The sequence below is a fragment of the Paenibacillus tengchongensis genome (assembly GCF_008973665.1).
GTDB lineage: Bacteria > Bacillota > Bacilli > Paenibacillales > Paenibacillaceae > Paenibacillus_AQ > Paenibacillus_AQ tengchongensis.
On the sequence record NZ_WACP01000001.1, the window covers coordinates 633,333 to 691,003 of the forward strand.

Consider the following 57,671-nt stretch of genomic DNA (forward strand, 5'->3'; position numbering starts at 1 on the left):
ACCATAGAGGGAAAGAAGCGTGATGCTCATGGGCTTTGAGCTTGTGGAAGCTACCATTCCGCAGATCCAGGCAGCGATGGAATCCGGGGAATTAACCGCGAAGCAGTTACTCCTTATGTATTATGAACGCATTGCCGAGCATGACCGGAACGGCCTGACCATCAACTCGGTGCTGGAGCTTAACCCCGATGCGCTGTTCATCGCGGAAGCGCTGGATATGGAGCGTGCCCGGCATGGCGCCCGCGGCCCCCTGCACGGCATTCCCGTGCTGCTCAAGGACAATATCAACACCGGCGACAAAATGCATACCAGCGCAGGCTCGCTCGCGCTGGCCGATTCTTACGCGGCGGAGGACGCTTTTCTGGTTACCGGACTGCGTAAGGCCGGAGCCGTCATCATGGGCAAAGCCAACATGACGGAATTCGCCAACTTCATGACCACCGGCATGCCTTCCGGTTACAGCTCGCGCGGCGGCCAGGTGCTCAATCCCTATAATATCTCTACCCCGACGGGCGGCTCCAGTGCCGGCTCGGCGGTAGCGGTGGCCTGCAATTTCTGCACCGTGTCCGTAGGCACGGAGACCTCCGGGTCCATTCTTAACCCCGGCAACCTCGGAGGCATCGTCGGGTTTAAGCCGACGGTGGGTCTCATCAGCCGCTCCGGTATTCTGCCGCTGTCGAACACCCAGGACACCGCCGGCCCGATGGCCCGGACCGTGAGGGACGCCGTGCTGCTGCTGAACGCCATGGCGGGCGAAGACGGCGAAGATGCCGCCACCGGCACAGGCTCCGGGAAGCGGCATCCGGACTACACTGTATTCCTTGATCCTGAAGGACTGCGGGGAGCCCGCATCGGCATTCCGCGCGATTATTATTTCGAGGAGCTGACAGATGAGCAGCTGGCCATCTTCAACAGCACGCTGGACATCATGCGCAGCCTGGGGGCCACCATCATCGACCCTGCCGACATCAGGACGGCGCGCGATATCAAATACTCGTCCGTCGTGCTCAATGAATTCAAGACCTCGCTCGGCGCCTATTTGGCTAAGCTCGGTCCCGGCGCGAAAATGCGAACCCTGAAGGATATCATCGACTTTAACCATGCCCATCCTACGGAGACGCTCCGCTACGGGCAGAAGACGCTGATCGACGCCGAATATACAACCTCCGGAACGCTCACGGAGCCGCAATATTTGCTTGACCGGCTGACCGACCTGCGGCTCTGCAAGGAGGAGGGCATTGACGCTACGATGCAGGAGCATGGCCTGGATGCGCTGCTGTTCCCGGCCGATTTCGGCGCCCGGATCACTTCGCGGGCCGGTTATCCGTCGATTGTCGTCCCGGCCGGCTACACCTCGGCCGGCGTGCCCTTCGGCGTCGCTTTCGCCGCCAGGGCGTATGAAGAGCCGGCGCTGATCCGGCTTGCTTACGCCTTCGAGCAGCAGCACCAGGTCCGCCGCCCGCCTTCGCTGCGCAGCTTCATCTGAGGCTCCGGCGTCTTCCGTTATTCTGCAGCCATCCCCATATGCCGGTTGCCTGCATGCGACAGGCCCCAGGTGCGCAGCTCATAGCTGCGGATGCCCGTGACGACGTAAGGATCGCGCCGGGCGATCTCCTCCGCTGCCGCCCGGGACTCCGCCCGGACAATGACCATCCCGCCGGGAGCATCGGCGAACGGCCCGCACAGCACCAGCTGTCCGCCGCGCTCCAGCTCCTGCAGATGGGCGACATGCGCCCGGATGATCTCCATATCCCTGCGGTCCTGCTCCGTGGGGCTCAGCAGAATGACATAACAAATATCCTCTTCGAATTCAGTGCTCACTTGACCGGCCTCCTCAAGGTTTAGTCATAACGGTTCTCTTCATCGGCGATGCTCTGAATCTCTTCCGCCAGCAGCACATACAGCCCGTAGCCGCTCTCCGCATGCAGCTTCAGCGCCCGCTCCTTGAAATACTTCGGGCTGCCCTCGGCGGCTTCCTCGTCGTAGAACAGCAGGATGCCGTCGCTCTTGCGGAAGAGCAGCTCGTCCCGTGCCCGGAACTGCCAGGGCCCGTCATACGGCATATTGCTGACGGCCCCGAAGTAGTCCGCACCGGCGATAATCCGCCGGTATTCGTTCTGCTTCTCTTCCTTCCACTTCTCCTCTTGCCCGGTATGGGCGGTAATGATGCCCAGCTTAAGGTCCGAATACTGCTGCTTCAGCTCCAGCACCACCTCGCATGCCCATAAATCCACGCCGTATTGCCCGGGTGTAATCACCCATTCCAGCCCGTCTTCCACCAGCGGGATCAGCCTGGCGGCCAATGCTTTCCGGATATAGGGAATGGCCTGGTGCTTGCCGTCGAAGATGCCGAGCTCATGGGCGCGGTAGCCTGTGACCAGTAAGGTTTTCATGCGCTGCCTCTTTTCTGTTCGTTGACTTCTGTCTTCTTCCACTCTACCAAGCATTATATAACATCCCCGGCTCCAATTCTCACTCCGCACACCGGTTTTCTTTCAGCTGGCTTTCAGGAGCGCTTGCTATATTTCCTGTATCTGGCTATTTAAAGCTACTGAAGGAGGATTTCACCAATGAAAAAATACATACCTGCCCTGATGGTGGGCAGCCTGATCGCGGCAATCATGCTGGCGGGCTGCAGCTCGGGCAGCGATACAGCTGCCCCGCAGGGAACCAATCAAACCGCAGGGTCGGACAACGCAGCAGCCCGGCAAGGCGGTCCCGGAGAGCAAGGGCAGAACGGTATGAACCGGCAAGCGATGAATTTCGGCAAAATCAAAAGCGTAAGCGGCTCCACCATCACGGTGTATACCGCCGAGATGCCGCAGCGGCCGCAGAACGGCGCCGGGGGCCAAGCGCCGGAGGGAGGGCAGCCGGCCGAGGGGCAGGGCACGCCGCCGGAGGGCGGACAGCCGGCGGATGGGCAGGGCACGCCGCCGGAGGGCGGACAACCGGCGGATGGTCAGGCTGCAGGCGCCGAAGGCGGGCGCGGCCAAGGCGGCGGCATGCGCGGCGGGATGATGCAGAGCTTCTCGGAGGAGACCACCGACATTACCGTTCCCGACGGTACGAAGGTGCTGTCCGTCACCTTTGAGAACGGCGAGCGCAAGGAGACGGAGATCAGTCTGTCCGACCTCAAAGCGGACGACATTATCCAGTACACGCTGAAGGAAGGCACCGCCGAAGCGGAGAGCATTACGCTCAGCACCGGCGGCTTCGGCGGCGGACAAGGCTTCGGCGGCGGTGCGCCGGGAGCCGGCCAGGATGGCGGCGGAGACGCGGCGGCCAGCAGCGGCAGCAACTAAACAACACGGCAGCCTGCACATCAGTTCAGGTTCAACATCAGCGCAAACCGGCCCTCTTGATTCCTGTCTCAACAATTGAGAATAAGAGAAGCACTAGCTCAGACACAACTAAATAGGCTTATACAGAAATAAAGGTATTTTCTACCTCTAATTTCAGCCCGTAGGCCACTTTCAGCAGATTAGTGATATAGATAATTTTTACCTTTATTTCTGCAAGCCAGGTCGACTATACGCATTAGAGGCAGGTTTTGCCCCTAATTTGCAAACCTATCCGCCCTTTCGCTTCCCGCAGGAAGCCGGAAGGGCCTTATTAGTGTTTCCGGACAGTAGTCCCGTTGCCCCGCCACAGTCCTAACCATACTCAAACAAGCCCACTCGGATAGCACTTGAATTCATCTCCATCTTTATCTCCATACCCAGCTCCTTCTCCATTTCATTCTCCTTCCCCTCTCCTGTACACACTCCACTTTGCGGGCTCCAGGTTGATAAATTTGTCATTTTCGGCAAAAGATAAGCAGACCGAGTAGTTTGTTATTGTGTCCCATTTGTTTGTCATTGTATCGCCGTAACTTTAGCCCGGGGGAGGTACTGTCCAGATGTTGTCATCCATTATTGCTCATATTCCGGACTGGCTCGTCTTCTTTCAGGCAGCCATTGCTTTCCTGCTTCCCGTCGGTGCTAACTATCTCTATAACATATTGAACGCCTGGGGCAATACCGGAAGGTTCACGGCAGCTGCTGCCGGCCGCAATGCAGCACATAAAGACAAAACGGCGCTTTCTGCATCCCAGCCATCCCCGTCCTCCGCTTCCGGCACCCCCTTCAGCGGCAATTATGCCGCCGATTTGCAAGCGATCCGCAGCGCCATCGGCAGCAACAGCGATCTTCATTTCAGAGAGTTCCCGCTGACGAAGCTGCACACGAAGGGAACGCTGATCTATGTAGACGGGATGCAGAACGACCGCCTGCTCAATTTGCGGATTATGGAGTATCTGATGTTTGAGGCCACTGCAGATACGCTGGCCTCCCCCTTAAATAGTGTGCCAGCGATGCCATTCAGCGATTTAACCGCGGCCGCCGATTTGACCGCTTTTAACAGATCGGTATTGTTCGGACACGCCGGCCTGCTGATCGACGGGATGCCGCATGGGCTGCTGATCGAACTTCCGGGCGGCGCCAACCGCAGCGTGACGGAACCTGTCTCCGAAGCGCTGCTGCGCGGCCCGCGCCTCGGCTTCTCCGAGGTGCTGAGCGAGAATACCTCCATGCTGCGCTGCCAGGGGTTCAGCGACGGGCTGGAGCTGAAGAGCTACCGGATCGGTAATCAGATGCAGAAGGATCTGGTTATCGCCTACATGAAGGATATCGTGAATCCCGAGCTTCTGCAGGAGGTGGAGACGCGAATCTCGACGATTGATTCCGATTTCCTGGCGGAATCGGGTTATGTCGAGCAGTTAATTGAAGATAACTGGCTTAGCCCATTTCAGCAGGTTCAGAATACGGAGCGGCCCGACCGGGTCATCAGCGCCCTCATGGAAGGACGGATTGCCATCCTGCTGAACGGAACGCCATTTGCCCTGATTGTTCCGGTTACGTTCAGCATGCTGCTGCAATCCCCGGAAGACTACTATGAACGCTGGCTGCCGGGGTCTCTGCTGCGGATGCTGCGCTTCGCCGCAGCTTTCCTGGCCCTGATGGCCCCGGCGCTGTATATCTCGTTCATCTCCTTTCATCCCGGACTGATACCAACCGAGCTGGCCATTTCGATCATCGAGGCAAGGCAAGGCGTTCCTTTTCCCTCCATCATTGAAGTATTGATCCTGGAGGTATCCATCGAGATTCTCCGCGAAGCCGGAATCCGGCTGCCCAAGCCCGTCGGACCGGCCATGGGCATCGTCGGCGGGCTGATTATCGGCGACGCCGCCGTTAACGCAGGCATCGTCAGCCCGTTTCTGGTTATCGTAGTCGCTGTTACGGCGATTTCCTCCTTCTCCATTCCGATGTACAGCGCCGGAATTACCCTCCGGCTCCTGCGTTTTGCCGGAATGCTGTTCGCCGCTTTTCTCGGGATGTTCGGGACGATTCTGTTCTTTCTGCTGCTGTGCAGCCATTTGACCAAGCTTAAGAGCTTCGGCGTGCCTTACCTGACGCCCGTTTCACCTTTTAGGCTCCGCGATTGGAAGGATCTCTTCTTCCGGGCGCCTCTCTCGCTGATGAAGCGGAGACCGGCCATGCTGAAGACGCAGAACGACCGGCGGAAGTCAAAAGTCTGATATTTTGCAGAAGGAGGCCAGAATTTGTTTACTAGAACCGACGATAAAATCACGGCGTCTCAGGCTGCCGTCTTCCTGAACAACAGCGTACTGGGTGCAGGTATATTGACGCTGCCTCGGGGGGTCAGCGAAGCGGTAAAAACTCCGGATTCCTGGATCTCTATCCTGCTAAGCGGGGTCATCGTGATGCTGGTCATTCTGCTGATGGTGAAGCTCAGCCAGCAGTTCCCCGGACAGACGGTCTTCCAGTACGCCGGACGAATCTCCGGCAAGTTCATCGGAGGCCTGCTCTGCCTGCTGCTCGCTATTTACTTCGTTGTCCTCGCTGGCTTTGAAATCCGCTCGTTAGCCGAGGTCACCTTGTTCTTCCTGCTGGAAGGCACGCCGATCTGGGCTGTCATTGTGCCGTTCATCTGGGCAGGCACTTATCTGGTCTGCGGCGGCATCAATTCGATCGCCCGCGTCTTCCAGATCATTCTTCCCATCAGCATTGTAGTATTGCTTATCTCCTATGGCGTCAGCCTGCGGCTGTTCAACCTTGATCATCTCCGGCCGGTGTTAAGCGACGGCATCGCTCCCGTATTAAGAGGGCTCAAGCCGACAGTACTCGTCTACACGGGCTGCGAAGTGACCATGACACTTGTCGCTTTCATGCAGCAGCCCCGCCAGGCTGTCAAAGCCATGCTGGCCGGTATCGGGTTACCGCTATGCCTCTACCTATTGACGGTTCTGGTGGTCATCGGGGGACTTTCCATCGACTCCGCCATTACCAGCACCTGGCCGACCATCGACCTGATCCGCAGCTTTGAGATTACAGGCTTTTTCGTTGAACGGCTGGAGTTCCCGCTGATGGTGATCTGGCTGATGCAGATGTTCTGCAATTTCTGCAGCTTCTTTTTTCAGGCTTCGCTCGGGTTCTCGCAAATCTTCCGGCTGAAGCTGAAACCGGTCATCTTTGTTATGGTGCCGCTGATTTTCCTTGCCTCCATGGTGCCAAAGAGCGTGGGGGATGTCTTCGCCCTGGGCGATGCGATCGGAAATATGGGGATCGCCCTGTTCATCCTGATTCCGCTGCTTCATTCCGGCATATGGCTGCTGCGCAAGAAAGGGGTGAAGCAGAATGGTTAGACGAACCGTCATAGTATCGCTGTGTCTGCTGTTCTCCGTCTTGACGTCCGGCTGCTGGAGCAGCAAGGAAATTGAGGATCTGGCGCTGTATACCGGCCTGGCACTGGATGTCGGTGAGCCGGCCCCGGTCGAGAAAGAATTCGAGGAGAAAGGAGGAACATATTCCAAGCAGAACAAGGTGGTGGCTACTGTCCAGGTCGTCCCCATCAAATCGGCCAGCGGCTCCATGGACAAAAAAGGGGGCGGGGGCGGCGGCCAACAGAAGCCTTACAGCAATGTATCAGGGGCCGGCGATTCCATTCTGGAAATCTTCCGGCAATTCTCCATCCGCCGGGATCGCCCGATCATCGGGCATCATCTCAAGGTGATCATTATTTCCGCCGAGCTGCTGAAGCGTCAGACCATCTCGCAGCTGATGGATTTTGTGATGCGTGACAACGATATCCGTCCAAGCACCATGGTGTATATCAGCCAAGGCACCGCCAGAGATACCCTGACCTCCGACCAGCCGAACGAGATCCCTTCTTTTCATATCATGGGGATGATCCGCAACCAGAGCAGGACGAGCAAGGTGCTGAGTCCGGTTACGCTGGCAAGGCTGGATGCGCTCACCTATTCCAAAAGAAGCTTTGTGCTGCAGAATCTCATTAAAGGAGACGGAGAAGTTGAATTTTCGGGGGCGGGTATCGTCAAGGGGGACACCGGGCACTGGATCGGGTTTCTCAATCAGGAAGATACGGAGTGCGTAGCCTGGCTGAACAATGAGGGCAAAGCCGGAGCGATCAAAGCGTATGACAGCAGCGGCGAACCGATGACCTATGAAATCAAGGCAATGGACAGTAAAATTACAGCCACGGCAGACGGCGGCTGCATTTCCTTCTCCGTTAAGCTCTCTTCTGAAGGCCGGTTTATTGAAACCTGGAACGATCAGGACACTTCTTCCTCGCAGGAGTTTGCGGACAATGCGGGCCGGATCTTTGAGGCCAAGCTGGCGAAGATGATGCAGGCCTTGCTCGGCAAGCTGCAGAACGAATATCAGTGCGATGCCGCCGGGTTCGGGGACAAACTGGCCATTCAGCAGCCCGCTGTCTGGAAGGAGGTAAAGGATCACTGGGATGAGGCCTTCAGTAAAGCAAAGATCGAGATTACCTATGATCTGAAAATAACCGACTTCGGTTCATTTACGGAATGAGCCCAGTTGTACAAAAAAAGACGGGCTTCGCAACATACGAATGCCCGCCGTCTTATTACTGATTGTCCGCTTAGCTCTGGCTGGACAGAATCATTACGCCGCGTCCCGGTACTGTAACAGAACCGCTGTGCGTCTCACCCATCAGCAGATCGGTACGTTCTGCCGGACCGATGTCGGCGGTAAGCTCGCCCTCATGGTGATTGAGCAGGAACAGGAAGGACACGCCGTCCTTCACGCGCTGTACGGATTCGATCCCTTGCGGTGCGCGCACCAGCGGCTTGATGCCGTTCTCTGCGCTCAGGTTGGCCAGGAAGCCCTGCAGGAAGGCCTGCTCCGGACTGCTGGCTACGTAGTACGCCTTGCCTTGGCCGAAGCTGTTCACCGTCAGCACGGGCATGCCTTTATAGAAATCCGAACCGTACTGTGCCAGCACTTCGGCACCTTCGGAATGAATCAGGTCGCAGAGCAGATTGCAGGTGTAGGCGCCGCCCAGCTCACCCCACTGCTTGTTCATGACGATCTGATTGCTCATCTCCGGCAGCAGCGCATCGATCTCCTCGGCCCAGATCCCCAGCACCTTGCGCAGCTCTCCCGGATAACCTCCGACAGTCACCAGATCGTTCTCATTGACGATGCCGCTGAAGAATGTCGTAACAAACGTACCTCCTGCCTGTACAAAAGCCTCCACCTTCTCGGCAAAGCCCGGCTTGATCATATACAGCACCGGTGCGATAACGATTTTGTATTTGGACAAGTCTTCTTCGATCCCGATGAGATCGGCTTCGATGTTCTGCTGGTACAGCGCATCGTAATACTTATGCACTTCCTTCATATAATCCAGCGCGACCGTCGGTCCGCTCGACAGCTCCAGCGCCCAGCGGTTATCCCAGTCGTAGAGAATGCCGATTTCGGCGGCGCTTCGCGCATCCAGCAGCGCGTCTCCAAGCTGCTCCAGCTCGCGGCCGAGCTCTGCGCATTCACGGAAGACGCGGGTGTGCTCATGCCCGACATGCTCGATCACCGCGCCGTGATACTTCTCGCAGGCTCCAATGGAGCGGCGCAGCTGGAAGAAGAGCACCGTGTCCGCGCCGCGGGCAACGGCCTGGTAGCTCCACAGCCGCATGACTCCTGGCCGCTTCACGGAGTTGTAAGGCATCCAGTTCTGCTGGCTCGGCGTCTGCTCCATCAGCATGAACGGCTGGCCGTTCTTCAGTCCGCGCATCAGGTCATGCGTCATTGCCGTAAAGCTGACCGGCGTATCGAGCGCAGGATAGTTGTCCCAGGAAATTACATCCATGTGCTTGGCCCATTTGAAATAATCCAGTCCCGGATAAAAGCCCATCAAGTTCGTCGTTATCGGTATGTTCGTGCTGTGCTCCTTAATCGCATCATACTCGATCTTGTAGCATTCCAGCAGGCTGTCGGACATGAAGCGGCGGTAATCGAGCGAGATGCCCTGGAAATTCGTGCGGTTGCCGTCCCACTCCTCGCTTAGCTCATTCGGCAGCACAATCTCTTCCCAGTCGTAGAAGGTATGGCTCCAGAACCGGGTGTTCCAGGCTTTGTTGAGCGCATCCAGCGAGCCGTAACGCTCCTTCAACCATACGCGGAACGCCGCAGCGGATTCTTCCGAATAGTCATGCCCGCCGTATTCATTGGAGATATGCCAGCAGAGCAGCGCCGGATGATCCTTGTAGCGCTCAGCCAACTTGCCCGCCAGCTTGGCGGCGAACTTGCGGTAGACCGGGCTGTTCGGGTTGGAGTTGTGGCGGCCGCCGAATTTGCGCTTGCGTCCCTTCTCATCCACGCGCGTTACTTCCGGATAGCGGCGGGCCATCCAGGCGGGATGAGCACCGGTGCTGGTCGCCAGAATAACGTAAGTCCGATTCTTATATAAACGGTCGATCAGCGCATCGAGATGGGAGAAGTCATAGACCTCTTCCGAAGGCTGGATCAGCGCCCAGTTGAATACATTAATGGTTGCGACATCGATGCCCGCCAGCTTGAACATCCGCTCGTCCTCAGCCCATACCGGGGCGTCCCACTGCTCGGGATTGTAATCTCCGCCGTACCAGATTTTCGGCAATTGTTCGTTGATCACCTGTTGCACATCCTTTATTGTTGTATAATTATATTCCTATTGTATACACAACCATTTTCCCTTTATATATAAAATAATGTCCATTATCATATAACAATATGGAACTACAGGAGGCACAAATATTATGCTCGCTCCGGATCACCGCCGCATTATTTTCGCCCGTGAGGGCGGTCAGCAGCTGCCCCTCACGCTGGAGAGTATGGGCTACAACCCCAACCAGGAAGCTGTATCGCGCCCGGATGGTTATCATATTTATCACTGGCTGCAGACGGCCGGAGGCGAAGGGCTGCTGAAGCTCGACAATGCCGTGCTGGCCCTTCCCGAAGGCTGCGGGGTGCTGCTGCTTCCGGGAACGCCGCATCGCTATAAAGCCGTCTCCGCGCGCAAATGGGGCACCTACTATCTTACCTTCGGCGGCGGCGCGGCGGAGAGCATTGTGGAGACGCTCGGCATGCAGCCGAACGGGCTGTACCGCTGGGAGCCGGAAGCTCCCCTATCGCAGATGATCCTGGACATGCTGGACAGCCATGACGCAGCCGGGGATATCTTCAGTCTCGCCGCCTCCGCAAGCGCCTACCGCTTCCTGCTGGCCTTGGGCACGTTCGGGCAATCCCGGAACAGCGCCAGCCTTTCCCGCAATGCCGACAAGCTGCAGCCGCTCTTAAAGTGGATGGACAGCCATTTCGCTGATCCCGACATCGGCCTGCATGATCTGTCGGCCCAGCTTGGCGTATCCGGCCGTTATCTCGGCAGCCTGTTCATGCAGACCTTCAGCCTGTCGCCTTACGCCTACCTCGTCCGCCTGCGCATCCGCAAGAGCAAGGAGCTCCTGATCAGCCGCCGCGACTTGACCGTCAAGGCCATCTCCGGGCAGGTCGGCTTCCGCGACGTCAGCCACTTCGTGGCCACCTTCCGCAAGCTGTCGAACATTACGCCGGAGCAGTTCCGGCGGCTGCACTAGACGCCTGTTCCTGCGGCGGATGCAGCCGCACCGTGTAGTTCCGGCGGCTGTACAGGCCGCCTGCGGGCGTGGCGGTTGCAGCTGCGCCTGCAGTTGCACCGGCTGCAATGGTGTATACAGCTCCACTTGCCCAGCTCAGTTAGCCCGCCGACCAAAACAGGCTGCTCCTTCATCAACTCAGGCAAGACTGATGGCCCGCCGGCCTACATTTAGTTGGAAAATCGCAACTTAATATTGCCAATCCGGGCTGCGCTAAACATCTAAGTGGAAAAGCGCCACTTAATTCCAGCAAAATCAGCTTTCGTGAAGCCGGTTGCCCAAATTAGTTGGCGCAAATCCCATTAGCTTGCAAGTTTTCACCATTTCCCTAAAATTAGTTGGCGATTATCCACTTAGTACCTCTCCTCCGCCGCCGGTACGCACGGGTTCTCCAGCGATTTTACTGCCGGGGTGTACGAGCCCATCAGCTTTATTGCCGCCGGAGCGCGTGAGCTCATCAGCTTTATTGCTGCCGGGCACATGATCTCTCCAGCCATTTTGCTGCCCGCCGGAACCGGCTCCCCGATCCTCCTTCTCCTACCCCTCCAGAATCTCCACGCCGTACGCTTCCAGTGCGACCTCCCCGGCGCGCAGCGCACCATCGTAAAGTGCGCTGCGGTAGCTGCCGGGCAGCACGACGGTCTGCGGCGTGCGGCTCAGGTTCAGCAGGAACAGGAAGCTGCCGGCTTCGCCGCTGCGCACCGTCGCCTGCACACCTTCCGGCAGGCCGGATATATGGGGCACGCCGTATTTGTCGGCGAGCCCGCCCAGCAGCTGCGCCCAGTAGCTCTCCTCGGCCTGGGTGCCGAGGTAATAGACCTCGCCGCGGCCGCAGCGGTTCACGGTCACCGCCGGTATTCCGGCGTAGAAATCGTCGCCGTACCAGGCCAGCGGCTCAGCCGTGACCGGTGTCAGCAGGTCGCACCACTGCGTGCAGGTGTAGCTTGTCCCCTGCGCATCGACAATGGTGTGCGCTTCGCCGCCGATCGGGTCGTATTCCTCCACCCGCACCCCGGCGCAGCCACTGAGCAGTCCCGGCAGCGGCTGCATGACGCAGACGTTGTTCAAGTCCTTCACACCGCTGCGCGGGGTCAATACCAGCGCGCCGCCCGCTTCCGCATAAGCTTCGAGCTGCGCTGCGGTAGCCTCGTCCAGCACATACAGGCTTGGCGCGATCACTATGCTGTAGCCATCCAGCGGTTCGCCCAGCCGAATGACGTCGCAGCCGATGCCCAGCTTCGTCAGCGCTCGGTGGATCAGCTTGATGTTCTCGTAGTAGTCGAACCCCTCCGACTGCTTCTGCAGATCCAGCGCCGCCTTCTGCTCGAAGGAATGCAGAAGAGCCACCTTATGGCGCAGCTTGGTTCCCGCAAGCTGCCCTCCCAGCGCGTTCACCTCGGCGCACAGCCGGCTGAACTCGGCAAACCGCCGGCCCGGCACATTGCTGTGATCGATCAGGCCGTGCCAGTACTGCTCCGCCCCGACCGCCGCGCTGCGCCAGCGGAAATGCACCACCGTATCCGCGCCGCGGGCAATCGCCTGCCAGGCATAGGCCCGCAGGAGCCCGGGATACGGTGTGCGCCACATCGGCATCCAGCAGCCCGGCGGCCCGCTCAGCTGTTCCATGATCCAGAACCCGCGGCGCTTGATGCCGCGCGTCAGGTCCAGCGACAGCGCCCCGCTGTAGGGCGTTGTCGCCTGCTTCGCCGGGGAGGTGTTCGGATAGTAGTCGAACGCCGCCACGTCCAGATCCGCCCCGGCCGCGTACAGGTCAAGCCGCTGCGGGTAGCTGTGAAAGTTATGCGTGATGAAGTGCTCCGGGCAGTGCTCCCGCAGGATCGCCACCTGCGTATGCTGGTAATCCGTCACGCTGTCCCACTGAAACCGCTGGACATCGAGCAGGAACGACGGATTCTGGAACGGCGAGCCGCCCAGCGGAAGCGTCAGCTCCTCCCAGGAGCTGTACTCTCCGCTCCAGACCACCGTGCCCCAGGCGCTGTTCACCGCTTCCAGCGAGCCATATTTTTCCTGCACCCAGCGGCGGAAAGCAGCGGTGCAGGAGTCGCAGCAGCAGTCAATGACGCTGAACTCATTGTCCGTCTGCCAGCCGATGACCGCAGGATGCCCGCTGTAGTGCCGGGCCAGCCGCTCAATGATGCGGCTGCCGTACTCCCGCAGGGACGCGCTGTTGTAACAGCGGTGCCCGCGTACGCCCGGATGGAAGGTCTGCCCGTCCGCGAAGACCGGCAGCACATCCGGGCAGGCCGTGGTCAGCCAGCGCGGCGGCGTAGCCGTCGGTGTCCCGATGACCACCTGGATGCCGTAGCGGTGGAACAAGTCCACCGCGCGGTCCAGCCAGGCGAAATCGAATTCCCCATCCCGCGGCTCCAGCCGGCTCCAGGCGAATTCGCCCACCCGCACAACCTTGACCCCGGTCTCCTGCATCAGCCGGACATCCGGCTCCCACATGGCTTCCTCCCAGTGCTCCGGATAGTAGTCCACGCCCATCTGCACCTTGTCATAACTCTTCATATTCATTATCACATTCCTTCCTCTCCCAAGCTCCTGTCCCATTTCCAACCTATTTACTCCCCGTTTGTCTTAGAAAATTCAGCACCGGGCTGCTAAACTACACACAATGCCCCTGTAGTCTCCCTGCCCACTGCTCTCTATTCACTACTGTCTATCCACTGCTCTCTATTCACTGCTCTCTATTCACTACTGTCTATCCACTACTCTCTATTCACTGCTCTCTATTCACTATTCCCTACCCTTACTCACACTCAGTCCCACGCCCAACTCCCTACTCCCTACTCCCAACTCTCTACTCTCTACTCTCTACTCTCTACTCTCTACGCCCAGTATACCGCAGGTCCCCTATCCGCCGATAACCAAAAGCGCCCCCCGGCTCAGCTCTAATCAAGAGATGAACCGGAAGGCGCTCCGCGAATCCACTTTTTCCAAACTACCTACTTATTATTGTCTCTATATATTGTCTCTATATGCCCGGTTGCTGCTTATTTCTTCAGCTTGTCCCAAGCGGCTTGCATGGCTGTTTCCCAGCCGGCTTCGTCCACTTTGTCCGCGATCAGCTGCTGGATCACGCTGGCGAACTCTTGAGTTACACCATCAGGGAATTTAGAGGACTGCAGTCCGTATACTTTGCCTTCCTGTACATAGTTCCATACGTCGGAACCCAGATCGCCAATGTCTTCAGGGTTGGCTTCGATGGTCGACAGAGCCGGGATGAACTTCCACTTCTTCGTGATGTATTCTTTACCCATGTCGGAAGTTACGAGCCAGTTCAGGAAGGTCTTAGCTTCTTCTTTAGAAGCGGAGTCCTTGTTGACTACCAGGTTAGCCGGGATACCAACGGTCATCTTGTCGTTCTTCTCGGCATCTTCATTGATCGGCATAGGGAACATACCGATGTTCATGTCCGGAGTGATGTTGTCGACCAGTGTCTGTGCCCAGTTGCCTTCCTGCATCATCGCTACTTCACCATTGGCAAACATAGCCAGGTGAGTATTGGCGTCAGTGGTCAGCGGGTTCTTTTGGCCATATTCTACAGTCAGCTTGAGCAGGTTGCTCCAGTCTTTAAATACCGGGTTGCCTACGATGGAGGCTGTTCCGCCGTTCAGTCCGGCGATGAATTCATCCACATTGTCCTGCTGTGCAAAAGCTACGCTGATGCCCTGGTTACCCAGCAGCCACCATTCCTGGTACGCGTTGCCGAAAGGAATAACGTCGATCGCCTGCAGCTTCTTCGCAGCTTCTTCCAGTTCAGACAAGGTCTTCGGAGTTTCAGTGATGCCTGCTTTTTCAAACAGGTCCTTGTTGTATACATAGCCGATACCTTCAAGGTTCATTGGCATACCGTAGGTTTTGCCGTCCTTGGTCATCGGTTCTGCAGCCAAAGGAATCAGATCCTTCACCCAAGGCTGGTCGGAGAGGTCTTCCAGCTTGTCGCCCCACAGATCCATTTCGGCATAACCACCGTTGGAGAAAATGTCAGGAGCGTCGCCGGAAGCGAATTTCGTCTTCAGGGCAGCCGCATAGTCGGCACCGCCGCCGACAGTCTGGATGTCGAGCTTGATGTTCGGATATTCTTTTTCGAATTCAACCTTCAGTTCATTGAGGCCTTCGACGATTTCCGTCTTAAACTGGAAAATCTTAACCGTTTTAGTTTCGCCGCCGGCATTGCCAGCGCTTCCATTTTGTGCGTTATTAGAAGCATTATTGGTATTGTTGCCGCCGCATGCCGCGAGGACAACCGACATCAGCATGACGCTGGACAGCATAACTGCAGAGCGTTTCTTCATCATTTGTGTTTCCCCCTTAATTGTGTTTGCTTGCCTTATAAAAAGATATAGAGCTTATATGGTGGAACGGGGGCCCGGTGTTAACCTTTCACCGAGCCGGCCGCAATACCCTCAACAATGTAACGTTGCATGAACAGATAGAAGACTACAATTGGAGCAACTCCGAGTGTCAGCGCCGGAAGCGCCATATCCCATTGCTTCGTGTATTGTCCGAAGAACGAGAAGGTTGCCAGCGGAATGGTCCGCAGCTCCGGTGCCTGCAGAATCAGGGACGGAAGTAGGTAGTCATTCCAGATGCCGAGCGCGTTCAGGACGATGATCGTCATGAGCATCGGCTTGAGCAGCGGAAGCACGATCCGGAAGAATACCGTCAGCGGATTACAGCCGTCAACGGTTGCCGCTTCTTCAATCTCCAGAGGTACAGATTTGATGAACCCGTGGAACAGGAAGATGGCCATCGGGATACTCAGACCCAGGTTGGTCATGAGAAGACCCGGAATGGAGTTGTTTACGCCCAGGACGTTAACGACCTGCAGAATCGGAATCATGATCGTCTGGAACGGAACCACCATCGCCGCCACGAACAGCAGCAGCAGGAAACGGTTGAACTTCGAGTCGGCCCGCACCATGCGGTACGCTGCCATAGCTGCGAACAGGGCAATCAGGATTACGCTGATAACAGTAATGATAATCGAGTTCCGGAACGCTTCCGAGAACCGGGCCAGCTTCCAGGCCTGCGAGTAGTTGGACCAGATGAATTCGGTCGGCCAGGCCGCCGCATTGCTGAGAATCTCACCAAACGATTTCACCGAGTTGGCGAGCAGGAAATAGAATGGCGACAGGAACAGCAGGGCAAGGAGAATCATAATGATTTCCAGGCCAAAGTTCCATCTTTTGCCTTCTTCCTTCATTACGCTTCAACCTCCTTGCTCTTGGTCACCCGGACCTGAATGACAGTGATGATGGCGACGATGACGAAGAACAGCAGCGCTTTCGCCGTACCCAGACCATATCGGTTATTCAGGAACGCTTCATTATAGATGTTCATCGCTACAGATTCGGTCGATTTAAACGGTCCGCCTTTCGTCAGGGAAAGGTTCAGGTCGAACATCTTGAAGGACCAGGAGATGGCGAGGAACAAGCCTACAGTAACAGCCGGCATAATGAGCGGAACGATAATGCTGCGGAGCACCTGCCCGCGGGAGGCACCGTCGATTTCCGCCGCTTCCAGCACTTCCTTGGAGACGTTGTTCAGCGAAGCGATGTAGATAACCATCAGGTAACCGGAAGACTGCCATACGAACACCATGACGATTGCCCAGAAGCCGGTAGTCGCATCGCCGAGCCACGGAAGATTAAAGAAGGACCAGCCCGTAAGATCGCCCATCGTGGCGAAACCTTTGATGAAGATGAACTGCCATATAAAACCAAGCAACAAGCCCCCGATTACGTTAGGCATAAAGAAGATGGTGCGGAGCATATTGCGTGTTTTTAATGCTTTGGTTAAAAAATAGGCCAGGAAAAAGCCTACTACGTTGGTCAGTACAACCCCGAGCACAGTGAACCGCACTGTAAACCAGAAGGATGACCAGAAATCCGGATCATTGGTGAAGATCATTTTAAAATTGTCAAAGCCTACCCAGGCTACGTTGCCGGATACGCCGTTCCAGTCGGTGAAGGAATAGTACATCCCCATCACAAACGGAATAATCATGACCACAGTGAAAAACAATACTGCCGGGCCAACGAAGAAAAGCTGCTGACCGAATTGAGACGACTTCGAGCCGCGCATTTTACCCGTCCCCCCCTTTCTTTTACTCACTTACTTGTTTATCATCTAAGGATATTATCACTTTTTTTGCAGACCGCTTACACCGACGCAAGTGATCGATAAGGTGTAAAATATTGATCGGATGTGACAAAATACGATGAAATGGAACAATATTCGCACCAAACTGATTGTTTTTTTACTCCTCCCGACACTGATTTGTATTATGGCTACGATGATAATCAACTATTCTTATACGACGGCCTCCCTGCGCACGAGGGCGGTCGACGAGAATAAGAATCTGCTGTTCCAGGGAGCCCAGAATATCGGCAGCCTGATCGAGGAAATCGACCGGCTCTCCCTGATCGTCTACTCTGATTCGGATCTGTACCGTCTGCTTGAAGTGGGGTCTGACGATTCCTCCGCCAATGCCCGCATTTATTCGTCGCTCAACTATATTTCCTCCTCGAATCCTGATATTTCCCGGGTGTATCTGTATGGCGTCAAAGACAGCAAAGCCACCCTGCTGGCCCGCGACTCCACGCCCAAGCGCTGGCAGGGCATTCCGGCCTACCCCGATTCCAAGGTGACGGCGGAGCATCCGGTGTCCATTCAGACCACCCATCTCAGCCACAGCTACGGGCTAAACTTTCTCATTCCGCAGCTCCCGGAGGAGCAGGTCTTCACCCTGCACCGCCGGATCGAGCAGGTTCCCTCTACGAATGAGCTCGGTTATTTGTCGATTGATGTCAAGCTAAAAGCGCTCACGGATATTATCGATCAAATGTATGAGCAGAATCAGGAGAATGTCTATCTGGTCGACGACAGCGGCGCGCTGGTCTACAGCCACCATGCGGACGAGCTCGGCCAGCCGCTGAATGCGGCCTGGTACGATAAGAGAATCAGCACAGCCGGTCCTCAGATGCAGGGCTATTTTGAAGAAAACAGCTCGGTGTTTATTTATCAGAAGCTTGAGGTGCCCGGCCAGAGCTGGACGCTGGTAAAGCAGATTCCCGGCTCCTACCTGTTCCGTGAAGCCAAAGAGGCGGCGACGATCAATATCCTGCTGCTGGCGCTGCTCATGGTGATGATTACTGCACTGACCGTCATTATTTCCTTCCGTTTCACCGCGCCGATCAAGCAGCTCACCCGATACATGAACCAGGTGCAGACCGGGAATCTGGAGGTGGAGATCCGTCCGGCGGGGAGTGACGAAATCGGTGTGCTGACCGAGCATTTCCGGCGCATGATGGACACGATTAATAACCTGATTTTGCGAGAATACCGGCTGGAGCTCTCGAACAAGACCAACGAGCTGCGGGCGCTGCAGGCCCAGATCAACCCGCATTTCCTGAACAATACGCTGCAGATTATCGGCACTCTGGCGCTCGAGCTGAAGGTTCCGCAAATCTATGCCCTGCTCTCGGCTCTGGCCAAAATGATGCGCTACAGCATGCACAACGATGAGAAGATCGTAACGATCCAGAATGAGCTGGATCATGTGAAGGCCTATATCGAGCTGCAGAAGGAACGTTTTGAAAATAAGTTCGCTTTCCGCTACGATATGGAAGAGCCGCTGCGGGCGGCGCTGATGCCGAAGATGATTCTGCAGCCGATCGTCGAAAATTATTTCAAGCACGGCTTTCATCTTTCCCGCAGCGACGGCTGGATCGAAATTACTGCCGCCAGGCTGGAGTCGGGCCGGATGGAGATTCTGATCCGCAACAACGGGCAGTCCATTCCCCCGGAGCGGCTGGAAGCACTGCGGCAGGAGCTGGAGCAGGCCGGTCCGCTGGATATTGACGCGCTGAAGGACCCGGTGCCTGCCCGTGAGGGCGAGATCAGACTCAGCGCTCCGGGGGCCGGCATCGGCTTGTCCAACGTGCTTGCGCGGCTGCGGCTGGTATGCGGGGACGATGCTCTGCTGCAGGTCGATAATATAGACACGGGCGGCGTTGCCGTCCGGCTGGAATTTGAAATCATGATGGAGAGTGAACGGATATGAAGGCGCTGATCGTGGATGATGAAGCGAGAGTAAGAAAGGCGGTGCGGCTGCTCGTCGATTGGGAGGCGCACCAGATTGGGGAGATTCTGGAGGCGGGCAGCGGCAACGAGGCGATTGAAATCATCCGCGAGGCCAAGCCGGCGCTGGTCATTATGGATATGATGATGGATTCCGGCAACGGCATTGAGCTGATGACCTGGGTCGATGAATTCGCCGGCAACACCAAATTCATTGTGGTCAGCGGCCATAATGATTTTGACTTTGTACGCCAGACGGTCCGCCATGGCGGCATTGATTATATCCTGAAGCCGATTGAGCATGAGGCGATCAACCTTGCCGTGTCCAAGGCAGTGGCCGCCTGGCGGACGGAAGAGGAAGAGCGCCGCCAGCACCAGAAGCAGAACATCCGGCTGAATGAGATCACGCCGATCTACGGCGAGAAGCTGCTCTCGGCCCTGATCCATGATCCCGTCGTGGCCGAGTCCTCGCTGCGCCGGCTTGTCGCCGAGGGCGTCATCCCGGCGCCCGCCCGGTCTTCACGGCTGATCCTGATTCAGACCGACAGCGGGAACAACCAGCTCCTGAAGCGGTTCGGCGGCGACAGCGAGCTGCTGTATTATGCCATTGTCAACATCTGTAACGAGTTTCTGCAGCCGCAGAACAAGGGCATTGCCTTCCGGTATTGGGGCGGCATCCCGGAGATCGCCATTCTGCTGTGGGAGGTGCAGGATTCCGTCAGCGAGCTTATTGCCCGGATTAACCAGGGCTTATACCAGACACTGCAGCTGCGTATGCATTTCGGAGTCAGTACGGTAGGCAATCTGCCCTCCGGACTGCACAGGCAGCGCCAGGAAGCCGCAGAAGCACTGCTGCGCCGCAACCTGCTGCAGCAGGAGGAATATTGCCACCTTCCCGCTGCGGCTGCCGAAGCTGCCGCACACGGGCAGGGCACTCCGGCGATCTTCGCCGATGTGCAGGAGGAATGGAAGGTCGCGGTCATCAGCGGCAGCCGGGAGGCCATTACCGCTGCCTCCGAGCGCTGGACCCATGAGCTGGAAAGCGGCGGGGTCATCACCCCCGAGATGCTCGGCAGCTGGAAGGCCGACATTCTGACCTTCCGCTCCCGGCTGGTACGGGAGATCCTCGGCGCCCAGGCGGACAGCGCGCTCTCCGAGCTGGAGCAGGGCGACCCGGAGCATCCCGCGCCTTATCCCGGCGGCTACTCCTTCTCCCAGTTCGCCTGGCGCGACTGGTCCCTGAGCCTGCTGCTGCGTCTCGCGCAGGTACTCGCCGAGCGCAGCGTCAAGGAACGCAATCCGATGACCGAGATCGTAAAATATATCGAGCAGAATTACCCGTCCGAGCTCTCCCTGCAGGAGGTCGCCGGCAAGTTCTTCGTCAGCCGCGAATACGTCTCGCGCAAATTCAAGCAGGAGTTCGGCATTAACTTCTCCGACTACATCGTCCAGGTGCGGATCGAGAAGGCCAAGCTGCTGCTGCAGAACCCCAACCTGAAGCTGGCCCAGATCGCTGAAATGGTTGGCGTCCATGACGTGAAGTATTTCAGCAAGGTGTTCAAGAAGCAGGCCGGGGTCACGCCGAAGGAGTACCGGGGGCGGGTAGGGCTTTAAGGCCCAGCCGCAGGGTCCGGACGGCGCGGCTGGCCGCAGGGACCGGGCGGCGCGGCTGGCCGCAGGGTCCGGGCGGCGCGGCTGGCCGCAGGGTCCGGGCGGCGTGAGCTGTAATCGCCGGGTTCGGGTTAGTTCAAGCCCGCCGTCTTACCATTCTGTCATTAGTGGCGGACCGAACCAGGGATGCCACCGCTGATAACCTGCATACGTCCCACGGCTCCTTACGGACCGTAAAGCCTTTATTTCGGGAAAATAGCCGGATTATCGGACCCGGATGACCTTATTCCTGCTAGCCAAAACAATAATTATCGTCATCTGAGTCCGTTACGGTAGAACGCCGCCGCCATTGATCTCACTAACACCATACTAGTACACTGACCAAATCAAATCTAAGGACGATATGTGCGGACATCTCCGGTCCTTATCTGCAAGTTTATGGGGTGTAGCTACAACTTGATGTGCTCAAGGTGCTAGTTCGATTTTCGTTACTTAAATTCTCATTATTTCTGGTTAGCTGCAGTCTAGTTCGATAATCGCCACTTAATATCGATGGAAGTGATGACGGGTGCGAATTTTGGTCAAATTAGATGACGAAAATCAAACTAGAGTTGAAAAATGGCACGGTATAGGCGAAATAAGTGGCGAAAATCAAATTAGTGCAATGACCAAGTCAAATCTAAGGACAGTATGTGCAGATATCTCCAGCTCATACCCGCAAGTTGGATGATGCATAGCTGCAATTTAATGCGGCCAAGCACTAGGACTTAATATACCAAAGAACGCCCGGTTGGAAATTAGCCGGGCGTTCTACAAGTAATCTATTATGCCTAAAATCAGCGCTGACATCCACTGCTCATTAAAGTTACTGCGCCTGAGCAGCTGCATAATTAAAACACTGCCAGCAGACTTCGTTTATTACGGTCTGCCGGTTACGATCAGTCGTTACGTTTGGCAGCATCATCAACAATCAGCCGCCTGATATCCGCCCTTTCTCTGCCTATTGCTACCAGCCATTGTCATGGCCTTAGGCTGCCCACCTTCATCCGGCACTGACCCTCTACTCTGCTCACCGTCTACTTTCCGCTTTCGTACCAGGTCAGGAATGCCTCCGCGACCGCCTTGCCGGCGTCACCGTTCGGGTGCGGGTCGTATTCGTCACTCATGAACGCGCGGCGGATGCGATGCTCCTGCGGGGCTGGCTCCGACAGGACGGCGGCGATGTCGAACACCCGGTCAACCCCGGCCGGCGGGCTCCCCAGAATCGTCCGGTTCACCGTGCGCCAGTACGCTTCGCGCTCCTCCACGAAGTTGAACGGCGGCACGGTGCTAAGGATGATCCGGACCGCCGGGTTTGCCGCTTTGATCTCCGCAATAATATGCGTCAGATCGGCGAGCAGCTCATCGGCCGTCCGTTTGCCGATGTCCAGATCATTGACGCCCAGCACGATTAACACCTCATCGCCCTGCTTCGCCTTCTCCAGCCACGGCCCGCCCTCGGCCACATCATAGGCCCGGCCCCACCCGGAGCCGAGATTCCACAGGCCGTAATCTGCGCCGAGCCCTTCGGCAATGCGCGCTGCCCAATACGTATATTGGTCTTTGGCCGTTCTGACGCCCTGCGTGATCGAGTCGCCCAGGAAGACCAGCTTCTTCTGCACTTGCTTCATGTATCCGATATAGCTCGGCGCCACCAGCAGCTTATCCGACAGTACGAAGCCTCCGCCGCTCTCACTGTCCGCCAGCTCCCCTGTAGCATCGTAGCCGCTGACCAGCATGCCTTCTACATTAAACGGCACGCTCGGTCCCGCAGCCGCAGTCCTGATCGTCCAGGTGAACGCCAGGTAATGTCCTTCCGGCAGTTCAAGCCGAGCCTCATCGCTCCAGAAAGTTTCACCCGGAGCCACCGTCTTCGCAGCAGCGCCGCCAAACGTAACCGGCACCTGCGACCCCGCCGCGACACTGCCATCCGGGTTCATCCCGCCATCGGCCACATACGCCGCTGCAATGCTCCATTCCCCTCCGGGCTGGCTTCCTCTCGCATCCTGACCCTGATCCCAGGTCGAGTCCACCGCATTACTGTGCCACAATTTCAGCGTCAGGCTGCCGCCTTCCCTCACCCGGAAGTAGGTCCGGTACGTATGGGTAAAAGGCTCCGGCGCATTCATAATGAAATTAGCTGCCGTCGAAACGACGGTAGCCGAAGAAAATTCGGTCTCTCCGTATACCCCGCCGCTGTTCATACTAGTGCTCACTGCAATCTCCCCCATCGCTCTTTCTATCCGTTGAATTAAAGCGCATGCATAGCTTCCTGCACCCTATCTTCGGATACGCTCTGAATTTTGACAAGCCCCTTGCAAATCAAGAATCCCGCACACTTCAAAAAGCTCCCCGATGGTCCGGAACGCCATGCGTCCCCTCCCATCAGGGAGCTTGTGTCAGTTCTGCACTATTTCAGTTCAATAGTGAAGGAGACGGATTTCGCTCCTGCAGCCACATTCACTGTTGTTGCGTCCGCTTGCTCTGCACCGTTCACGGAAGCAATCGCTCCGAGGTCGTTCAGGGCCAGGGAGAATGCTTTGCCGCTGCCTTCTGCAGTTACAGTCACGCTGCTGCCGCTGCGCACAGCCTTCACGTTCAGCTCAGGTACGCCGTTGATGTCGCGCACAGTCGCCGTTGCCGTCTTGCCGTCTTCCAGACTGTACAGACCGAATTTCACGCCGTCTGCAAAATCATAGTCCGGACGGTTATCCACGCTGCCTGTTGCCAGGAGCGAGTTCGGACGTACGAACAGCGGCAGGCTGAAGAAGTCATACGTTTCCTTGCGCCACGATCCGCCGACTACCGTCTCGCCTGTAAGCAGGTGTGTCCAGCGTCCGGCCGGCAGGTAGTATTTCACTTCGCCGTTCTCTTGCAGGATTGGTGCAACCAGCAGGGTGTCACCCAGCATGTATTGACGGTCCAGCAATTCGCAGGTAGGATCTTCCGGGAATTCCATCACCATGGCGCGCATCGAAGCCCAGCCGTGTTCATGCGCCTGTCCCGCTACATCGTAGAGGTAAGGCATCAGGCTGCATTTGAGCTTGGTGAAGAAGCGTGTAACGTCCACCGCTTCATCGTCGTAAGCCCAAGGCACACGGTACGAGGTGCTGCCGTGCAGACGGCTGTGGCTGGACAGCAGGCCGAAGGCCAGCCAGCGCTTGAACACATGCGCCGGAGCGGTGTTCTCGAAGCCGCCGATGTCATGGCTCCAGAAGCCGAAGCCGGAGAGGCCGAGGGACAGGCCGCCGCGCAGGCTTTCCGCCATCGACTCGTAGTCCGCGTAACAGTCGCCGCCCCAGTGAACCGGGAACTGCTGGCCGCCGGCGGTTGCCGAACGGGCGAATACGGCCGCTTCGTTCTTGCCGAGTTTTTCTTCGAGCACTTCAAATACCACTTTATTGTAAAGCTGAGTGTAGTAGTTGTGCATCTTCATCGGGTCAGAGCCGTCGAAGTAGACGACATCGGTCGGAATGCGCTCGCCGAAGTCGGTCTTGAAGCTGTCGACGCCCATGTCCACCAAGTCACGCAGGTAACCGGCATACCATTCGCATGCCGCAGGGTTGGTGAAGTCCACCAGGCCCATGCCCGCCTGCCACAGGTCGGTTTGGTATACGTCGCCATTGGCTTTTTTAATCAGATAGCCGTTCTTCTTGCCTTCTTCAAACAGACGCGAACGCTGTCCGATATAGGAGTTAATCCAGACGCAGATCTTCAGGCCTTTGTCCTTCAGGCGCTTCAGCATGCCCTTAGGATCCGGGAAGACGCGCTCATCCCACTGGAAGTCGGTCCATTGGTACTCGCGCATCCAGAAGCAGTCGAAATGGAATACATGCAGCGGCAGATCGCGCTCAGCCATGCCTTCCACGAAGGAGTTAACAGTAGCTTCATCGTAGTCGGTAGTGAACGAAGTGGTCAGCCACAGGCCGAAAGTCCAAGCCGGAGGAAGCGCCGGTTTGCCGGTCAGAGCCGTGTAGTTGCTCATAACATCCTTAACGGTAGGTCCGTCGATTACGTAGTATTCCAGGCGCTCGCCGGTTACGCTGAACTGCGCTTTTTTCACTTTTTCCGAAGCGATTTCGTACGATACCAGCTCCGGATGGTTAACAAACACGCCGTAGCCCTTGCTTGTTACATAGAAAGGAATGTTCTTATACGCCTGCTCGGAGCTGGTGCCGCCGTCCTTGTTCCAGATGTCGACAACCTGTCCGTTCTTGACAAAAGCGGTGAACCGTTCGCCCAGACCGTATACATATTCGCCAACGCCCAGGTCGAGCTCCTCGCGCATGTAGGTGTTGCCGTCCTGGTCGGTAATCCAGGCCATCGATTTGTAACCGCTGCCGGTAATGCGCTCTTCGCCGCGGTAGAAGTCTACGGACCAGTGGGTGCCTTTATTGATTACTACGCGCAGTCCGCCGGTGATCATAACGGTCTGGGCTTCGTTCCCTTCAATTTGTACGTGATCGCTGTTGCCCTTGGCCAGTTCAAACACTGGACCGCGTTCCTGAACGCCGTCGTGATGAACGATTTTGACGCCAACCACACCCGGAAGCGGGGAATGGAATTTAACGGTAAGGAGGGTTGAATTCAAGGTTGCTGCACGTCCCGTAATCGGGGTTGTTTGTGTAACCGCAGTCAATCCTTCGGAAGTTTTCTCTACCACATAGTTCTGCACAGCGCCGTTGATGTTGATTCCGTCGCGAACCAGCCAGAGGCCGTCTGTAAATTTCATGTGAATGCTTGCCACCCTTCAATTTGGTGTTTATAGTTGCATTATACCGTCAATAAAAGTACAAAACTAATATAATATAGCTCATTTATAACACTATTCTGATGTTTTTTGCTAAAAGGAGGCCTGTTATGGACCGCACGTCCCAACGGCTGCTTAAGGAAGACCGGGTCCACGGGGATGCCATGTTTCCGCTGGCCGCCTACTGGATCGAGCTTCCGGCCGGAACGCATATTCTGGACACGCACTGGCATGAGGAAGCGGAGTTCTTCCTGCTGCAGGAAGGCGAGATTACGTTTCAGGTGGACACCGATTATTTTCCGCTGAAGCCTGGTGAGGTTGTGTTCATCGAGTCCGGCGATATTCACGCCGCCCACGTGCTGAAGGATGGACCTTGCCGCTTCTGCGCACTGGTCTTCCATCAGGGGCTGCTGGCCAGCGCCCAATACGACGCCATCCAGCAGTCGGTCATTCTGCCGCTCCAGGAGAAGCGCCAAAGCTTTCCCCGCCATATGACGCCGGAGGTCCCGTGGCAGGCGGAGCTGATTGCCCAGCTTGAACGCATGATGGAGGCATACGCTATTAAAATGCCCGGATTCGAAGCCTTTATGAAAGGGACTTTGCTCATTATGCTGTCCCAGCTCGCCGCCCCCGGACGGGCAGCCAATTACAGTCAGGCCGGAAGCGCTGACACGACCAAGATCAACCGGCTCAAGAAGGTCATTCTCTATATCCAGGAGAACTACCGCGAGCCGATCCGCCTAAGCGACCTGTCGGAGCTGATTCCGATGAGCGAGGGGCAGTTCACCCGCTTTTTCAAGGCGATGACGCGCAAGACTCCAGTCGATTACATCAACTCCTACCGCATCCGGCAGGCGGCCGACCTGCTGCAGCAGACCGACCGCAAAATCTCCGACATCGCCCTCGAGGTCGGCTTCGACAATGTCAGCTATTTCATCAAGGTGTTCCGCAAGGGCATGAAATGCTCCCCGTCCGAATTCCGCAAAGGCGGGGTCCCCGGCGCCGGGCAGTCGCAGCTGTATCCTTGAGGGCTGGCCGTCCCTCATCTGCTTACCGATACCCGGATACGTTTAAGTTACCTGTAAGGACGGGTCCGCCCGTCCGGAAATTCCACTTACAGGAGGCAGATAGCCATGAATCAACATGTCACCATGCCGAGTGAAGTACAGGAATATTTCAATGCCATTAACCGGTATCAGCCCGAGGCTTTTACCCAATTGTTCGCATCCGGCGCCAGCGTTAAGGATAACGGCAAGGAAATCCAGGGCATCGAGGCGATACAGGCTTGGGGAGAGTCGGAGATTTTCTCAGCCAAGGTCCGTTATACAATCATGGAGATTGAAGAAGCCGGAGAGAGAATTGCAGTCACCGCAGAGATGGAGGGTGAATTCAACCGGAACCGGGTGCCTGCGCCGCAGCAGTTTCGACATGAATTTAAGGTGCGAGGCGGTAGAATCAGTTCACTTGTCATCACGCCCAAGCAGACAGACGCCACTGGTTTCGTTTAATTGCTAGGATTACACTGGAGGTCGGGTGGCTCTCCCTTACCCGCAATCTTATCTTGCAAGCCGCAATAAACCAAAAATGCCGGACAGCGATCCTCCAAGTAAAATGAGATTCGCTGCTCGGCTTATTTTTTCATGTGGTTTTATATGAGTTGATAGTTAGATAATCGCCACTTATTTTCACCTATATGGAGGTTGATCACAAGCCTAGTTGGATTTCCACCACTTAATATGGGTAAAAATAAATAAATGCATCAAGATCTCCCTAATTAAGTGGCGATAATCGAATTAGATTACTGAAATCCGTAAAAAAGGCGAAATTAGTGTGCTATATTCGAATTATTTGTTATGAACGAATTATTCCCCGAACGTAAAGACCAGCTGAAACTCCCCGTCAGCAAGCTGGGCACCAAGGCTGCCTCCCTGCTTCTCCACCAGCTGCTTCACAATAGCGAGCCCCAGCCCCAGCTGGCCGCTTGACCGCGAAGGATCGCCCGTATAGGTCCGCTCGAACAGCCTGGACACCTCCTGCCCGCGAAGCTGGTCCGTATCGTTTACAAATACGATTTTTACGCTGTCCGCTTCCGTAAACAAGGAAATGGCAAGCCGGCTTTTGCCGTAACGGAGCACGTTCTGCAGCACGTTGGAGAAGATACGGATCATCGCTTTTTCATCCAGCGGAACGACCTTCACGGTCTCATCCAGCTGGAGCCGGACTTCAATATTCTTCCGGTCCAGATCCGTATGGAAGGCGAGAATCACTTCGCTCAGCAGACTGTACAGATAGAGCGGCTGACTGCTTAGCGGGTAATCTCCGGAATCCATACTGGACAGTTCATAAAACGACTCCACAATATTGTTCATTACGGCCAGCTTGTGCAAAATAATGTCCAGATACTCTTCCCGCTCGGCTGCCGGAACCGCCGGATTCTGCAGCAGGCCGGCATACCCCTGCATCGAGGTGAGCGGAGTGCGCAGATCGTGTGAAAGGTTCGCGATCTCCGCCTTGACGGCAAGCTCTCTGGCCTCATGAAGCGCCTGCTCCTGTCTGCGCTGCTCAAGCTGCCCGTTAACGGCCACCACCAGCTGCTCCATTTCATGCCCCGGCAGGGGCAGCCTGATATGGCGATGCTGTACAGGAAGTGAGTCGGCATCCGCAAGCTGCTTTCTTACTTGAATGATGCTGTGCCGCTGCAGAGCATAGGCCATCAGCAGGAAGACGGCTGCCAGAGCAGCAATGATTGAAATAGCCGGATGCATTCTCTCCTCCTTCCTGAAGACCGTCTTTACAGCAGCAGCTGTAATCAGAATTCTTCTTTGCTGAACAGATAAAGTCCAAGCCCGCAAAAGACCAGCGTGTATACGGCTCCGGATGTCCAAGGCTCCCAGGCCGGATAGGCCGGACTGTTATACAAATTAAACAAATAATAGACGGGATTATGGCTGTAAAGCCACTCTGCCCAGGCAAATCTGCTTTGTAGAGCATTCAGAACATAATGGGGCAGGAAATAAATCAGCACATACGCTGTGATAATCTGCGTATTCTTCTTCATGACCGCCGCCAGACCATAATAGGTGGTAATGCCGGCAATCATGACGGGCAGCACGCTGACCAGGCTCCTGCTGTATTCCGCAAGCGCATGCTCATGACTGCGGACCAGCAGGCTTGCTCCAAGCAGCACCGACACCCCCGTCAAGGCAAGGGCAAATATCAGAAACCCGGCCAGGATCACCAGCAGCTTGGCTGTATAAATGCGCTGTCTGCTGAAGCCGTAGGCCGCTGTATTTTTAAGCATCTGCTTATGCTCGCCCATCAGAATCAACGGAAAGGTGAAGAGCAGGACAAATACGACCGGCATCATGGCCAGAACATTGCTATAGAAGAAACGCTCATTGCCGTAACGGAACCCGGGCTCCGACTGCTGGAAGACATACAGGATGACTGCCGCCCCGGCCATCAGCAGCGTGTAGAGCAGACCGGTGAAATAATAGTTCCGTGTCCGGACAAAACGGTACTGCTCACTCTTCATCAGGTTAAGCATGCCGCTCACCTCCCAGCAGGCCCAGATAGTACTCCTCCAGGTCCTCCCCCGTGACCGCAATGGAACGCACGCCAACCCCGCCGCTGTACAGCGCCCGGTTCAACTGCTCCGTCCGGTCCGTACCGCCGGACAGCCGGATACGGTTGCCCGGAAGAATCCGGAACGGGATATCCGGGAACTGCTGTTCCAGAACCGTCGCTGCTTTGCCGCTGTCATCCACAGTTAGCTCAACGGCTCGGCGGGTCTTGTCCAGCAGCTCCTCCGCCGTCAGCTGCTCCACAATCCGCCCCCGGTCCATAAAAATATACCGGGTAGCCACGCTCTGCAGCTCCGACAGCACATGGCTTGAAATCAGGATGGTTACCTTCTTCACCGCATTCAGGTTCTTCAGCAGCTCGCGGATCTCCGCTTTTCCCTCCGGGTCCAGCCCGTTGGTCGGCTCATCCAGAATCAGCAGGGCCGGATGTGACATCAGGGCCAGCGCCAGCCCCAGACGCTGCTTCATCCCGAGCGAGAAGTCTTTGAATTTCTTCCTTCCGGTATCCAGCAGCTTGACATCCCTGAGGGCCTGGTCTACCGCTTCTTTACCGGCAATTCCCCGCTGCTGGCGGAAATATTCCAGGTTCTGCCGGGCCGTAAAATCCGGAAAAAAAGCAGGCTCTTCAATCATGGCTCCGATGGTGCGGCGCTGCTGTCTTATTCCGGCGGCATCCTTTTTTCCATAAAGCGTAAGGGTACCTGAAGTCGGAAAGACCTGCTCGGTTATACATTTGAACAGGGTGGTTTTACCTGCGCCATTCTTGCCGATGACCGCAGCAATATCGCCCGCCGCAATACTCAGCTGAATATCCTGAAGGGCATGGACATCCTTGTAGGTTTTGCCAAGTGCCTCAATCTCCAGTATACAATGCATCATCGTTAAGACTCCCTTACCGTTTGATAATTTCATTGTATAAAGTCCGCTTTTAATAAGCTTTAAGCGAAATCTTAAGAAAGGATAAAGAAGCCTAAGCGGCTACACAAGCTTGAACCCGATTCCCCAGACGGTACGGATATACTCCTCTTCCGTGACCGCCGCAAATTTGGCCCGCAGATTGCTGATATGTACATTAATGGTGTTGTCGTCCCCGAGGTAGGTGCCTTGCCAAATGTTCCGGTACAGCTCGCTTTTGGAAAAGATATGGTCAGGCTTCGACAGGAGCAGCGCCAGAATCTCAAATTCATATTTCGTCAAAGCCAGCTGCTCCTGATTGAGCGTAACTTCCCGCCGGTTCTTGTCCATCACCAGATTACGCAGCCTTACTGTCCCCTCATCCTGATCCGGCACAGGCGCATACTGCAAGCGGCGGAGCTGTGCCTGCACTCGGGCGATAACCTCTTCCTGGTCAAACGGCTTCGTAATATAGTCATCTGCCCCCAGACGCAGCAGGCTTACCTTATCCTGGAGCGTGCTTTTCGCAGAGATCACAATGATGGGAACGGTGGACTGCTCCCGAATCCGTGCAATCAGCGTCTCTCCGGCGATGCCCGGCAGCATCAGATCCAGCAGCACCAGCTGATAGGCTTCAAGCGACAGCCTGAGCTCAGCCTCACTGCCCGAAAAGGCCGGAACCGCAGTTAACCCTTCGGCCGTAAGCATACGGCACAGCAGCCGGTTAATATCGGCATCATCTTCTACGACGAGTATTTTGTAATGGGTCTCCTTCACTTCAGTTGCCTCCAGCTCCCATAATCGCCAATGTGCCCTGTCCGCCGGAGCGGCCTTGGCATTGGCTCTACTGCTCTATTCATCTTAACGTATTATCCATGGATCCGGTAGACCGGTCCGATATAGCTGCAACGTAATACCACTGATACAAAAAAACCTGAAGCCGTCCCGGCCGCAATGGCGGGAAGCTTCAGGCCGACAATTGATCCTTCGGGAATTAGCCGCTTTGATCCCGAGAACAGGCTAGTTCAAGATGCTAGTTGGATTTTCGCCACTTAGTTTTCGCGTACAGGGCCCTTTTCCAACTCTAGTTGGTTTTCCGCCAACTATTTTAACGAAAACTCGCCCCCGTGATCACTTTCACTAAGATTAAGTGGCGATTATCGAACTAGAGTACAGTTAACCAGACCAAATGAGCTATTTAAGTAGTTAATATCAAACTATTTATTTGTGCTGTGCCAAACCAATCTGTGGCTCCATGTGTAAACCGTCCGAGTCTTTCCACGCTAGTTAGGCGGGTGATACTGCAATTTATGCGGCCCGGGTACTAGCCTTTGCGGATCACAATAAAGCAGGTGCTGTCCGGCAAAGGCACCTCAGTACCATGCTCATCCATAATTACAATCCGGTCCTTAAGCGCCTCGGTATAGCCATCCTGCAGGTAATGCCGGAACACCTCGATTCGTGCTGTTTCACCGAGCGTGCTTTGGATGAACTCCTTATACCGGTCCGGTGTGAAGTAGCCGAACTGCTCCTGAACTTCGTGCACGTACGCTTCTTCTCCCCATGTGTAAGTGTAGAGGAACTCCATGGCGTCGTTGACAGGCATCAGCACCTCTTGCTCACCGGTCACTTCATACTGTATCCGGCGCCCGGCAAAATCCTCCGCGTAACGCACAAGCCAGGCGAGCCCGTCTCCTTCAAGCAGCCGTACACGCCGCCGGTCACTCTCCGGCTCGGTCATAATGCCGTCGCGGATGATGATTACGCCGCCTTCCGCCAGCACCTCATAGGCGCTCACCAACGCCGCCGCCACGGTCTCGTGATTAAATTTCTTGCCGTTAAACGGCACATAGGAGTACAGCTCATGCAGAATGGAGGAGAACACGACCGTATTCACCGAACCCGGGGATACCAGCTCCTTCAGATTCAACGCATCGCCCTGCAGCACCTCCCAGCCCCGGTTCTCCCGGGCCTTCCGCTGCTGCAGCGCTTCAATGACATTGCTGGAGATGTCGATACCCACTGCCTGAACGCCCGGCAGACGATCTTCGATCAGATCGAGCAGCACTCCGCCGCCCGGGCCGATGTCCAGCACCTTCGTTCCGTTGATATGCTCTAGAATAACCGCTTTGTAATCGGCGGTCCCATTCATCTGGTTCAAGTACGTCTCTTCGTTATGGAAGCGGTCGAACGCATCGCGCCGCAGGCCGAACAGGTCGAACAGCATCAGCACCGCCCGTTCGTACAGCGGGGATTTCTCCGCTTCGATGCAGAATTCAATCAGCTTCTCGGCTGCCGGCGAGAACACGAAATCGAAGAACAGCGTATCCGGCAGCTCCTCCTGCCGCTGCAGCCGGTGCGTCAGATGCGGGTTCTGCGCTGCCCGCATATTTGTTTGCCTGTGCTGCACACCCGGCGGTTCCTGCGCATCATGCACGCCTTTCCCATGCTGTACAGCCTGCACTCCTTGCGCTCCTTGCACACCCGGCGGTTCCTGCGCCGCCGGCGATCCTTGCGCGCTCTGCACACCCGGCGGTTCCTGCGCTGCCGGCGATCCTTGCGCGCCCCGTCCGCCCTGGCCCAGCTCCTCCCAGCCCAGCTCCGACAAGTACTTCTCGATGATCCGCTTCTTATAGACATTGATCTTCTTGACGCCCCGGTAGTCGTAATAAATGGAATTCATTACTTCCGCGAAGCTGATATGCTTAGGCTCTTCGCCGGAGGCGAGCTCCGCGCCCCCGGCGGCTAGCAGCATCACCTTCAGGAACTGCTCCAGCGAAAAGGTCTGCAGCGCCGACTCCGCGTACCAGAAGGTAGCGGAGGACAGCGGCGCAAGCTGCGCCGGATCGAAGCCCTCCGCCGCCAGCTGCACCCACGCGGCGGCGAAGTCCTCGCCCCGCGCCGCCGGGCCGGTGCGCATCCGGCGCAGCCGCTCCTGCAGCGGCACCGACTGGATGCCGCCGCCCGCTGCCGCCGCGATCAGCCGCTGCGCTTCCGGCTGCACCTGCCGCCACAGCTCGGGCGTGACGGCGGCAATAATGCACTGATTGAGCGCCAGGAGCAGGCGCTCCAGCTCCTCCGGCGTGAGCAGCCCCTCCGCCGCCAGTGCCGTCAGCGGGCGGTTGACCTCGGGCGGCACCTCCCCGCGGATCTGCTGGCCGATCAGGCCGTGCGTCGCGATCAGCCGGTGGATAATCCGCTCCCGCCCGGCCAGTTCGGCGGCCGGGTCCCGCTCCTCCGGCCCCTGCCGGACGGAACGGTCTCCATAGGGCAAGCCTTCGCCGCCAGCAGCCCTGTGCGCCGGTCCCCTTGTCACATGCCGCCGGTACAGCTCCGCCGAGCCGATATTGTGCGCGAAGGTATTAACCCCCTCTTGCTGCCAGCTCCGGCGCTGCTGTGTACTGCCGCCTTTGGCCGTCTCCGACCAGACGAGCGTCTCCTCAGCCAGCTCCTTAATCCAGTAGGACAGCGGCAGACCATCCAGCAGCCGCAGGCTCCGTTCCACATAATCGAGCACCGGGTTGTGCGACGCAAGCTCCCGCAGCGACTCCACCCGCTCCAGATTCACCACCGGCTGCTCGGCTGAAATGATGTACACCAGCCAGGGCGTTGCCTCCCCCGGCGCATCTCCCCGCCGGTACGCTTCTATAGCCTGCAACGATTTCAGCATACACTCGCCTCCCGATATCAATCCTGCTGCAATATCTCTGCTGCGGCACCAGTTAGCCGGTACCATTTGCGTTCATCCCATTCTTTTCCCCGGAACCTTATCAATTCTTCTACAGATGAAACAAAAAGCAAGCTCCCAAGGATGCTTGCTCTCTCTACATTTTCGGTGAATAACGGCGCTATTCAAGCAGTGACCCGGTGATGGTCAAACGGCCGTCCACTGACCACACTCCGCCCTGCCCAACCGGGCTCCACGCTTCATGTGCCGAACCGCTGGCGGTACCCGCATTTGCGGCACAGCTCTTCTACGGCTTCCCGGCGGGAGAAGCCGTAGACCATAGCGTTGGCCCGCTCGCCCTCCACGATCTGCGAGAACGGCGTCTCGTGCAGATTGCCGAGGCGGATGACCCCCTCGCCGTCCAGGCAGCACGGCACGACCGTGCCGTCCACCAGCACTGCCGCCTGGCTGCGCAGCGCGTGGCAAAAGCCCTTGCCGTCATCCTCCGGCTCGCTCAGCGCAGGCCATTTGAATTCATGGTCCTGGTTAAGGTATATCTTGGGGGCGATGCGCACCCCGCTGCCGGGCACGACCTTCTCCTCGATCCGGTAGTCCAGCCCGAAGGCCTCCTCCAGCACCGCCAGCGTCTCCCGGTTGCGCTGCCGCTCCAGGTTGGTCATGTTGTCCTGCGTCAGATTCCACAGCCGGAAGGAGATCAGCACGCCCTGCGCAGCAGCCTCCTTGGCAAAAGCGATAATCTCCCGCAGGTATCCCTCCCGGTTCTCCGAGCCCTCATGCCCGTCGAAGCTGTGCAGCGAGAAATTCATCTGCCGCAGTGCGGGCTTGCCGAGAATCTTCGGCCCGGCCTTATGAATCAGCGTTCCGTTCGTCGTAATGTTCACCTTAAGACCCTTGGCGTGGGCGATATCCAGCAGCTCCGCGACCCGCGGATGCAGCAGGGGCTCACCCTTCACATGCAGATAGATATGATCGGTATGCGGCTTGACCTGATCCATAATACCGCTGAACGTCTCCGGCTTCATGAAATTCTTGGTGCGCTCCGTCGGCGGACAAAAGCTGCAGGCGAGGTTGCAGACGCTTGTGATCTCAATGTAGACTTTTTTAAATGTGCGCAAGTTCCGCTTCCTCCCCCTTCTTCCTACAAATCCGCCGGATAACGCAGCCCGATCTGCGCCCGCGCTTCCTCCATCACTTCGGCCACCGCCAGCGAATTGGCATGGCTGTTGACCCTGCTCTCCCGCTCCCCGTTCTTCAGCAGAGTGATAAACTCCTTCGTCTCATAATACATCGACTCGTACACCTGCGGCAGGGTCAGCTCTTCAACCGCACCGTCGCGGTAATGAATCTTCACCTGATACGGCTGGTTGATCTTGTCGATCACCATCGTGGCGTTCTCGCCCTGAATTTCCGCCGGCAGATAGGAATCCGTAATCTTCGAGTACATCACGACGGCATCCATCTCCGGATATTTCATCACAATGCTGCCTTCGCCGTCCACGCCGGATGCAAGCATCACGCCTGTCGCTTTAACGGTATCGGGCTTGCCGAACAGCACGACCATCGGATACAGACAATATATGCCGAGGTCCATCAGCGAGCCATTGGAGAATTCCGGATTGAACGCGTTCAGCACCGTGCCCTGCCGGTAAGCGTCGTACCGCGAAGAATATTGACAATAGCCGGCAAAATACCGCCGTACCTGGCCCAGCTTGTACAGATTATCGCGGATCACGTCAAAATTGGGCGCAAATGTTGATTTCATCGCCTCCATCAGCAGCACCCCGCTCTGCTCCGCCGCTGCAATCATCGACTTCAGCTCCCGGCTGTTGGAAGCCGCCGGCTTCTCCACGAGCACGTGCTTACCATGGTTCATACAGACAATCGCCTGCTCGGCATGCATGGAATTCGGGCTGGCTATGTATACTGCATCGACATCTTCACTGGCAGCCATCGTTTCCAGATCGGTATAAATAGCGGCACCTGCATACTTGGCGGCGAAAGCCCGGCCCTTCTCCTCCGTACGCGAGTACACCGCCGTCAGAATAAACTCCTCATTCTCCAATCCCGCCTGAATAAAGCGGTCCGTAATCCAGTTAGTGCCTACAACCCCGAATCGAATGGTCATGTACAATCCCGTCCTTTTCTCGTCTCTGGCTAATATCTAAAAGCTATTTTCTCATTCCATGGCAGCTATGTCTACTTTTCGAAAGCAATTTGCCGACAAATTCCGCAATTTCATTTTGTGAAAAAAAGTGCAAATCATTCGTCCCGCCGCCTTAAAGCAAAGACGCCCCGTCCTCTTCCTGGTACGGAAGGAAACCGGGGCGCCTGGAGGCGGAACTGTTATTTTTTACATCACATTATCCAAAGAATGCCTCAAGCTCGCCGACAATTTGCTCCAAATGATTCTCCACCACCGTCATATGCTGTGGCAAGGAGAACAGCCGGGAGATCGGCTCAGGAAATTCCTGCTTAATGCCGGTCAGGGCAATCGCTTCATCGAATTTGGCCGGATGTGCGGTAGCGAACGTTACCGTTATTTCTTCCGGACCGCTGCAGGCCTCGTAAGCCGCAATGCCGCAGGCGGTGTGCGGATCGAGCAGATACCCGTAATCCTGCTCATACTTGCCGATAATGTCGAGGCACTGCTGATTCTTGACGCCAAGCGCACCAAAGTCCTGCTGCACCCGCTCCAGCAACCCGCCCTCCACGGTAATCTTGCCGTCCGTCTTCAGCAGCGACATATAGGCCGACAGCTTCACGGAATCTTCATCAAGCAGATAATACAGATAGCGCTCGAAGTTGCTGGCTACCTGGATATCCATCGATGGGCTGTGGGTGCCGACAAAGCTGCCCGGTTTATATTCGCCTGTAAGCACGAAGCGCTCCAGGATGTTGTTCTCATTGGTGGCGATGATCAGCTTGCCGATGGGCAGGCCCATCCGCTGCGCGAGGTAGCCGGAGAAAATATTGCCGAAATTCCCCGAAGGCACACTGATATTGACCTTCCCGGTGCCCGCCGGCAGCTGCAGGTAAGCATGGAAATAATAGACTGTCTGCGCCAGAATGCGCACGAAATTGATCGAGTTGATTGCCCGCAGATGATAGCGGCCCTTGAAGTCCAGATCCGCGAACAGCTCCTTGATCGCCTGCTGGCAATCGTCGAAGGTTCCGTTAACGGACAGATTGAGCACATTGGCGTCATCCACCGTCGTCATCTGCAGCTCCTGCACCTTGCTGACCTTCCCGTGCGGATGCAGAATACAGATCTTGATGCCCTCTTTGCCGCGCACGCCGGCAATCGCCGCTGCACCGGTATCTCCGGATGTGGCCCCGAGAATATGGATGATCTCGCCGCGCACCTTGGCAATGTAGGAATACAGCTCGCCCATAAACTGCAGGGCCACATCCTTAAACGCAAAGGTCGGGCCATGGAACAGCTCCAGCACGTAGAGCGAATCGTTCACCTTATGCAGCGGCGCAACTTCCGGCGCACGGAAATTGGCGTAGCTGGTGTTGACCATTTTTTTCAGATCTTCGTAGGGAATTTCATCGTTGGTATAATAGGAGAAAATCTCCAGAAACAGCTCCTGGAAGCTGAGCCCTCTCCACTCCGCCAGCGTCTCCGCCGAAATCTGCGGAATCTGCACCGGCACCATCAGCCCGCCGTCATTGGCCAGACCCATCAGTACCGTATCGATAAATCCCCGCGCTTCCACATTGCCTCTAGTGCTTATATATTCCATACCCTTCTCATCCTCCTGGCCCCTCTTGTATAACCTATATAGTAACACGTTTAAGCGTTAAAGTACGATACTTCCGTGTCAACTTTTGCAGAATTATCGGCGGTACGGCTGCCTCTCGTTGTTGTGTGATTCCCGGTACCAGTTGCTTCCGCCTCGCCGCTGTTTCAATGTTGCCCGGATCTGTTCTGTTCTGTTCGGCACGTTCCAGCCTTCATGCTTCCAGGTCCGTTGCCTGCTCACATCCTTGCTGCTTGTGGACACGCATCCTCCTGCTTGTGGTACGCATCCTCCTGCTTGGGGACACGCATCCTCCTGCTTGGGGACACGCATCCTCCTGCTTGGGGACACGCATCCTCCTGCTTGTGGCACGCATCCTCCTGCTTGGGGACACGCATCCTCCTGCTTGTGGTACGCATCCTCCTGCTTGTGGTACGCATCCTCCTGCTTGGGGACACGCATCCTCCTGCTTGTGGTACGCATCCTCCTGCTTGGGGCACGCATCCTCCTGCTTGGGGACACGCATCCTCCTGCTTGTGGTACGCATCCTCCTGCTTGGGGACACGCATCCTCCCTTCTTGCCGCTTACGCTTACTTCTTCTGCAGCTCTCTCCACACCGTCTTGTTGCTGTACTGCCGCTCCTCGCTGATATCCTTGCCGAACCACTCCGGCGCCTGGAAGCTCTCCGCTTCCTCCAGCGAATCGAATTCCACTTCAAGCACGGACAGCTCCAGTTGAGTGTAAATATCGATCTCCACGGTGATGCCGTTCCAGACTCCGGTTACCCGTGTTTTGACCAGAGGTATGGCTTTGGCTATCTCGATCACCTGGTTGTAAATCCCTGCCGAAATGCCATATTCGATCTCCTGGCGGCTGATCCCTTTGCCATCCTTGAAGGTATGCGTATACGTTACTTCACCGCTGTCCAGGTCAGTAACCTTGCGGACCCGCAGCTCCTGCCCGTCCTCAATGGCCAGATACGTCTGGTCGATGCTGTGCCGAGTGAGTACCTTCAGCTCTCCTGCATCAATCAACGCCTCCGGATACTCCGGCAACAAAAATTTAAGTTCGATCTCCATGCCCATGCTGCATCTCTCCTCTGTAGGCTACCGCTTGTGTTACATATTAATAATCATCATAGGGGCGGGCGTTACTCAAGTCAATGTATTCGATTTTTCGAATACATTGGACCCGGTTACCCTCTACGTAGCACATTGTATTCGATTTTTCGCATACATTTGGCCCGTTCACCCTCCACGCGGCACATTGTATTCGATTTTTCGAATACATTTGGCCCGTTCACCCTCCACGCAGCACATTGTATTCGATTTTTCGAATACATTTGGCCCGTCTGCCCCCAGCGCGGCACATTGTATTCGATTTTTTGCATACATTTGGCCCGTTCACCCTCCACGCGGCACATTGTATTCGATTTTTCGAATACATTTGGCCCGTTCACCCTCCACGCAGCACAATGTATTCGATTTTTCGCATACATTGGACCCGGTTACCCTCTACGCGGCACATTGTATTCGATTTTTCGCATACATTTGGCCCGTTCACCCTCCACGCAGCACATTGTATTCGATTTTTCGAATACATTGGGCCCGTCTGCCCCCTGCGCGGCACATTGTATTCGATTTTTCGAATACATTGGGCCCGTCTGCCCCCTGCGCAGCACAATGTATTCGATTTTTCGAATACATTGGGCCCGTCTGCCCCCTGCGCAGCACATTGTATTCGATTTTTCGAATACATTTGGCCCGTTCACCCTCCACGCAGCACATTGTATTCGATTTTTCGAATACATTGGGCCCGTCTGCCCCCTGCGCAGCACATTGTATTCGATTTTTCGAATACATTGGGCCCGTTCACCCTCCACGCAGCACATTGTATTCGATTTTTCGCATACATTGGGCCCGTTCACCCTCTACGCAGCACATTGTATTCGATTTTTCGAATACATTTGGCCCGTCTGCCCCCTGCGCGGCACATTGTATTCGATTTTTCGCATACATTGGACCCGTCTGCCCCCTGCGCGGCACAATGTATTCGATTTTTCGAATACATTGGACCCATCTGCCCCCTGCGCGGCACATTGTATTCGATTTTTCGCATACATTGGACCCGGTTACCCTCTACACAGCACATTGTATTAGATTTTTAGAATACATTGGGCCCGTCTGCCCCCTGCGCGGCACATTGTATTCGATTTTTCGAATATATTTGGCCCGTTCACCCTCCACGCGGCACATTGTATTCGATTTTTCGAATACATTGGACCCGGTTACCCTCTGCGCGGCACATTGTATTCGATTTTTCGAATACATTGGGCCCGTCTGCCCCCTGCGCGGCACATTGTATTCGATTTTTCGCATACATTGGACCCGTCTGCCCCCTGCGCGGCACATTGTATTCGATTTTTCGAATACATTGGACCCGGTTACCCTCTGCGCAGCACATTGTATTCGATTTTCAGCATACATTGGGCCTGGTCAGTCTCCAGCCTCCAACATGTATTCATTTCGCATTACTCTCAAACCAAATCCGGACTTTGGAGCGCACCTATGTATTCATAGTAATTAATCCGCTGAGAAATCCCTCTTGCCACCGGGCGGAATTTACCTTTATCAACCAGCATGCGGCAGTATTTTATGACTGTCACCGTATGCAGGTCTAATTCTCTCGCGGCATCAGCCGGGCGAAGAACACGCTGGTTCCGGACGGCTGCCCGCATCAAATCACGTTCGATTTTGGAATACCCTCTCTCAGTATCGGCCTTGGTTGAATGTTTCGCAGACAAATAAGGAGACAGGATGTTCCGCAGCGTTGAGAGGATAAACGACGGATTTTCTTTCAGTTCATCCAGTGAAATATAGAGCACTGTACAGTCCTGTGACTGTAGAAAAAGCCCGCGGTTCAGGTCCATCCTGTATTTGCTGCGGTCCGTGCCATGCGAGCCAAAGTCCATAATTTCAAATGCAATACGCGTAGCTCCAACCTCCCACAAAATATCAACAAAATAGGATCTGCCACGCCAATCCTTAACTTCATATTCCGGGTGCAATCCGTGAAAGTGTCCGGCAAGCGGCCACCATACCTGCTGGACAAATAACCGGTTACCGTAGCCGTGACCACGTTTAAGAGCATCGAGCCGTTCCCCCCTCCTTCTTCTAGCATGATAGCTTAACCATTGATCATGTTCTCTCTCGAAACTCATCTCTGCCGCCTCACTTTGCACCAAAATTGTCCTCTGATTGCACAAAACCCCGCCTCCTCCCGGACGGGAGAGGAGACGGGGCATTCTTTGCCGCGTTTGTTCATGTCTATATATAGTTTGCCACATGTTCATCAGCAAATACAATACGAATATGACTATTTATACCTCTCTACTTATCCCGCATGCATCTACGCATAAAAGCAGGGATAAGCGCCTCACCGCGCTTGTCCCTGCCCTGCATGTGCCATCCCGGAGGGCGGCACGCAACAACCCACAGCCCGGATCAATCCCGGGCCTTCAAATGGAAGCATCCGCTGACATAGTCGCGCTGGATGTCCGGCAGGCCCAGACCGGCCTGCATCAGCCGGTCGCCGCCGTACACCTCGCCGCTGTCCAGTACGGTGTAGTCCAGCTCCGGATTCAGCCCGCGCAGCGTCAGCACCCGGCGCGGCGGGTATGGCACAGCCATTACCCGGAAGTAGTAGACCAGCGCCTCGCGCTGATCGTCCGAGACGAACATCCAGGCCGTCTCGTTGCCCTCGAACGGGCTCTGCAGCCGGTACAGGTTGCCCTGCTGCACCAGGCCGCGGATCTGTTTGTAGTTCGCGACCTGCTCCTTCACCAGTTCCTTCTCTTCCTCGGTGAATTTCGTCAGGTCCAGCTCATAGCCGAAGTTGCCGGACATGGCTACGTCTCCGCGGAAGGAGAGCGGCGTCACGCGTCCGACCTGATGGTTCGGCACCGCCGAGACATGCGCGCCCATCGCGCTGACCGGATACACAAGGCTGGTGCCGTACTGGATCTTCAGGCGCTCGGCAGCATCCGTATCGTCGCTGGTCCACGTCTGCGGCATGTAGTAGAGCAGACCCGGATCGAAGCGGCCGCCGCCGCTGGAGCAGCTCTCAAACAGAATGTGCGGGAAGTCCGAAGTCAGACGGTCCACCAGGTCATACAGCCCCAGCACATAGCGGTGGGCCGTCTCGCCCTGGCGCTCCGGCGGCAGCTCGGCCGAGCCGATTTCGGTCAAGGCGCGGTTCATATCCCATTTGACGTAAGCGACCGGCACACTGGAGAAAATCTTGCTCAGCGCGCCGTACACATAATCGCGCACCTCGGCGCGGGTCAGGTCGAGCACCAGCTGCCAGCGGGCTTCGGTGCGGCGGCGGCCCGGCACATGCAGGCACCAGTCCGGATGCGCCCGGTACAGCTCACTGTCCGGCGAGATCATCTCCGGCTCGACCCACAGGCCGAACTTCAGGCCGAGGTCGTTGACGCGCTTCGCCACGTCGGCCAGGCCGCCCGGCAGCTTACGCAGGTCCTCGGTCCAGTCACCGAGCGAGGAATTGTCGGCATCGCGCTTGCCGAACCAGCCGTCGTCGAGCACGAACAGCTCGATGCCCAGCTTCGCGCCCTCGGCGGCGATGTCCACCAGCTTGTCAGCGTTGAAGTTGAAATACGTCGCTTCCCAGTTGTTGACGAGGATCGGCCGCTCTTTATCGCGGAACTGGCCGCGCACGAGGCGTGTACGGTACAGGCGGTGGTACGTCCGCGACATGCCGCCCAGGCCTTCGGCGGAATAGACCAGCACCGCTTCCGGCGTCTGGAACGACTCGCCGGCTTCGAGGCGCCAGGAGAAGTCGAAGGAGTTCAGCCCGATGCACAGCCGGGTCGTGCCGAAGCCATCCACTTCGGCCTCGGCTTCGAAGCCGCCGCTGTACACCAGCGAGAAGCCGTAGGCTTCGCCGTGGTTCTCATCCGTATCCGGCGTCACCAGCGCGGCGAACGGATTATGCTGATGGCTGCTCATGCCGCGGCGGGACGAGAGCGCCGTCGCGCCCTGCTCCAGCCGTCGGCGGGTCAGGTTCGCTTCGCGCGACCAGCCGCCGGAGAGATAGATCAGGTCAAACTGGCCGTTCTCCGGGAAGTCGACCGAGGCGCTCAGCGCGCGCTGCAGTTCCAGCACACCCGCGCCGTCGTTGACGAACTCCACCGAACGGGCGATCACATCGCTGTCGCGGTACACGGTATAACGCAGAATGACATTCAGCGACGCGTAATCATCGCGCAGCAGCAGCTCCAGCGTATCCGCTTCTTCCGGAGACTCCACGTATACTGAAGGCAGCCCCGCCAATTGCGGCTTGCCCGGCGTTACCCGGTAGCCGGTGTAGCGCAGTTCGGTAATCCGCGTGCCGTCCTCCAGCTTCGCCTGGTAAGCAGGCACCCGGAAATCGCCGGTGCCGTATTGCGGATATTCCTGCGGCAGCCGGTCGAGCGCCGAATAGCCGTTCAGGTATGGCAGCCCGTCCAGATTGCTGTCGTGGCGCAGCTTTTTGCCCCAGTATGCATGTACCGGGTAGTTGTTCAATAACGTAATAATATAGCTCATGCCCTTGCTCTGCAGATGGAATAGTCCCTTGTCTTCCTGAATCCAAATCGCCATGCTTGATAGCAACCTTCTCTCTGAAAAATATAGTTAATGCAATACTAGCTTCTTAGCACATATATTTCCGGCGGCCGCCCTGGCCGGCAGATTTCTTGATTTATACAGTCAGTTAAGGTTCCTGCCTATTAGCTTTCCGTAGGAAAGCTAATAGGGGAAGCACGCCTGCCACCGTTGTAAGCTGCTGAATAGCTCAGCCATACTCAATCGCTCACTGCCATTAGTTCGATTTTCGCACACTATTTCAGCCATTATTACGGATTCCAGCCATCTAGCTGCTGAATAGCTCAGCCATACTCAATCGCTCACTGTCATTAGTTCGATTTTCGCACACTATTTCAGCCATTATTACGGATTCCAGCCATCTAATTGGATTATCGCCACTTAATTTGGTCGAAATTGATGAAATATCTAATTTTCACTCATATTAAGTGGCGGATATCCAATTAAGTCTGTGATTATCCTCGATATAGGTAGAATTAAGTAGCGATTTTCCAACTACAGTCTGCGAACAGGGGCAGCCTTACGTTCATCCTAACTATACAGAGCTGGCTTCCAGCGGATTCTACAGCAATTAGCGGTGTTCAACCATAACTTTACTGAAATCCCCTTCCTGCCGTATCCAGACTAAGCTTAAGTTCAGCTCTGCAGCTTTAACCTTCCACTATATAATCCGCCATAGAATGAACCTCAAGCCCCGTCGGTGCAGCCGGACGGAAATGCTCCTTCCCGCCGGTCCGCAGCCGGAACTCGACCGTCTTCGGCTCGCCGGGCAGCAGATCGAAGAAGTTGTCGCTGAAGCAGCCTTCCTCTTCTGCCGTCAGGTGTACGCCGCGGGCCAGCACATCCGTGCTGACCGTGAAGCTGGCCCCGCCGCTGCCGGGAACTTCCGTCACTGTAAGGTTCGGCTGCTGCAGCACAATCTCCTTCGCCGGAGCGAAGAAATGCAGCTTCCCGTCCGGCTTCCGGCCTTTACACAGCAGCGACAAGGACAGCACCGTCTCGCCTGCAGCCCGGCCGTCCAGCAGCTCCGCCAGCGGCAGCGTCAGTACAATTGCCGCGGAATCGGCCGCAAGCGTCACCGCCCGGCGCTCTTCCTTCAGCAGCGCCCCGGCGAAGTCATGGAGCCGCAGCACCAGTTCGCCCTCCAGCGCTTCCTGCAGATCGGAGACCGCATGAACATGCAGATTCTCGCCGTCCGTATCGTCCACCGAGAGCAGCAGCTCGCCGAAGCTGCGGCGCACCGTATACTGCAGCGCCTTCCAGCGGCCGTAATAATCCATGCCCGCCCAGGAAGCGACCGGCCAGCAGTCGTTCATTTGCCAGTACAGCGTCCCCATGCAGAACGGCTTGTTTCTGCGGTGGCTCTCAATAGCCATCCGGATGGCTTCCGCCTGCAGAATCTGGCTCATATAGAGGAAGGCCTTGAAATCCTTCGGCTGCGGCAGGTACATATCCATGTATTCCTTGATCAGCTGGTTGCCCCGGCCGTTCTTCTGGTGGGCGAGCATCACTTCGGATTCCAGCTCCAGGTCCTGCTCGGTGGCGTAGCTCATCACCGATTTCAGCTCCGGGAACGACTGGAAGCCGTACTCGCTCATGAAGCGGCCGACCTTCACGTTATAGTTCTCGAACGGTTCAATTCCGTGCCAGACACCCCAGTAATGAATGTCGCCTTCGCCTGTAACCTGCGTGGAATGCTGGTGTTCATCCCCGGTCAAAGACCGGAGCGGCGAGGACGGCCAGTAAGCCATACCCGGATGATGGGCCGCTACTTCCTCAGGCAGGATGCGGTGGAACACCGCTTCATAATCCGCCCACAGCCGTGCGCGGAGGTCTGCGCTGTAATCCTTCTTCCAGCCCCAGCCCTTATCCTCCTGATAATGCGCCCAGGCGGAATCGATCTCATTGTTGCCGCACCACAAGGCAAGACTCGGATGATTGCGCAGCCGGCGGATATTATAGGCCGCTTCCTCCCGCACGCTCTCAAGGAAAGCTTCGTCGCCGGGATACATGCTGCAGGCGAACATGAAGTCCTGCCACACGAGCAGCCCGTGCTCGTCGCACAGCCGGTAGAACGTCTCTTCCTCATAGAAGCCGCCGCCCCATACCCGCAGCATATTCATATGAGACTCCACAGCGCTAATAATCTCGTGCCGGTAACGCTCTTCGTCCACTTCCGGAATAAAGCTGTCGTTCGGAATATGATTGGCGCCCTTGGCGAACACCTTCACCCCGTTCAGCTCAAAATAAAACGATGCCCCCCGCTCATCCGGCTCGGTAATCAGCTTGATTTCCCGCAGTCCGGTTGTGACCTCCTGCGCGGATAACACAGAGCCGTCCGTGAGCAGCTCCGCCCGGAACTTCGTCAGCTCAGGCTGGCCCAGGCCGTTGCACCACCACAGGCGCGGACGGTCGATGACCGCCTCCACCTCAAGCGTATGCTTTCCGGCCTCCACCTTAACCTCCTGCTGCCACTCTTGTCCGTCCGCCGAAATCTTCAGCGTCCCTTTCCAGGCCGTCGGAGCGTCCACTTCCACAACCGCTGTCAGCCGGGCTTCCGCTTCGCTTATCTTGTCTTGCCGGATATACAGATCGCCAATATTCGCCCCGTTCATCCCGGTAAGCGACGCTTCCCGCCAGATGCCGCTGGTTACGAAGCGCGGACCCCAGTCCCAGCCGTAATGGTACGGCGCCTTGCGCGCAAATACGCTGATCTGCTGACCGTCCAGCCCGCCAAGCTCCGACTGGTCGTTAGGCGCAGGCAGCGCGTAGCCCAGCGCTTTGAGCTTCGGCAAGTCTTCCTTCACCGGCGAGCGGAAGCGGACCCGGATTTCATTCTCCCCGGTCCGCAGCAGCTCCTTGGCAGGAACCGTCCAGGCTCGGAACATATTGTCCGCCGAAAGCGCATGCACTTGATTAATGTAGACATCAGCATACGTGTCCAGTCCGGCAAAATCCAGCAAGACCCTCTCATACGACTGCCATTCTTCCTCTAAATGAAGAGCTGTACGGTATTCCCAGTCCTTCTTGTCGATCCATTGCAGCCCGTGTTCATGGGTGCCGTAGAACGGCTGCTCAATAAGCCCATTGCGCAGCAAATCGGTATGTACCGTACCCGGCACTGCCGCCGGCAGCCAATTCTCGTCGCCGCAGGCTCTAAATTCCCAATCCTTCAGAATCAATCGTTTCTGTACCATGTATCCTCCCAGCCTCTGCCCACCCGGCGTATTGTTCCATCAGCTTACCTTATTATTCCGGTTCCATCATTGTAATTTGTTATATTATTGTTAGTCTCCAGCTCATTATAAGCCCTGAAAGAGAACAAATAAAGACAATAAATAATAAACCAATACATTTATCACCTTTGTAAAAAGGGCTATAATAAATCATGTAAACGTTACCATTTTTCAGAAAAAGGGGACGATCTAGTGAAAAACAAGTTATTTTCGTTAGGTTTTGTTATTATGACAGCCTCTGCTATGACACTTTCCGGCTGCGGATCGGACAATAACAACGGCAATAATTCGAGCGCCGCTACGGATGAGCCTGCGGCCACATCATCGCCTGCCGCTTCAGCGGGAACCAACAGCGAAGCTGCCGAGCCGGCTGCCGGCGGAGCCTCCGAGCTCAGCGGCAAAATCACCTTCCTCACCAACCGCACCGACATGATCGGCAAAGAGTACGACGATTATTTAAAGCGCTTTAACGAGAAATACCCGAATGTCACCGTGGAGTTCGAAGCCTCGCAGACCGACTACAACCAGCAGGCCAAAGTCCGGATGGCCAGCGGAGAGCTGCCTGACGTGATGTTCGTTCCGACGATTCCGAACTCGGACCTGCCGAAATATTTTGCCCCGCTTGACGATCTGGGCCTGAATGACCAGCTGACCTTCAAAGATTTCAAGTCCTTCGACGGCCAGCTGTACGGCATTACGACCGGCAACTCCACCACAGGCATCGTCTACAACAAGAAAGCGTTCGCCGACGCCGGCATCACCGAAATCCCCAAGACCTGGGATGAATTCCTCGCCGCCTGCGAGAAGCTGAAGGCAAACGGCGTTATTCCGCTGGCCTCCAACTTCAAGGACAAATGGCCGCTGAACGACTGGGTCTACTCGGTGCCGCGCATCATCGAGAACAATCCCGACTTCCCGAACGAGAAGCTGAACTCCGACACGCCGTTTACGATGGACAACGGTTACGGCAAATCGCTCAGCCTGCTGCGTGAGCTCAATGAGAAGGGCTATCTGGAGAAAGACATTAACTCCACCAACTGGGAACAATCAAAGAAGGATATCGCCTCCGGCAAGTTCGCCATGTACTATCTCGGCAACTGGGTTATCAACCAGGTAATCGGTGCGGGCACGACCTCGGATAATGTAGGCTTTTTCCCGCTGCCTTATGATAACTCCGGCACTCTTACCGCTCCGCTCAGCCCGGACTTCTTCTATGCGGTCGCCAAGAACAGCAAGAACGTCGATGCCGCCAAAGCCTTTGTGAAATGGATGATCGAGGATTCCGGTTATGAGGATTTCGCCGGCTTCATCTCGCCGCTGAAGGGCAAGGAGTCGAACCTGCCGCAGCTGAAGGAATTCCAGGCTACCGGTGTGGTCCTGCAGGAAGGTACCGTGGATGATGCCAAGGTAACGGAAATTACCAACAAAGCGCAGCTCGATCTGCCGGCGATGGCGCAGGAATTCGTGCTTGCCAAGGACCCGCAGACCGTGTTCGATAAATGGAATAAAGCCTGGGCCAAAGCGAAGAAGGATCTCGGCTATTGATCTGACGGAGCTGTCCCTGGCCCAAGTCCTCCCTCCCTGAGCTTCCAAGCCGGGGCCGTGCAAAATGGATTATCGCCTTCTCCGGATAATCCATTTTGTCGTCAATATCCAGTTTGTAAGGAAAGAAGGTTATGCCTGTGTTCGGAACACTCTCCTACGGCAAACAGAAGACGATCATCATTGTGTCCTTTCTGCTGATTCCGCTGCTGCTGCTGGCTGTATTCACCTACTATCCGGCCATCAAGCTTGTCTATTACAGCTTTACCAACTGGGATGGCTACAGTCCCGAGAAGCCTTGGGTGGGCCTGGACAATTACCGCGAGGTATTCGGCAATCCGGATATTTTTAAAGTGTTCACCCATAACTTCGCTTACTTCGCCATGGGCATTGTCCAGAACATCGTCGCCATCTATTTCGCCGTTGTGCTGAACAGCCGGCTGCGCGGCAAGAACGCCTTCCGCATGCTGCTCTTCCTGCCCTACATTATGAACGGGGTCGCCGTCGCCTTCATGTTCGGCTATGTATTCGACACTACCAACGGCTCGCTCAATGTGTTCCTGAACTCCATCGGACTTACCGGGCTAGGGCAGACCAGCTGGCTCGGCACCGAAGGGCTGGTGAACTACTCGCTGGCTTCCACCGGCTTCTGGCGGTTCATGGGCTACAACATGGTCATTTATATCGCCTCGCTGCAGGCCATTCCGCGCGATATGTATGAAGCGGCCACCATCGACGGCGCCGGTCCGCTGCAGACCCTGTGGCGCATTACGCTGCCGAACATGAAGCCGGTCATCCAGCTCAACCTGTTCCTGACCGTAACCGGTGCGCTTGAGGTCTTCGACCTTCCGTTCGTGCTCACCAAGGGCGGTCCTGCCGGGGCCAGCCAGACGTACGTGCAGCGCGTGGTAGATACGGCATTCGCCTTTAATAACTACGGACTCGCTTCGGCGATGAGCATCATCCTGCTCTTTTTTGTAGTCATCGTGCTGCTGCTGCAGCAATTTGTGCTAAGCCGGGGAGGGAACAACTGACGATGGGCGCATACAAATTCGGCGTAAAAGATATCATCAAGTACATCACGCTGCTGATCGGCGTGTTTGTTGTCCTGTTTCCCCCTTATGTGGTTATTGTGAATGCCTTTAAATCGACGGATGAATTTAACCGCAGCAATTCCCTGGCCCTGCCGGACAGCTTTCTGAACTTCGACAACTTCGTAACGGTGTTCCAGCGCGGTGGACTCATCAGCGGCTTCGGCAACGTCCTGATCATTATCATCATTACATTGACCCTGAACATTCTGTTTGGCACAATGGTGGCATACGTACTGGGGCGGTTCTCCTTCAAGCTGAAGCCGCTGGTGTTCGGCGCTTACCTCGTCGCTACGGTCATTCCGAGCATCACGACCCAGGTGGCCACCTTCGGCATCATCAAGAATCTCGGTCTTTACAACACGCTGGGCGCACCTATCGTGCTGTATATCGGGGCGGATGTCATCCAGATCATTCTGTATTTACAGTTTATCCGCAACATTCCCGTCGATCTCGACGAGAATGCCATGGTGGAGGGCGCGTCCCTGTTCAAAATCTACCGTTCTATCATCTTCCCGCTGCTGACGCCGGCCACGGCGACGCTGGTGATTCTGAAGACGATCAGCATCTACAATGATATGTATATCCCTTATCTCTACATGCCGAAGCAAAGCCTTGGCGTCGTCACGACGGTACTCATGCGGTTTCAGGGCGTCAACACCGCCGACTGGAACCTGATTTGCGCCGCCATTCTGCTCATTCTGCTGCCTACGGTCATTCTGTACTTTTTCCTGCAGCGGTACATTTTTGAAGGCGTAGCCAGCGGAGCGGTAAAGTAGGGAACCCTGGGGAAAGGAATGGGGCTCTATGCTTTCAATGATCCGGCGGGTTTCACTCAAGCTGTGGCTCTTTCTGGCCAATCTTCCGATGGAGCGGAAGCTGATCGTCGTGTTCGTATTTCTGATATCGCTTCCGATCACGTACGTCAGCTATATGTCCTCCCGCTCCACCTTCCAGTCGGTCCTGGCCGACTCCGCGGACAGCGCGGGACAAATGGCAGACAGCGCCTCGGATACCGTCGACAGATATATCGCCGACCTCAAGAGGTATACGGCTCTCCCACTGTACAATACAGATGTGCAGTTCTACCTGGAGCAGCAGAACACCGACTGGGAGAAAAATACCGGAATGGCGATGTTCCTCAGCTATCTGAACCACACTAAAGAGGAGATTGTCGCCGTTTATCTGGCGGATAAATACGGAAGGGTCTATTACGACAAGGAGCCAGGCATCAACAGGCTGTACCCGGAAGACCGGATGATGCGGTGGCGTGACCTGACGACCGGAGCGGGTGTGGCGCCTGTGCTTGAGGGACGGCATACGATCCGGGTCAATGCAGGTGAGCAGCGCGAGGTCTTCAGCGTGCTGCGCACCGTAAGCTCGGTCAGTACGCTTGCTCCGATCGGCATCCTTGTCTTTGATATCGACATCGGCCTCTTCAAGGGCATCGTCGACCCGGTGGACGCCGTGACCCAAGGCCGTACACTGATCATGGACAGTTCTGGCAAGCTGATCTATGCCAGCGGCGAGGCGGCAGAGCAAGGCGGTCCTTCTGTTCTCGAAGAGAACGCCGGACTGTTGTCCGCTAAAGTGTCCGCTGTCAGGGGACACTTTGAGATCGGGATGGGCGGCCAGGACTACCTCGCGGTGTATACCGTTTCACCCGACACCGGCTGGACCACGCTGGTATCCATTCCGCTGGAACGCATTCTGTCCCCGGTGGAGAAGACGCGCAACCGGCTGATCACTACCACGCTGGCGATTATTGCCTTTGCGCTGGTGGTGGCCACCTTCATCTCCCACGCCCTGACGAAGCCGCTGAAGTCGCTCGTCCGGCTGATGAAGCAGGTGCAGCACGGCAATCTGGATGTGTGGCTGCACCCCAAATACAACGATGAGATCGGCATGATCGGCAGCCATTTCAACCGGATGATTATCCGCGTCAAAGATCTCCTGCGCGAGGTCGCACTCACGGAGAAGCGCAAGCAGAAGGCGGACATGCGGGCGCTGCAGAATCAGATCAACCCCCATTTTATCTACAACACGCTGGAGTCGATCCGCATGCTCGCAGAGGGCGGCGACGATCCGCGCGTGGCCCAGCTTACCTATCTGCTCGGCGTGCAGATGCGCTATGGCATCGTGCGCGGCGAAGAAACCGTGACGATCCGGCATGAGCTGGAGCATGTGCGCAATTACCTCGATCTGCTGCACATCCGCTTCCCGGATAAATTCCGGCTGGTGACCGAAGTGCCGGAGCAATTCCTGCCGCTGCCCATCATCAAGCTGATTCTGCAGCCTATTGTCGAGAATGCCGTATTTCATGGCCTGGAGCAGCGCGAAGGCCAGGGCACGATTACCATCAGCGCCCGCGGGGAAGGCGGGTACGCCGTATTCCGCATCACGGATGACGGTGTCGGTATGGATGAAGCGACTCTGCGGTCGCTGAATGACAGCCTGCGCAGCGGAGATGGCGGCGAGCGGCCGGGCACCGGGCTGCGCAGCGGAGATGGGGGCGAGCGGTTCGGCATCGGGCTGCGCAACGTCAATGAGCGGCTCCGCCTGCACTACGGTCCGGCCTGCGGTCTGCAGGTACAAAGTGAATACCGCCAAGGCACATGCGTTACCCTGCGAATCGATTATGCCTCCGGCTCCCGTGCCGGGGCTGAAGACGGACTATAGCTACGAAAGGGGATGCCGGAAATTGCTGCGAATTGTAATTGTGGACGATGAGGTGCTGATCCGTGAGGGGCTGGCCCGGATGATCGCCAAGGAGAGCGGCGCCTTCCGCGTCATCGGCACGTATCAGGACGGCAAGCAGCTCCTGGAGGAGCTGCCCTTCCTGCAGGCCGATGTCGTGATTACCGATATCCGGATGCCGCAGATCGACGGCCTGGAGCTGATCCGCGAATTGAAGGCCTCCTACCCGCATATCCGCTCTCTCCTGATGAGCGGCTTCGTCGAGTTCGAATATGCCCGGGAGGCCATCCGCAGCTCGGCCGTCGATTACCTGCTCAAGCCTATCAACAAGGAGCAATTGTTTGAAGTGCTGTATAATCTGGAGCGGGAGCAGGAAGAGCGGCTGCAGAAGGCGGGCTGCCAGCGCACCGGCCTGCTGCTGTCGCTGCTGCAGCTTGAAGAGCCCTCGGCGGTGCTGCTGAACGGCCTGAGCTTGCCGCAACCCTTTTATACCGTCTATGCTATTAAAGGATATCCGGCAGAGGAAATCTGTTCCCGGGTGGACGGCTTTCTGCAATCAGAACGGCCGGGAGCGGAATGGCCGGCGGATGATCTCGGTATCCAGAAAGGGCAGCACATCCTGATCCGCTATTCCGCCCACTTGCTGTCCGCCGAAGAGATCCAGGCCTTCGCCGGACGTCTGGCCGCAGCCTGCGCCGGCTTGAGCCTGCATCTGGGTGCAAGCCGGTGCTGCTCTGAGCCCGCCAGGCTGCGGGCGGCTTATCTGGAAGCCCGCCAGGCTTGCGACTCCGGCATTCATCAAGCCGGCCCGCAGGTTGTGGCGGTTCCGAGCAGCTGCCCGCCTGCGAATATCCCAGGCGGGAACCCGGCTGCTCATGCTGCAGACGGCAGTACCGATCCCGTCGCCCCTTTCCGGGAGATGCTGATTCATGATCTGCAGATTCTGAATGTATCCGGGGTGCTGGAAACGGTGCAGCGCATCTTTGCGGAGCTGCAGACCCGGCTCGCAGGTCCCGAAGCCGTGCTGCGGGCCTGCCGGCGGATCGAGGAACTGGCCGTCCAGGAGCTGGCGGAGTTCCCTTCCTTTTACCGGCAGGAGCCGGGCCGGACGCTGGAAGACGAGCTGGACAGCTGCATGAGCTTTGCCGGGATGAAGGAGCTGTTCATGCAGCCGCTCGCCGATGCGCTGGAGCGTCTCCGCACCCACCGGCTGAGGCTTTCCGGCACAGCTGTAGAGGCCGTAAAACGCTGGATCGCCGACAATTACAGGCAGCATTATGACCTCAATATGCTTGCGGGACTGGTCTTCCTGACGCCCAGCTACTTAAGCAAGCTGTTCAAGCAGGAGACCGGACTGACCTTGACCGATTATATTACCGAAATCCGTATCCGCGAGGCCAAGCATCTGCTGAAGCAGGCCCCGGATCTGAAGGTGCATGAGATCGGCGCCGAAGTCGGCTACCCGGACCCTGCTTATTTCAATAAGCTGTTCAAGAAGATCGTCGGTGTTACGCCGAGTGAATATAAACGGATCACACTGGTATAAGGAGTAGATATGGTGCGGATAGAAGGTACTGACGGAGAGATTGAGGTATACGAGACAACGGAGCTGTACGGGGAGAAAGGCCGCTTCCGCGTGCTGCAATTCTCCGGCGACGCCATTCAGGGCGCGCTCGATCTGAACCGCCCGCAGCGGGTGGTCTTCGAGTATCCGCGGGCCATCATTCATCTGATGGAGCATAATGCTCCCCTCTTTCATGCCGCTTATATTATTGGCCACGGCATTGGAACCCTTCCCGGTTATTTCGCAGACCGGGAGATCCGGGTGGCTGAAGCCAGCGCCGAGGTGCTCGCCCTGAGCCGCAGCCGGTTCGGCTACTCCCGGGACAATGTCACGGTCGGCGACGGCCGGACTCTTCTGGAAGGCGAGCCGGACCGGCGTTACGATTATATCGTACTGGATGCCTTCACTGCAGCCGGAACCCCGGTGCATCTGGTCTCGCAGGAGTTCTTCGCCCTCTTCTGTGCCAAGCTCCATCCCCGCGGAGCCATCCTGCTCAATCTGATGGGCCGGGGCGGGCGGGATCAGCTGATCGGCGCAGTTCATACGACACTGGGGGGAGCCTTCCCCTATGTAGAAGCGTTCGCCCTTCCGGCGGACGGCCCCGGCGATGTGCGCAACGTGATCATGATGGGCAGCATGCGCCCCATCGCCTATCTGGCCCGCCAACTGGCCGGGTTTGTACCCTTTACGCCTGCACCGGGCTATGTGCTCCGGGATTAGCTCCCGGCTGGGCTGGTATTCTCCGGCGTCCCCTGATGAAAGAACATCCGCCAGCGCCCGCCGCTGAGCTTCCAGACGGAACTGCGCAGCGCCTGCCGCCCGGTATCTTCGTTATAGGTCCGGTAAGTCGCCAGCGCTGCGGTTTCGCCCAGCGGATGCAGCGCAAAGTCGCTTAATGTCATGCGGACGGCACCCGCCCCCTCCTCACCGAGCAAATCCTCCCGGAGCCATACCCGCCCGGAGCTTCCATATTCAAAAAATTGCCCGTCCAGCAGCTCCTCCAGCCGGTTAACGGACGCCCGTACTTCCGCAGACAGCAGCTGCTCTTCCAATCCGCGGATATGCGCTGTGAGCCAGGCTATGTCCTCCATTCAAACCATCCTCCCTAATTTCATTCTGCCGGCAGCCCGAAATGCCGTTCTACCAGTGCCAGGTTCTGTTCGAGCGACAGGCTGCCGTCCACTTCAAGAATAGGCAAGCTTCTGTCCAGAGCCTCTTGCTTCACACTTTGCGCAAACTGCGCATCTCTGCTCATCCCCGTGCCGGTTACCCTTTCCGCTGCTTTTTTGTTAGAATAAAGAAGTCGGCGCGGCACCATATGTGCGAGAACGCCAGTCACTCATAACGGAGGCATCACCTGTGGAATATATCATTCTGGACATCGAGTTCAACGGCCGCAAATTCGCCAGCGAGCATCCGATGGAAGTCATCGAGATTGGAGCTGTCCGTCTGGACGCTTCCTTGCAATATAAGGACGAGTTCACCTCACTGATTAGACCCATCTATTTCTCTACCCTGAATTCGTTTATTAAGAAGAAAACCGGCATCCCCCAGGAAGAAATCGATGTCGCCAGCCGCTTCCCCAAGGTCATCCGCGAGTTCCAGAAATGGCTCAGCCAAAGCGAAGAGGAAGTGCTGTTCCTGACCTGGGGCGGCGAGGACTTCAAGCGGATTATCCAGGATCTGCGCATGCACAAAATGGACGAGTCCTACTGGATGCAAACCCCTTATTTCGACCTGCTGAAGGGATTGCTGCGCGCCCGCGGGCTGAAAAATGATGTCAGTGTCGAAGGAGCGCTTGCCCTGCTGGAGATCGAGCCGGCCGGTTCGGCGCACCGTGCGCTGGACGATGCGAAGATGACCGCGGAAATCTTCCGTGCTATCTTTGCTGAGCTTGATCTCGAGCGTGCGCAGCTTTATAAAGACACCTTCTCCAACGCCCGCGAGCGCAAGACTGTCAAAATCGCCATCAAAGCGATGCGCACCCAAAAGGTCGAGCCCACCTGGGAACTGGTCGCCGAGCACTACTTCCCTGGCGAGAACGCCCTGGCCGATCCGCGAAAGGTCGCGGAGCTGCAGGCATACTTCGCTGCCGAGCTGGCCAAGAAATAACATTCGCCGATCAAGGCGAAACGGCAATTTACTCTATGGGTATACTATAGGGGAAATTGCCGTTTTTTGCTGTGAATAAACCTTTGACATTGCCGTTACGTCAAGGTGTAGAGTGGGTTTGTAGGCGAGACGGCATTATGCGGGGCTGCATTTCGGGGTCCCCGCAAAGTACCCGAATTATGCTTCAGCGCTTGGGCTTCACTTTGCGGGGCTGCATACCGGGGTCCCCGCAAAGTACCCGGAATATGCTTCAGAGCTTGGCTTCACTTTGTGGGGCTATAGGGGGGAAACGCAGATGGAATACACGGTGCAGAAATTGGGGGCTTTGGCGGGCGTCAGCACGCGGACTCTGCGGTATTATGACGAGGTAGGACTTCTCAAGCCGGCGAGAATCAATTCCTCCGGATACCGGATCTACGGGCAGGCTGAGGTGAACCGGCTGCAGCAAATTCTATTTTACCGGGAACTGGGTCTGGGGCTGGAGGCGATCAAAGCGATTGTGACTTCACCGTCCTTCGACGAAGCCCGGGCGCTGCGGGACCACCATCACCAGCTGCTTCAGCGCCGGGAGCAACTGGAGCTGCTGATCGCAAATGTCGAGAACACGCTCGCTGAACTGGAAGGGAGACTAACCATGAGCAATGAAGAGAAATTCGCAGGCTTTAAGCAGAAGCTGATCGATGATAACGAACGCAAATATGGAGACGAAGCACGGGCCAAGTATGGAGAAGAGGCGGTGGAGACATCCAACGCCAAGCTGCAAAATATGACCGAAGAGCAATATGCCGCCATCCAGCAGATAGAGGCAGAGATGTTCGCCGCGCTGGAGCAGGCGATGGAGGAAGGCGATTCCGCCAGCGAGCTGGCACAGAAGGCCGCCGGGCTGCACCGCCAGTGGCTGACGTTCTACTGGGATACGTATACCAAGGAGGCCCATGCCGGAGTCGCGCAAATGTACGTGGACGATGAACGCTTCACCGCTTATTACGACAAGCGCCGCCCCGGGCTGGCAGAGTTTCTGCGGGACGCTGTGCACGTATACACGGGTACGAAGCAGTAGCCTGCCGTACCGCACTAGCCAAACCAAAAGCGGGACACCCGGTTTACCCGGTTGCCCCGCTCTCTTTTTATATCCTATCAATCCTCATCGTCGTCATGATCGACATCGGTGTACAGAATCTTCGCGCTGGAAGCGTCGACGCCGATTTCGGTTTCCGTCTTGCCGTTTCTGATCTTCACTTCATATAGGAGAATTCCGTCATCCTCATCCAGATCGACTTCGGTAACGGTCCCCTTTGCCGAGGCTGCAGCGGCAGCCGCCGCTTGACCTGCGCTGATCAACGTCCCATTCTGCGATCCGGCTCGGTAGAAGTCATCGTCATCCTTGTCGGTTTCCTTGCGTACCTTTACGGTTTTGCCCGTGTAGGCATCCAGCCGCACCTCGATCTCCTGGTGATCCTTCCGGATCTCAACGTCATAATACGTTCCGCTGAGCTTCTTCTCCAGATCCACGCTAACGACGATACCCTTGGCTTCCTTCAGCGCATTGGCCTCCGCCTTGGCTATACCGATCAGTGCCTTGTCCTGCACCGCTGCTCCGGTGGAGCCCGCTTTGGCTGCCTGAGCCTCACTGAGCCCGTATCCGCCCCCAAGTACAATCACTGCCGCCGCCAAACTTCCCCAAAGCTTCTTCTGCATCTTGATCATGTTGCTGCCTCCTTAGTTCATTCTGCGTGCTTCCCATGTCATTAATATACACCGCTTAAATGAGAGAACGGGGTCGGCAACATTAGAATTTAATGAGAAAAAACTCAGGAGTGATCATCCTCATGATCCTCCCAGGTTACGGACATGATGCTGCCGGAAATCGCATCCACCTGGACCACCGCTTCCCGGTCATCGGCTGTCTTGATCTCCACCAGGTAAAAGACGCCGGTGCCGTCGATTTCCGTATCCACATCATCGGCTTCACCCGGCACTGCCTGCAGCGCCAATTCTACGGCTTCCTCCTCCGACACAAGCCGCCCGGCGGTGGGTGAAGCGGTTGTGTCCGTACCCGGTGCCGATGGCTGCGGCGTAGGCTCTGCTGCCGGTACCGCTGTCGCAGTGGACTCCAGCAGCACAATGGAAACAATCTCGCCGCTGGAACGGTCCAGCTTCAGCTCATAGCGTCCCTGAGCAGTCGTAAGCTCCGCCACATACTGGCCGGAATGCAGTGTCAGCGTCTCCACGCTGCCCGGATACGCCTGCAGCACCGCCGCTTCCGCCTGCTCTGGAGTCAGCCCCGGCGCAGCTTTCCCGGCGAATAACCGGTACCCGGCATAGGCCGCAATAAGAAGGACAGCCAG

At 56.5% G+C, this 57,671-nt stretch carries 44 protein-coding genes (1 of these 44 only partly in view); 18 read left to right on the plus strand and 26 right to left on the minus strand.

Annotated features, from left to right (window positions below; all coding sequences use genetic code 11):
* The first annotated feature begins 28 nt into the window (after positions 1 to 28).
* Entirely contained in the window at positions 29 to 1,486 is a 1,458-nt protein-coding gene (locus F1381_RS02590; protein ID WP_151733324.1) for an amidase family protein, read from the plus strand.
* Between the two features lie 17 nt (positions 1,487 to 1,503).
* On the opposite strand, the gene F1381_RS02595 is transcribed toward F1381_RS02590, so the two are convergent.
* Together F1381_RS02595 and F1381_RS02600 are read right to left on the minus strand one after the other, a co-directional pair.
* Positions 1,504 to 1,821 carry a YciI family protein gene (locus F1381_RS02595; protein ID WP_222850412.1) on the minus strand — a complete coding sequence of 106 codons (318 nt, stop codon included), beginning with the start codon at positions 1,819 to 1,821 and terminating at the stop codon, positions 1,504 to 1,506.
* A gap of 20 nt (positions 1,822 to 1,841) precedes the next feature.
* Positions 1,842 to 2,393 carry an SLOG family protein gene (locus F1381_RS02600; protein ID WP_151733253.1) on the minus strand — a complete coding sequence of 184 codons (552 nt, stop codon included), beginning with the start codon at positions 2,391 to 2,393 and terminating at the stop codon, positions 1,842 to 1,844.
* Between the two features lie 177 nt (positions 2,394 to 2,570).
* Here F1381_RS02600 and F1381_RS28085 point away from each other — a divergent pair, with 177 nt between their 5' ends.
* The 4 genes from F1381_RS28085 to F1381_RS02620 all read left to right on the plus strand — a co-directional run bounded on the left by F1381_RS28085 (position 2,571) and on the right by F1381_RS02620 (position 7,895).
* The gene (locus F1381_RS28085) at positions 2,571 to 3,302 is read left to right on the plus strand and encodes a hypothetical protein (protein WP_187355156.1); all 732 of its coding nucleotides are present in this window, start codon (positions 2,571 to 2,573) and stop codon (positions 3,300 to 3,302) included.
* Positions 3,303 to 3,898: 596 nt separating this feature from the next.
* Positions 3,899 to 5,575, plus strand: a complete 1,677-nt coding sequence (locus F1381_RS02610) for a spore germination protein (protein WP_151733255.1) — start codon at positions 3,899 to 3,901, stop codon at positions 5,573 to 5,575.
* A 24-nt stretch (positions 5,576 to 5,599) separates the two neighbouring features.
* Positions 5,600 to 6,703: a GerAB/ArcD/ProY family transporter gene (locus F1381_RS02615; protein WP_151733256.1), complete on the plus strand. Its 1,104-nt coding sequence runs from the start codon at positions 5,600 to 5,602 to the stop codon at positions 6,701 to 6,703.
* Entirely contained in the window at positions 6,696 to 7,895 is a 1,200-nt protein-coding gene (locus F1381_RS02620) for a Ger(x)C family spore germination protein (RefSeq protein WP_151733257.1), read from the plus strand. Before F1381_RS02615 ends, F1381_RS02620 begins: the two co-directional genes overlap by 8 nt.
* 70 nt (positions 7,896 to 7,965) lie before the next feature.
* On the opposite strand, the gene F1381_RS02625 is transcribed toward F1381_RS02620, so the two are convergent.
* Complete coding sequence (locus tag F1381_RS02625; protein WP_151733258.1) at positions 7,966 to 9,996, minus strand: beta-galactosidase; 2,031 nt, start codon at positions 9,994 to 9,996, stop codon at positions 7,966 to 7,968.
* Between the two features lie 124 nt (positions 9,997 to 10,120).
* On the opposite strand from F1381_RS02625, the gene F1381_RS02630 reads away from it, so the two are divergent.
* Positions 10,121 to 10,957, plus strand: a complete 837-nt coding sequence (locus F1381_RS02630; protein WP_151733259.1) for an AraC family transcriptional regulator — start codon at positions 10,121 to 10,123, stop codon at positions 10,955 to 10,957.
* A gap of 392 nt (positions 10,958 to 11,349) precedes the next feature.
* Here the strand turns inward: F1381_RS02630 and F1381_RS28090 are convergent, their stop codons facing one another.
* The 5 genes from F1381_RS28090 to F1381_RS02655 form a co-directional block, all read right to left on the minus strand.
* Positions 11,350 to 11,493 (minus strand): hypothetical protein, encoded by a 144-nt coding sequence (locus tag F1381_RS28090; RefSeq protein WP_187355157.1) that lies wholly within the window; start codon positions 11,491 to 11,493, stop codon positions 11,350 to 11,352.
* Positions 11,494 to 11,533: 40 nt separating this feature from the next.
* On the minus strand, positions 11,534 to 13,534 hold the full coding sequence (locus tag F1381_RS02635; protein WP_151733260.1) for a beta-galactosidase: 2,001 nt from the start codon (positions 13,532 to 13,534) through the stop codon (positions 11,534 to 11,536).
* Positions 13,535 to 14,013: 479 nt separating this feature from the next.
* Positions 14,014 to 15,321: an ABC transporter substrate-binding protein gene (locus tag F1381_RS02645; RefSeq protein ID WP_151733261.1), complete on the minus strand. Its 1,308-nt coding sequence runs from the start codon at positions 15,319 to 15,321 to the stop codon at positions 14,014 to 14,016.
* 77 nt (positions 15,322 to 15,398) lie between these two features.
* Positions 15,399 to 16,229 (minus strand): carbohydrate ABC transporter permease, encoded by an 831-nt coding sequence (locus F1381_RS02650; RefSeq protein ID WP_151733262.1) that lies wholly within the window; start codon positions 16,227 to 16,229, stop codon positions 15,399 to 15,401.
* A complete protein-coding gene (locus F1381_RS02655) occupies positions 16,229 to 17,110 on the minus strand; it encodes a carbohydrate ABC transporter permease (RefSeq protein WP_151733263.1) in 882 nt (293 codons plus the stop codon). Before F1381_RS02655 ends, F1381_RS02650 begins: the two co-directional genes overlap by 1 nt.
* 202 nt (positions 17,111 to 17,312) lie before the next feature.
* On the opposite strand from F1381_RS02655, the gene F1381_RS02660 reads away from it, so the two are divergent.
* Both F1381_RS02660 and F1381_RS02665 read left to right on the plus strand, forming a co-directional pair.
* Positions 17,313 to 19,091, plus strand: a complete 1,779-nt coding sequence (locus F1381_RS02660; protein WP_246187877.1) for a cache domain-containing sensor histidine kinase — start codon at positions 17,313 to 17,315, stop codon at positions 19,089 to 19,091.
* Entirely contained in the window at positions 19,088 to 20,722 is a 1,635-nt protein-coding gene (locus F1381_RS02665) for a helix-turn-helix domain-containing protein (RefSeq protein WP_151733265.1), read from the plus strand. Before F1381_RS02660 ends, F1381_RS02665 begins: the two co-directional genes overlap by 4 nt.
* A gap of 1,073 nt (positions 20,723 to 21,795) precedes the next feature.
* Here F1381_RS02665 and F1381_RS02670 read toward each other — a convergent pair.
* Positions 21,796 to 22,974, minus strand: a complete 1,179-nt coding sequence (locus tag F1381_RS02670; protein ID WP_246187878.1) for an SGNH/GDSL hydrolase family protein — start codon at positions 22,972 to 22,974, stop codon at positions 21,796 to 21,798.
* Between the two features lie 194 nt (positions 22,975 to 23,168).
* Positions 23,169 to 25,490, minus strand: a complete 2,322-nt coding sequence (yicI, locus tag F1381_RS02675) for an alpha-xylosidase (protein ID WP_151733266.1) — start codon at positions 25,488 to 25,490, stop codon at positions 23,169 to 23,171.
* Positions 25,491 to 25,618: 128 nt separating this feature from the next.
* On the opposite strand from yicI, the gene F1381_RS02680 reads away from it, so the two are divergent.
* Positions 25,619 to 26,536 (plus strand): AraC family transcriptional regulator, encoded by a 918-nt coding sequence (locus F1381_RS02680; RefSeq protein WP_151733267.1) that lies wholly within the window; start codon positions 25,619 to 25,621, stop codon positions 26,534 to 26,536.
* Between the two features lie 105 nt (positions 26,537 to 26,641).
* Entirely contained in the window at positions 26,642 to 27,016 is a 375-nt protein-coding gene (locus tag F1381_RS02685) for a nuclear transport factor 2 family protein (protein ID WP_151733268.1), read from the plus strand.
* 354 nt (positions 27,017 to 27,370) lie between these two features.
* Here F1381_RS02685 and F1381_RS02690 read toward each other — a convergent pair whose 3' ends face one another.
* The 12 genes from F1381_RS02690 to F1381_RS02745 form a co-directional block, all read right to left on the minus strand.
* Entirely contained in the window at positions 27,371 to 28,273 is a 903-nt protein-coding gene (locus tag F1381_RS02690) for a sensor histidine kinase (protein ID WP_151733269.1), read from the minus strand.
* Between the two features lie 44 nt (positions 28,274 to 28,317).
* Positions 28,318 to 29,055, minus strand: coding sequence for an ABC-2 transporter permease (locus F1381_RS02695; protein WP_151733270.1), 738 nt, complete (start codon positions 29,053 to 29,055; stop codon positions 28,318 to 28,320).
* The gene (locus F1381_RS02700; protein ID WP_151733271.1) at positions 29,048 to 29,971 is read right to left on the minus strand and encodes an ABC transporter ATP-binding protein; all 924 of its coding nucleotides are present in this window, start codon (positions 29,969 to 29,971) and stop codon (positions 29,048 to 29,050) included. Before F1381_RS02700 ends, F1381_RS02695 begins: the two co-directional genes overlap by 8 nt.
* A gap of 99 nt (positions 29,972 to 30,070) precedes the next feature.
* Positions 30,071 to 30,763 carry a response regulator transcription factor gene (locus tag F1381_RS02705; RefSeq protein WP_151733272.1) on the minus strand — a complete coding sequence of 231 codons (693 nt, stop codon included), beginning with the start codon at positions 30,761 to 30,763 and terminating at the stop codon, positions 30,071 to 30,073.
* Between the two features lie 547 nt (positions 30,764 to 31,310).
* Entirely contained in the window at positions 31,311 to 33,656 is a 2,346-nt protein-coding gene (locus F1381_RS28730; RefSeq protein ID WP_246187879.1) for a methyltransferase, read from the minus strand.
* Between the two features lie 257 nt (positions 33,657 to 33,913).
* A complete protein-coding gene (locus F1381_RS02715) occupies positions 33,914 to 34,789 on the minus strand; it encodes a radical SAM/SPASM domain-containing protein (protein ID WP_151733273.1) in 876 nt (291 codons plus the stop codon).
* 23 nt (positions 34,790 to 34,812) lie between these two features.
* Positions 34,813 to 35,799 (minus strand): Gfo/Idh/MocA family protein, encoded by a 987-nt coding sequence (locus F1381_RS02720; protein WP_151733274.1) that lies wholly within the window; start codon positions 35,797 to 35,799, stop codon positions 34,813 to 34,815.
* Between the two features lie 235 nt (positions 35,800 to 36,034).
* Positions 36,035 to 37,420 (minus strand): threonine synthase, encoded by a 1,386-nt coding sequence (gene thrC, locus F1381_RS02725; protein WP_151733275.1) that lies wholly within the window; start codon positions 37,418 to 37,420, stop codon positions 36,035 to 36,037.
* A gap of 588 nt (positions 37,421 to 38,008) precedes the next feature.
* Positions 38,009 to 38,503: a CYTH domain-containing protein gene (locus F1381_RS02730; protein ID WP_151733276.1), complete on the minus strand. Its 495-nt coding sequence runs from the start codon at positions 38,501 to 38,503 to the stop codon at positions 38,009 to 38,011.
* Positions 38,504 to 39,954: 1,451 nt separating this feature from the next.
* Positions 39,955 to 40,683: a hypothetical protein gene (locus F1381_RS02735; RefSeq protein ID WP_246187880.1), complete on the minus strand. Its 729-nt coding sequence runs from the start codon at positions 40,681 to 40,683 to the stop codon at positions 39,955 to 39,957.
* 238 nt (positions 40,684 to 40,921) lie between these two features.
* The gene (locus tag F1381_RS02740) at positions 40,922 to 43,078 is read right to left on the minus strand and encodes an alpha-galactosidase (RefSeq protein ID WP_151733277.1); all 2,157 of its coding nucleotides are present in this window, start codon (positions 43,076 to 43,078) and stop codon (positions 40,922 to 40,924) included.
* A gap of 653 nt (positions 43,079 to 43,731) precedes the next feature.
* Complete coding sequence (locus tag F1381_RS02745) at positions 43,732 to 46,278, minus strand: beta-mannosidase (RefSeq protein ID WP_151733278.1); 2,547 nt, start codon at positions 46,276 to 46,278, stop codon at positions 43,732 to 43,734.
* A gap of 282 nt (positions 46,279 to 46,560) precedes the next feature.
* Between F1381_RS02745 and F1381_RS02750 the strand changes: the two genes are divergently transcribed.
* The 6 genes from F1381_RS02750 to F1381_RS02775 all read left to right on the plus strand — a co-directional run bounded on the left by F1381_RS02750 (position 46,561) and on the right by F1381_RS02775 (position 53,931).
* Positions 46,561 to 47,862 carry an ABC transporter substrate-binding protein gene (locus F1381_RS02750; protein WP_246187881.1) on the plus strand — a complete coding sequence of 434 codons (1,302 nt, stop codon included), beginning with the start codon at positions 46,561 to 46,563 and terminating at the stop codon, positions 47,860 to 47,862.
* Positions 47,863 to 47,999: 137 nt separating this feature from the next.
* Entirely contained in the window at positions 48,000 to 48,893 is an 894-nt protein-coding gene (locus F1381_RS02755; protein WP_151733329.1) for a carbohydrate ABC transporter permease, read from the plus strand.
* 2 nt (positions 48,894 to 48,895) lie between these two features.
* Positions 48,896 to 49,729, plus strand: coding sequence for a carbohydrate ABC transporter permease (locus tag F1381_RS02760; RefSeq protein WP_151733280.1), 834 nt, complete (start codon positions 48,896 to 48,898; stop codon positions 49,727 to 49,729).
* A gap of 28 nt (positions 49,730 to 49,757) precedes the next feature.
* Positions 49,758 to 51,629 carry a cache domain-containing sensor histidine kinase gene (locus tag F1381_RS02765; RefSeq protein ID WP_151733281.1) on the plus strand — a complete coding sequence of 624 codons (1,872 nt, stop codon included), beginning with the start codon at positions 49,758 to 49,760 and terminating at the stop codon, positions 51,627 to 51,629.
* A gap of 22 nt (positions 51,630 to 51,651) precedes the next feature.
* The gene (locus F1381_RS02770) at positions 51,652 to 53,193 is read left to right on the plus strand and encodes a response regulator (RefSeq protein ID WP_187355159.1); all 1,542 of its coding nucleotides are present in this window, start codon (positions 51,652 to 51,654) and stop codon (positions 53,191 to 53,193) included.
* A 9-nt stretch (positions 53,194 to 53,202) separates the two neighbouring features.
* Positions 53,203 to 53,931 carry a fused MFS/spermidine synthase gene (locus F1381_RS02775; protein WP_151733283.1) on the plus strand — a complete coding sequence of 243 codons (729 nt, stop codon included), beginning with the start codon at positions 53,203 to 53,205 and terminating at the stop codon, positions 53,929 to 53,931.
* Here the strand turns inward: F1381_RS02775 and F1381_RS02780 are convergent.
* Both F1381_RS02780 and F1381_RS28095 read right to left on the minus strand, forming a co-directional pair.
* Entirely contained in the window at positions 53,928 to 54,302 is a 375-nt protein-coding gene (locus tag F1381_RS02780) for a nuclear transport factor 2 family protein (RefSeq protein ID WP_151733284.1), read from the minus strand. The two genes, F1381_RS02775 and F1381_RS02780, sit on opposite strands and share 4 nt — an antisense overlap.
* Before the next feature lie 20 nt (positions 54,303 to 54,322).
* Positions 54,323 to 54,466 (minus strand): hypothetical protein, encoded by a 144-nt coding sequence (locus tag F1381_RS28095; protein WP_187355160.1) that lies wholly within the window; start codon positions 54,464 to 54,466, stop codon positions 54,323 to 54,325.
* 104 nt (positions 54,467 to 54,570) lie between these two features.
* On the opposite strand from F1381_RS28095, the gene F1381_RS02785 reads away from it, so the two are divergent.
* Both F1381_RS02785 and F1381_RS02790 read left to right on the plus strand, forming a co-directional pair.
* Positions 54,571 to 55,323 (plus strand): 3'-5' exonuclease, encoded by a 753-nt coding sequence (locus F1381_RS02785; RefSeq protein WP_151733285.1) that lies wholly within the window; start codon positions 54,571 to 54,573, stop codon positions 55,321 to 55,323.
* A gap of 295 nt (positions 55,324 to 55,618) precedes the next feature.
* Entirely contained in the window at positions 55,619 to 56,383 is a 765-nt protein-coding gene (locus F1381_RS02790; protein WP_151733286.1) for a MerR family transcriptional regulator, read from the plus strand.
* 77 nt (positions 56,384 to 56,460) lie between these two features.
* Here F1381_RS02790 and F1381_RS02795 read toward each other — a convergent pair whose 3' ends face one another.
* Positions 56,461 to 57,030: a PepSY domain-containing protein gene (locus F1381_RS02795; protein ID WP_151733287.1), complete on the minus strand. Its 570-nt coding sequence runs from the start codon at positions 57,028 to 57,030 to the stop codon at positions 56,461 to 56,463.
* Positions 57,031 to 57,134: 104 nt separating this feature from the next.
* On the minus strand, positions 57,135 to 57,671 hold the 3' portion of the coding sequence (locus tag F1381_RS02800) for a PepSY domain-containing protein (RefSeq protein ID WP_151733288.1). Its footprint extends 48 nt past the window's final position; 537 of the gene's 585 nt are visible here — the last part of the coding sequence; its start codon lies beyond the right edge, outside the window; the stop codon is at positions 57,135 to 57,137.

Coding starts and splice junctions, on each gene's coding strand:
- F1381_RS28085 (WP_187355156.1), top strand. CDS start 2,571: ATGAAAAAATACATACCTGCCCTGATGGTGGGCAGCCTGATCGCGGCA.
- F1381_RS02655 (WP_151733263.1), bottom strand. CDS start 17,110: ATGCGCGGCTCGAAGTCGTCTCAATTCGGTCAGCAGCTTTTCTTCGTT.
- F1381_RS02695 (WP_151733270.1), bottom strand. CDS start 29,055: ATGCTTAACCTGATGAAGAGTGAGCAGTACCGTTTTGTCCGGACACGG.
- F1381_RS02620 (WP_151733257.1), top strand. CDS start 6,696: ATGGTTAGACGAACCGTCATAGTATCGCTGTGTCTGCTGTTCTCCGTC.
- F1381_RS02730 (WP_151733276.1), bottom strand. CDS start 38,503: ATGGGCATGGAGATCGAACTTAAATTTTTGTTGCCGGAGTATCCGGAG.
- F1381_RS28095 (WP_187355160.1), bottom strand. CDS start 54,466: ATGAGCAGAGATGCGCAGTTTGCGCAAAGTGTGAAGCAAGAGGCTCTG.
- F1381_RS02795 (WP_151733287.1), bottom strand. CDS start 57,030: ATGATCAAGATGCAGAAGAAGCTTTGGGGAAGTTTGGCGGCGGCAGTG.
- F1381_RS02775 (WP_151733283.1), top strand. CDS start 53,203: ATGGTGCGGATAGAAGGTACTGACGGAGAGATTGAGGTATACGAGACA.
- F1381_RS02600 (WP_151733253.1), bottom strand. CDS start 2,393: ATGAAAACCTTACTGGTCACAGGCTACCGCGCCCATGAGCTCGGCATC.
- F1381_RS02740 (WP_151733277.1), bottom strand. CDS start 43,078: ATGGCGATTTGGATTCAGGAAGACAAGGGACTATTCCATCTGCAGAGC.
- F1381_RS28090 (WP_187355157.1), bottom strand. CDS start 11,493: ATGGCTGGAGAGATCATGTGCCCGGCAGCAATAAAGCTGATGAGCTCA.
- thrC (WP_151733275.1), bottom strand. CDS start 37,420: ATGGAATATATAAGCACTAGAGGCAATGTGGAAGCGCGGGGATTTATC.
- F1381_RS02635 (WP_151733260.1), bottom strand. CDS start 13,534: ATGAATATGAAGAGTTATGACAAGGTGCAGATGGGCGTGGACTACTAT.
- F1381_RS02765 (WP_151733281.1), top strand. CDS start 49,758: ATGCTTTCAATGATCCGGCGGGTTTCACTCAAGCTGTGGCTCTTTCTG.
- F1381_RS02590 (WP_151733324.1), top strand. CDS start 29: ATGGGCTTTGAGCTTGTGGAAGCTACCATTCCGCAGATCCAGGCAGCG.
- F1381_RS02680 (WP_151733267.1), top strand. CDS start 25,619: ATGGACCGCACGTCCCAACGGCTGCTTAAGGAAGACCGGGTCCACGGG.
- F1381_RS02690 (WP_151733269.1), bottom strand. CDS start 28,273: ATGCATCCGGCTATTTCAATCATTGCTGCTCTGGCAGCCGTCTTCCTG.
- F1381_RS02700 (WP_151733271.1), bottom strand. CDS start 29,971: ATGATGCATTGTATACTGGAGATTGAGGCACTTGGCAAAACCTACAAG.
- F1381_RS02665 (WP_151733265.1), top strand. CDS start 19,088: ATGAAGGCGCTGATCGTGGATGATGAAGCGAGAGTAAGAAAGGCGGTG.
- F1381_RS02650 (WP_151733262.1), bottom strand. CDS start 16,229: ATGAAGGAAGAAGGCAAAAGATGGAACTTTGGCCTGGAAATCATTATG.
- F1381_RS02790 (WP_151733286.1), top strand. CDS start 55,619: ATGGAATACACGGTGCAGAAATTGGGGGCTTTGGCGGGCGTCAGCACG.
- F1381_RS02750 (WP_246187881.1), top strand. CDS start 46,561: ATGACACTTTCCGGCTGCGGATCGGACAATAACAACGGCAATAATTCG.
- yicI (WP_151733266.1), bottom strand. CDS start 25,490: ATGAAATTTACAGACGGCCTCTGGCTGGTTCGCGACGGAATCAACATC.
- F1381_RS02745 (WP_151733278.1), bottom strand. CDS start 46,278: ATGGTACAGAAACGATTGATTCTGAAGGATTGGGAATTTAGAGCCTGC.
- F1381_RS02720 (WP_151733274.1), bottom strand. CDS start 35,799: ATGACCATTCGATTCGGGGTTGTAGGCACTAACTGGATTACGGACCGC.
- F1381_RS02660 (WP_246187877.1), top strand. CDS start 17,313: ATGGCTACGATGATAATCAACTATTCTTATACGACGGCCTCCCTGCGC.
- F1381_RS02780 (WP_151733284.1), bottom strand. CDS start 54,302: ATGGAGGACATAGCCTGGCTCACAGCGCATATCCGCGGATTGGAAGAG.
- F1381_RS02760 (WP_151733280.1), top strand. CDS start 48,896: ATGGGCGCATACAAATTCGGCGTAAAAGATATCATCAAGTACATCACG.
- F1381_RS02645 (WP_151733261.1), bottom strand. CDS start 15,321: ATGATGAAGAAACGCTCTGCAGTTATGCTGTCCAGCGTCATGCTGATG.
- F1381_RS02610 (WP_151733255.1), top strand. CDS start 3,899: ATGTTGTCATCCATTATTGCTCATATTCCGGACTGGCTCGTCTTCTTT.
- F1381_RS28730 (WP_246187879.1), bottom strand. CDS start 33,656: ATGCTGAAATCGTTGCAGGCTATAGAAGCGTACCGGCGGGGAGATGCG.
- F1381_RS02630 (WP_151733259.1), top strand. CDS start 10,121: ATGCTCGCTCCGGATCACCGCCGCATTATTTTCGCCCGTGAGGGCGGT.
- F1381_RS02685 (WP_151733268.1), top strand. CDS start 26,642: ATGAATCAACATGTCACCATGCCGAGTGAAGTACAGGAATATTTCAAT.